General features: G+C 67.4%; 49 protein-coding genes and 1 CRISPR repeat array (2 of these 50 cut by a window edge). Of the genes, 25 read left to right on the top strand and 24 right to left on the bottom strand.

The genetic code is table 11. The features are described from left to right. A protein-coding gene (locus JS278_RS02750) for an IS30 family transposase (protein ID WP_181833770.1) crosses the window boundary here: on the bottom strand, positions 1-20 show its 5' portion. Its footprint begins 1,204 nt before the window's first position; 20 of the gene's 1,224 nt are visible here — the first part of the coding sequence; its start codon is at positions 18-20; its stop codon lies off the left edge, out of view. A gap of 169 nt (positions 21-189) precedes the next feature. Here JS278_RS02750 and JS278_RS02745 point away from each other — a divergent pair, with 169 nt between their 5' ends. From JS278_RS02745 to JS278_RS02720, 6 genes are all read left to right on the top strand, one after another. Next, a complete protein-coding gene (locus JS278_RS02745) occupies positions 190-768 on the top strand; it encodes an exonuclease domain-containing protein (RefSeq protein WP_114043865.1) in 579 nt (192 codons plus the stop codon). A gap of 76 nt (positions 769-844) precedes the next feature. Further along, a complete protein-coding gene (locus JS278_RS02740; RefSeq protein ID WP_114043864.1) occupies positions 845-2,134 on the top strand; it encodes a Fic family protein in 1,290 nt (429 codons plus the stop codon). Positions 2,135-2,240: 106 nt separating this feature from the next. Next, entirely contained in the window at positions 2,241-3,740 is a 1,500-nt protein-coding gene (locus tag JS278_RS02735; RefSeq protein ID WP_114043863.1) for a DUF3375 domain-containing protein, read from the top strand. Beyond that, complete coding sequence (locus tag JS278_RS02730) at positions 3,724-4,425, top strand: DUF4194 domain-containing protein (RefSeq protein ID WP_220150025.1); 702 nt, start codon at positions 3,724-3,726, stop codon at positions 4,423-4,425. The genes JS278_RS02735 and JS278_RS02730 overlap by 17 nt, the downstream gene beginning before the upstream one ends. Then, complete coding sequence (locus JS278_RS02725; protein ID WP_114043862.1) at positions 4,422-7,958, top strand: ATP-binding protein; 3,537 nt, start codon at positions 4,422-4,424, stop codon at positions 7,956-7,958. The genes JS278_RS02730 and JS278_RS02725 overlap by 4 nt, the downstream gene beginning before the upstream one ends. Further along, a complete protein-coding gene (locus JS278_RS02720) occupies positions 7,955-9,118 on the top strand; it encodes a Wadjet anti-phage system protein JetD domain-containing protein (protein ID WP_114043861.1) in 1,164 nt (387 codons plus the stop codon). Before JS278_RS02725 ends, JS278_RS02720 begins: the two co-directional genes overlap by 4 nt. Positions 9,119-9,169: 51 nt before the next feature. Here JS278_RS02720 and JS278_RS02715 read toward each other — a convergent pair whose 3' ends face one another. The 3 genes from JS278_RS02715 to JS278_RS02705 form a co-directional block, all read right to left on the bottom strand. Further along, entirely contained in the window at positions 9,170-10,711 is a 1,542-nt protein-coding gene (locus tag JS278_RS02715; RefSeq protein WP_181833809.1) for an MATE family efflux transporter, read from the bottom strand. Positions 10,712-10,998: 287 nt separating this feature from the next. Next, positions 10,999-11,919, bottom strand: coding sequence for a hypothetical protein (locus JS278_RS02710; protein WP_114043859.1), 921 nt, complete (start codon positions 11,917-11,919; stop codon positions 10,999-11,001). A gap of 2 nt (positions 11,920-11,921) precedes the next feature. Next, a complete protein-coding gene (locus JS278_RS02705) occupies positions 11,922-13,235 on the bottom strand; it encodes an alpha/beta fold hydrolase (RefSeq protein WP_114043858.1) in 1,314 nt (437 codons plus the stop codon). 164 nt (positions 13,236-13,399) lie between these two features. Here JS278_RS02705 and JS278_RS02700 point away from each other — a divergent pair, with 164 nt between their 5' ends. The 5 genes from JS278_RS02700 (at position 13,400) to JS278_RS02680 (ending at position 16,051) form a co-directional block, all read left to right on the top strand. Then, positions 13,400-13,663 (top strand): hypothetical protein, encoded by a 264-nt coding sequence (locus JS278_RS02700; protein WP_114043857.1) that lies wholly within the window; start codon positions 13,400-13,402, stop codon positions 13,661-13,663. A gap of 56 nt (positions 13,664-13,719) precedes the next feature. Beyond that, entirely contained in the window at positions 13,720-13,920 is a 201-nt protein-coding gene (locus tag JS278_RS02695) for a hypothetical protein (RefSeq protein ID WP_114043856.1), read from the top strand. 134 nt (positions 13,921-14,054) lie between these two features. Continuing rightward, on the top strand, positions 14,055-14,321 hold the full coding sequence (locus tag JS278_RS02690) for a GlsB/YeaQ/YmgE family stress response membrane protein (RefSeq protein WP_114043855.1): 267 nt from the start codon (positions 14,055-14,057) through the stop codon (positions 14,319-14,321). Between the two features lie 280 nt (positions 14,322-14,601). Then, positions 14,602-14,841 (top strand): DUF4235 domain-containing protein, encoded by a 240-nt coding sequence (locus JS278_RS02685; protein ID WP_114043854.1) that lies wholly within the window; start codon positions 14,602-14,604, stop codon positions 14,839-14,841. Positions 14,842-14,932: 91 nt separating this feature from the next. Continuing rightward, on the top strand, positions 14,933-16,051 hold the full coding sequence (locus JS278_RS02680) for a YihY/virulence factor BrkB family protein (protein ID WP_114043853.1): 1,119 nt from the start codon (positions 14,933-14,935) through the stop codon (positions 16,049-16,051). Positions 16,052-16,109: 58 nt separating this feature from the next. Here JS278_RS02680 and JS278_RS02675 read toward each other — a convergent pair whose 3' ends face one another. The 9 genes from JS278_RS02675 to JS278_RS02635 all read right to left on the bottom strand — a co-directional run bounded on the left by JS278_RS02675 (position 16,110) and on the right by JS278_RS02635 (position 24,921). Continuing rightward, positions 16,110-17,198: a baeRF2 domain-containing protein gene (locus JS278_RS02675; protein ID WP_114043852.1), complete on the bottom strand. Its 1,089-nt coding sequence runs from the start codon at positions 17,196-17,198 to the stop codon at positions 16,110-16,112. Between the two features lie 180 nt (positions 17,199-17,378). Next, positions 17,379-17,678, bottom strand: coding sequence for a hypothetical protein (locus tag JS278_RS02670; protein WP_114043851.1), 300 nt, complete (start codon positions 17,676-17,678; stop codon positions 17,379-17,381). Positions 17,679-18,062: 384 nt separating this feature from the next. Continuing rightward, the gene (locus JS278_RS02665) at positions 18,063-19,289 is read right to left on the bottom strand and encodes an alcohol dehydrogenase catalytic domain-containing protein (RefSeq protein WP_114043850.1); all 1,227 of its coding nucleotides are present in this window, start codon (positions 19,287-19,289) and stop codon (positions 18,063-18,065) included. A 128-nt stretch (positions 19,290-19,417) separates the two neighbouring features. After that, a complete protein-coding gene (locus JS278_RS02660; protein ID WP_114043849.1) occupies positions 19,418-20,644 on the bottom strand; it encodes a cytochrome P450 in 1,227 nt (408 codons plus the stop codon). Between the two features lie 46 nt (positions 20,645-20,690). Next, entirely contained in the window at positions 20,691-20,954 is a 264-nt protein-coding gene (locus JS278_RS02655; protein WP_114043848.1) for a hypothetical protein, read from the bottom strand. Between the two features lie 314 nt (positions 20,955-21,268). Then, positions 21,269-22,450, bottom strand: coding sequence for an alcohol dehydrogenase catalytic domain-containing protein (locus JS278_RS02650; protein WP_114043847.1), 1,182 nt, complete (start codon positions 22,448-22,450; stop codon positions 21,269-21,271). Between the two features lie 93 nt (positions 22,451-22,543). Next, positions 22,544-24,373: a Na+/H+ antiporter NhaA gene (nhaA, locus tag JS278_RS02645; RefSeq protein ID WP_114043846.1), complete on the bottom strand. Its 1,830-nt coding sequence runs from the start codon at positions 24,371-24,373 to the stop codon at positions 22,544-22,546. A 51-nt stretch (positions 24,374-24,424) separates the two neighbouring features. After that, entirely contained in the window at positions 24,425-24,679 is a 255-nt protein-coding gene (locus JS278_RS02640; RefSeq protein ID WP_114043845.1) for a hypothetical protein, read from the bottom strand. Continuing rightward, positions 24,679-24,921, bottom strand: coding sequence for a hypothetical protein (locus JS278_RS02635; RefSeq protein WP_114043844.1), 243 nt, complete (start codon positions 24,919-24,921; stop codon positions 24,679-24,681). Before JS278_RS02635 ends, JS278_RS02640 begins: the two co-directional genes overlap by 1 nt. A 175-nt stretch (positions 24,922-25,096) precedes the next feature. On the opposite strand from JS278_RS02635, the gene JS278_RS02630 reads away from it, so the two are divergent. Next, complete coding sequence (locus JS278_RS02630; protein WP_114043843.1) at positions 25,097-25,765, top strand: response regulator transcription factor; 669 nt, start codon at positions 25,097-25,099, stop codon at positions 25,763-25,765. 12 nt (positions 25,766-25,777) lie between these two features. Here JS278_RS02630 and JS278_RS02625 read toward each other — a convergent pair whose 3' ends face one another. The 3 genes from JS278_RS02625 to JS278_RS02615 form a co-directional block, all read right to left on the bottom strand. Beyond that, a complete protein-coding gene (locus tag JS278_RS02625; protein WP_114043842.1) occupies positions 25,778-27,907 on the bottom strand; it encodes a catalase in 2,130 nt (709 codons plus the stop codon). An 85-nt stretch (positions 27,908-27,992) separates the two neighbouring features. Beyond that, a complete protein-coding gene (locus JS278_RS02620) occupies positions 27,993-29,015 on the bottom strand; it encodes a cation efflux transmembrane domain-containing protein (protein WP_114043841.1) in 1,023 nt (340 codons plus the stop codon). After that, complete coding sequence (locus tag JS278_RS02615) at positions 29,015-29,509, bottom strand: transporter substrate-binding domain-containing protein (protein WP_220150024.1); 495 nt, start codon at positions 29,507-29,509, stop codon at positions 29,015-29,017. Before JS278_RS02615 ends, JS278_RS02620 begins: the two co-directional genes overlap by 1 nt. Positions 29,510-29,927: 418 nt before the next feature. Between JS278_RS02615 and JS278_RS02610 the strand changes: the two genes are divergently transcribed. The 4 genes from JS278_RS02610 to JS278_RS02595 all read left to right on the top strand — a co-directional run bounded on the left by JS278_RS02610 (position 29,928) and on the right by JS278_RS02595 (position 33,097). Then, positions 29,928-30,185 carry a stress protein gene (locus JS278_RS02610; protein ID WP_114043839.1) on the top strand — a complete coding sequence of 86 codons (258 nt, stop codon included), beginning with the start codon at positions 29,928-29,930 and terminating at the stop codon, positions 30,183-30,185. A gap of 165 nt (positions 30,186-30,350) precedes the next feature. Then, complete coding sequence (locus tag JS278_RS02605; RefSeq protein ID WP_114043838.1) at positions 30,351-31,250, top strand: SDR family oxidoreductase; 900 nt, start codon at positions 30,351-30,353, stop codon at positions 31,248-31,250. A gap of 40 nt (positions 31,251-31,290) precedes the next feature. Then, the gene (locus JS278_RS02600) at positions 31,291-32,487 is read left to right on the top strand and encodes an NAD(P)/FAD-dependent oxidoreductase (RefSeq protein WP_425451459.1); all 1,197 of its coding nucleotides are present in this window, start codon (positions 31,291-31,293) and stop codon (positions 32,485-32,487) included. Between the two features lie 73 nt (positions 32,488-32,560). Then, complete coding sequence (locus JS278_RS02595; RefSeq protein WP_114043836.1) at positions 32,561-33,097, top strand: Dps family protein; 537 nt, start codon at positions 32,561-32,563, stop codon at positions 33,095-33,097. Between the two features lie 125 nt (positions 33,098-33,222). On the opposite strand, the gene katG is transcribed toward JS278_RS02595, so the two are convergent. From katG to JS278_RS02570, 5 genes are all read right to left on the bottom strand, one after another. Next, the gene (gene katG, locus JS278_RS02590; protein ID WP_114043835.1) at positions 33,223-35,427 is read right to left on the bottom strand and encodes a catalase/peroxidase HPI; all 2,205 of its coding nucleotides are present in this window, start codon (positions 35,425-35,427) and stop codon (positions 33,223-33,225) included. A 148-nt stretch (positions 35,428-35,575) separates the two neighbouring features. After that, positions 35,576-36,106: a Fur family transcriptional regulator gene (locus tag JS278_RS02585; protein WP_114043834.1), complete on the bottom strand. Its 531-nt coding sequence runs from the start codon at positions 36,104-36,106 to the stop codon at positions 35,576-35,578. A gap of 124 nt (positions 36,107-36,230) precedes the next feature. Then, a complete protein-coding gene (locus JS278_RS02580) occupies positions 36,231-37,031 on the bottom strand; it encodes an SDR family NAD(P)-dependent oxidoreductase (RefSeq protein WP_114043833.1) in 801 nt (266 codons plus the stop codon). A gap of 124 nt (positions 37,032-37,155) precedes the next feature. Further along, positions 37,156-37,392, bottom strand: a complete 237-nt coding sequence (locus tag JS278_RS02575; protein ID WP_114043832.1) for a hypothetical protein — start codon at positions 37,390-37,392, stop codon at positions 37,156-37,158. A 3-nt stretch (positions 37,393-37,395) separates the two neighbouring features. Further along, the gene (locus JS278_RS02570; protein ID WP_114043831.1) at positions 37,396-37,641 is read right to left on the bottom strand and encodes a hypothetical protein; all 246 of its coding nucleotides are present in this window, start codon (positions 37,639-37,641) and stop codon (positions 37,396-37,398) included. Between the two features lie 437 nt (positions 37,642-38,078). On the opposite strand from JS278_RS02570, the gene chaB reads away from it, so the two are divergent. Beyond that, on the top strand, positions 38,079-38,306 hold the full coding sequence (gene chaB, locus JS278_RS02565) for a putative cation transport regulator ChaB (protein WP_114043830.1): 228 nt from the start codon (positions 38,079-38,081) through the stop codon (positions 38,304-38,306). Positions 38,307-38,309: 3 nt separating this feature from the next. On the opposite strand, the gene JS278_RS02560 is transcribed toward chaB, so the two are convergent. Beyond that, positions 38,310-39,620: an MFS transporter gene (locus JS278_RS02560; protein WP_114043829.1), complete on the bottom strand. Its 1,311-nt coding sequence runs from the start codon at positions 39,618-39,620 to the stop codon at positions 38,310-38,312. Positions 39,621-39,763: 143 nt separating this feature from the next. Next, complete coding sequence (locus JS278_RS02555; RefSeq protein ID WP_114043828.1) at positions 39,764-40,423, bottom strand: hypothetical protein; 660 nt, start codon at positions 40,421-40,423, stop codon at positions 39,764-39,766. A gap of 234 nt (positions 40,424-40,657) precedes the next feature. Between JS278_RS02555 and JS278_RS02550 the strand changes: the two genes are divergently transcribed. Then, positions 40,658-41,137, top strand: a complete 480-nt coding sequence (locus JS278_RS02550) for a hypothetical protein (protein ID WP_114043827.1) — start codon at positions 40,658-40,660, stop codon at positions 41,135-41,137. Between the two features lie 243 nt (positions 41,138-41,380). Here the strand turns inward: JS278_RS02550 and JS278_RS02545 are convergent, their stop codons facing one another. Then, a complete protein-coding gene (locus JS278_RS02545) occupies positions 41,381-41,581 on the bottom strand; it encodes a hypothetical protein (RefSeq protein WP_220150023.1) in 201 nt (66 codons plus the stop codon). Positions 41,582-41,782: 201 nt separating this feature from the next. Between JS278_RS02545 and cas7g the strand changes: the two genes are divergently transcribed. The 7 genes from cas7g to istA all read left to right on the top strand — a co-directional run. After that, entirely contained in the window at positions 41,783-42,991 is a 1,209-nt protein-coding gene (gene cas7g / locus JS278_RS02540) for a type I-G CRISPR-associated RAMP protein Csb1/Cas7g (RefSeq protein WP_114043825.1), read from the top strand. A gap of 2 nt (positions 42,992-42,993) precedes the next feature. Continuing rightward, positions 42,994-44,568, top strand: coding sequence for a type I-G CRISPR-associated protein Csb2 (csb2, locus tag JS278_RS02535; protein ID WP_114043824.1), 1,575 nt, complete (start codon positions 42,994-42,996; stop codon positions 44,566-44,568). Next, the gene (gene cas3g, locus JS278_RS02530) at positions 44,565-47,195 is read left to right on the top strand and encodes a type I-G CRISPR-associated helicase/endonuclease Cas3g (protein WP_114043823.1); all 2,631 of its coding nucleotides are present in this window, start codon (positions 44,565-44,567) and stop codon (positions 47,193-47,195) included. Before csb2 ends, cas3g begins: the two co-directional genes overlap by 4 nt. Beyond that, positions 47,192-48,211 carry a hypothetical protein gene (locus JS278_RS02525; protein WP_114043822.1) on the top strand — a complete coding sequence of 340 codons (1,020 nt, stop codon included), beginning with the start codon at positions 47,192-47,194 and terminating at the stop codon, positions 48,209-48,211. Before cas3g ends, JS278_RS02525 begins: the two co-directional genes overlap by 4 nt. After that, positions 48,178-49,782: a CRISPR-associated endonuclease Cas1 gene (gene cas1 / locus JS278_RS02520; RefSeq protein ID WP_114043821.1), complete on the top strand. Its 1,605-nt coding sequence runs from the start codon at positions 48,178-48,180 to the stop codon at positions 49,780-49,782. Before JS278_RS02525 ends, cas1 begins: the two co-directional genes overlap by 34 nt. Beyond that, positions 49,779-50,078: a CRISPR-associated endonuclease Cas2 gene (gene cas2 / locus JS278_RS02515; RefSeq protein WP_114043820.1), complete on the top strand. Its 300-nt coding sequence runs from the start codon at positions 49,779-49,781 to the stop codon at positions 50,076-50,078. Before cas1 ends, cas2 begins: the two co-directional genes overlap by 4 nt. 185 nt (positions 50,079-50,263) lie before the next feature. Continuing rightward, positions 50,264-55,810: direct repeats of the CRISPR family, unit length 36 nt; unit sequence GTCGCTCCCCTTTGCCGGGGAGCCCTTCGTTGAGGC. 202 nt (positions 55,811-56,012) lie between these two features. Next, positions 56,013-57,470, top strand: partial view of an IS21 family transposase gene (istA, locus tag JS278_RS02510; RefSeq protein WP_114043819.1) — the 5' portion only. The gene runs 99 nt beyond the window's last position; only the first 1,458 of its 1,557 coding nucleotides appear in the window; it begins with the start codon at positions 56,013-56,015; the stop codon falls past the right edge of the window.

Raw genomic sequence — 57,470 nt, 5'->3', positions numbered from 1 at the left:
AACTGTGGCCAACGACTCATCACAACACCTCTCACTCCCGGGTGTTGCACTGAACCCCTGAACCTGCCGCTGAGAAGGGCCGTTGAGCGGGATTCTCGTCTCGCCCAGACCGGCCCGAACCTGTCGCCGCCGTCCCCCGATGCGACGGATGTCGGGCCGTCAGGGCAGACTTGGGCGCAAGGAGGCCCCATGACCACATTCACCGCCATCGACTTCGAGACCGCCAACCGTGAGCGCGCCTCGGCCTGTTCGATAGCGGCGGTGACGATGGACGAGGAGGGCCGGGTCATCGAGGAGAAGGCCCATCTCCTCCATCCGCCGGCCGGCAAGGACTCCTTCCACCCGATGAACATCTCCATCCACGGCATCCTCCCTGTCGAGGTGGCCGACGCCCCGGGCTGGGAGGACGTCGTCGACGAGTATCTGGAGATGATCGGCGACGGCCCGGTGGTGGCCCACAACATGGCCTTCGACTTCAGTGTCTGGAACGCGCTGGCCGCCACCCTCGGCACCCCCACCCTCGACGGCCCGCGGCTGTGTACCTATCGCACCGCACAGCGGCTGCTGGGCTGGCAACGCGGAACGATGAAGCTCGACCAGGTCTTCCGCCACTACTTCCCCGGTGAGACCTTCTCCCACCACCGGGCGGACGCCGACGCCCTGGCCTGCGCACGGATCCTGGTCGCCGAGATCGCCGACGCCGGCGTCACCCTCGACTGGCTGGTCGACGCCATGGCTCTGCCGGCACGGAAAGCCGCTGTCCGGTGAGGAACGGGCAGTTGGCTAAACTTTAAGCACTTAAAGTTTAAGCAACCACTGCTTCACCACCACTTAAGGGGCGACCATGGCCCACTGGGAAGGCGCCTACTGGCACTCCGACGTCGCCTCCGGTGTCCCACGGCGCGACAGGCGTTCGGGGCCGTACCAGTACTACGTCCCGGACCGGCTGACGGGATCGCCACTCACCACTGGTCCGGATCTCGACGAACTTCTCAGCCGGGCCGAACGCGCCGTGGTCAGCCTCAACAGCGGGCCTGGCGCCAACGATCTTGCACATCTGTCCCGGTTCCTGATCCGGTCAGAGGCGATCGCCTCCTCCAGAATCGAGGGCATCGCCCCGTCGGCCCGCCAGGTCGCACTGGCCGAGCTGGCCCAGGAGGAAGACCTGGAAGGCTTCTCGGCACAGGCCGAGCTGGTGGCCAGGAACATGACTCTGGTGCGAGACGCCACCACTCGGCTCGCCGCAGCCGATCGGATCTCAGTCGAGGACGTCGTGGCCGTCCATGACGCCCTGCTCGCCGACGATCGGCATCACCTCGGACTGCGAACTCTCCAGAACTGGATCGGAGGCTCCTACCAGCATCCGATCGACGCCGACTTCGTCCCGCCGGCGCCCGACCTCGTCGGGGACCTCATGACAGATCTCGTCCAGTACCTCAACGGTGCCGCGCATGCACCGGTTGTCCAGGCCGGACTGGTCCACGCCCAGTTCGAGACGATTCACCCGTTCACCGACGGCAACGGTCGTGTCGGCCGAGCCCTCATCCACACCACCCTCACCCGTCGGGGCCTCACCTCAGCCTCAGTGCTGCCTGTCAGCCTCGTTCTGGCGACGTTCAGCGACGAGTACGTTCGAGGGCTGTCCGGGTACCGCTATGTGGGCGACGCCGGGTCCACGGCCGGTATCACGGGCAGGCAGATCTGGCTGGTCGAATTCGCCGGGGCAGTACTGAAAGCGACCGAGCAGGCGGAGACACTCCGCGAGGATGTCACAGCCGTCCGGGAGGACTGGGAGCATCGCCTCAGCACCTTCCGATCGTCGCAAGGCCAGCGTCGCCTCCGCGCCGACTCCGCCACTGCGCGTGTGCTCGAGGATCTTCCGGGCACACCGGTGCTGACGGCGGCCACGGTCGAGCGGATCCACGGCGTCTCGGCCATGGCTGCTGGACGTGCGCTGGGCGAACTCGAGGAGGCCGGAATCCTCAAGTCGGGATCGGCGGGACGGCGCCGCCGCGCGTACTGGGCCCCCGACGTCCTCGATCTCATCACCGCAACGGAACGACGGCTGGCCAGCACTCGGTTCGATACCCGCGCCAGCTCACCGAACCGGCAGGTTCCGGCCCGCCCACGTTGAGGCGCCGCCGCGACCACTGGCCGTTGACGGACTGTCGCCGCCCTCCTCTATCGTGGTCGGGACATGGGGAGTTGACCTCCCCGGTCGCACGCCAGGGGAGGTGATCATGGCCGGATCGCCGTCCGCGCGCGCCGAGGCGCTGCGCCGCCTGGTCGCCGACAGCCCGGCGTTGGCGCTGCTGCGCGCCGACCTGCTTCCGGTCTCCGCCGCCGTACTGGGCACCATCCTCGACGAACCTCCGGTCACCATGGACACCTCGGAGTTCCTGGAACGCGCTGAGGATGCCCTCGACCAGATCCGCGATCTGGGGGTCGATGCGCCACAGGGCGGCCAGGAGTACCTCATCGGCTGGATTCACCAGGGTCTGGTGGTGCGCTCCCCCGGCCCCGGTCGCACCGAGACCGTCCGCCTGTCACCGGCCGCCCTGGACGCCATGGACTTCCTGCGACGTCTGGAGCATCCGCAGTCGACGGTGACCTCCTCCCGGTTGGCGACGGTCACCGGGCTGCTGCGCTCCCTGGCCCGCGACACCGATCCCTCCCGCCGGACCCGGCTGGCCGATCTGCACGCCCGCCGCGACGCCATCGACGCCGAGATCGCCGCGGTGGAGGCGGGTCGGATCAGCGTGCTGGATGACGTCACCGCGGCCGAGAGACTGGCGGAGGTGCTGCGCCTGGCCGGCCAGATCCCCGCCGATTTCACGAAGATCTCGGCGGATCTCGAACGGCTCAATCACGATCTTCGTACCCAGATCGTCTCCGGATCCGGATCCCGGGGCGACGTCCTGGACGACGTCTTCGCCGGCGTCGACGTCATCGAGTCCTCCGAGGCCGGCCGCACCTTCACCGCATTCCACCAGCTGCTCACCGACGTCCAGCGGTCCGAGGCACTTGACGAGTCGGTCGACCAGATCCTCGACCGCCCCTGGTCGCACACGGTCCTCCACCGCGACCGGGAGTTCCTGCGCGGTCTGCTGGGCGTCCTCCAGGACGACTCCCAGGAGGTGCGTCAGGTGATGACGGGGTTCTCCCGCAGCCTCCACCGTTTCGTCGAGACCCACGAGTACCGCGAGCACCGTCGCCTGGCCGCAGAGCTGACCACCACCCGGTCGCGCCTCTCAACGGTCGCCGCCGAGCACCGGGCCACCGCGCCCACCGGCTACGAGCTGCCCGCGACGTCACTGCCGATCTCGACCATCGCCTCCTGGAAGCTCCACAATCCCGACGACAACCGCACCATGACCCCGGTCGTCGAGATCGCCCCAGGCGAGCTGGATCTCGAGGCGCTGCGCGAACAGGTGCGGGCCTCCGAGATCGACTTCGACGCGCTGCGCCGGGCCATCTCCCTCACGGCGGCCGACAAGCCGGTGTTCAGCCTGGCCGAGGTGCTCGAACGGTTCCCCGCCGATCAGGGGCTGGCCAGTATCGTCGGCCTGCTGGTGCTGGCGGAGGGCCTGGTCCGCGGGCCCGGACGCTGCACCCGCAGCACCGCGGTGGAGAACCTCGGCTGGCAGACGTCGCGTGGCGGCCGGCGCTCGATGAGCCTGCCGCGCTACATCATCTCCGAGATCCCGAAGGAGTGGAGCCGCCGTGCCCCGATCGCCTGAGACCGCCGCGTCCGGTCCGCACATCGACGGCGAGCCGCACGCCATCGAAGGAGGGACTGAGGCGGAGGCCGCCGCACCGGGCCTGTTCCCCGGCGACACCGGCACTCTGACCGAGGCGACCCGTCGGGTCCTGCTGCAGTTGCTGCGCGGCCCCTACATCCACCGGGACCGCCATCCCAAGCTGTGGCCCGTGGTGATCCGCGACGAGGAGATGCTGCGCTCGCGGCTGGCCGATCTCTTCCTGGCCCTGGTCGTCGACACGGAGCGCGGCGTCGCGTTCATCCGCAACGCCGAACCGGCCCAGGCCGACGAGATCCCCAAGGTGACCCGCTCCACCCCGCTGAGCCTCATCGACACCGGCCTGGTGCTACTGCTGCGCGACGCCCTGCTGCGCACCGAGACCCAGGACACCCGCGCCTTCATCGACCGGGCGGAAATCGACGACGCGCTGTCGGTGTACCGCCCGGCAACCAGCACCGACAGGGCCGGATTCGAGCGCCGCGTCAACTCCTCGGTGGAACGGTTCAAGTCGAACTCGGTGCTGCTGCCCACCGCCGAGGAGGACCGCTTCGAGATCTCCCCCGTGCTGGCCCTCATCTTCGACGCCGACGAGGTCGCCACCGTCCGCGACGCCATCGAGCGGCTGCTGGACGAGACCGACGACACCAGAGCGGAGGCCCGATGACCCCCGAGTTCCCCGGCCAGTTCCGGCTGTCGCGCATCCAGCTGGTGAACTGGGGCACCTTCAACGGCGCCACCGACATCGCTGTGCCCCGCAGAGGGGTCCTGGTCACCGGCGCCTCCGGATCGGGGAAGTCCTCGCTGCTCGACGCCATCGCCGCGGTGATGGTCCAGCCCCGCTGGCTGGCCTTCAACGCCGCCGCCCAGCAGGGCGGCCAGGGGGACCGCTCGCGGTCGGTCCTCAGCTATGTGCGCGGCGCCCACCGCCGCGACGTCGACGAGTCCACCGGCCAGGTGACCACGGCCTATCTGCGCACCGGAGCCACCTGGAGCGGCATCGCGCTCACCTTCGACGACGCCGCCGGCCGCGTCGTCTCCCTGGTGAGACTGTTCCACGCACCCCAGCAGGCCACCGGCCCCGGCGACGTCAGGACGTTGTATCTGGACGCGGACGAGACCGTCGAGCTGGTGCCTCTCGAGCCGCTGGTCGCCAACGGCATCGACTCGCGCGGCATCAAGGCCGCCCATCCCGGATGGGCCGCCACCAAGAACTACTCCGGTTTCGCCAACCGTCTGCAGCGCAAGCTCGGCCTGGCCTCCGACCAGGCCCAGCGCCTGCTGCACAAGACCCAGTCCGCCAAGAACCTGGGCAACCTCAACGCCCTGCTACGCGACTTCATGCTCGACGAACCCGACACCTTCGCCCTGGCCGATCAGGCCGTCGACCAGTTCGAGGAGCTGTCGGCCGCTCACCGTGCGGTTGTGGAGGCCCGGGACCAGGTGGCGGCGCTGGCGCCCCTGGAGGGGATCGAGAAGGCCCACCGCCAGGCGAGGGAGACGTTGGCCCTGCTCGACGCCGAGCAGCACCATGCCGAGACCTTCTTCACCCGGCGCCGCATCGAGACCGCCGCCGCCCTCATCGCCCGCCACCAGGCCACCTTGGACGGGCTGCGCACCGAGATCACCGCCGCCGAGCGCCGGGAGCACGACGCCACCGCTGCCACCCTGGCCTGCCGCGACCGGATCTCCGGGTTGGGAGGCGATCGGATTCCCGTCCTGGAACGCCTCCTCGGCGAGCATGAGGCGACCGTGTCGCGGCGACGCACCGCACGGTCCGAGGCCGAGCAGAAGGCCGGACGCTGCGATGTGACTGTGCCCGGATCGGCGCGCGAGTGGTCCGACTGGGCATCACTGCTCGACTCGAGAATCGAGAGCCTCGACAGGCAGGACGCGGAGCGTGCCGAGATCACCTACCAGGCCCAGCACGTCAGCTTCGGTGCTCACGACGAGGTGCAACGGCTCACCGACGAGCTGAGGACCCTGGAGTCCCAGCATTCCAACATGGAGCCCGCCCTGCTGCGGGCCCGCGCCGAACTCGCCGACGGGCTGGGCGTCGAGGCGTCCACGCTGCCCTTCGCCGGGGAGCTCATCGACGTCGACTCCGGCCAGTCCGGCTGGCAGGGCGCCATCGAGCGAGTCCTGCGGCCCCTGGCCCGTACCCTCCTGGTGCCCGACGCCCTGTACTCCCGGGCGGCCGCTGCGATCGACCGACGGAACTGGGGCACCAGACTCGTCTGGGAGCGGGTGAGACCCGATGCCCCGGCTTCCACCCGCGCCCCGGCGCGCGACACCCTCCCCGGGAAGGTCTCCGTCGCCGTGTCGTCGCCGTTCGCCGGATGGCTGACGGCAACCATCGCGCGCCGCTACGACTACCGATGCGTCGACGACGTCGCCGAATTCGGCCGCGTCGACCGGGCTCTGACCCGCGCCGGCCAGATCAAGCACTCGTCCACCAGACACGAGAAGGATGATCGCTGGCCGGTCTCCGACCGCACCCGCTGGCTGCTGGGCTCCTCCACAGAGGCCAAGCGGGAAGCCCTGCGTTCCGCGCTCGACGACGCCTCCGCCCAGAACGACAAGGCCAGAGTCGAGGCCGATCGTCTGGCCGCCGAGGCCAAGGAACGTCAGGAGCGACGTCACGACCTCTCCGATCTGCGGCGTCTGGGACCCGACGATGTCGATGTCGCGGCCGCCGAGGCGGAGGTCTCCTCCGTCACCGCGGAACTGGATCAGCTCAGAGCGGGGAACCTGGAGCTGGCACGGGCGGAGGCGGAACTCAAGGAACGCGAGGAGACCGAGCGGGCGGCCAAGGACGAGACCCTGCGGCTGCAGCTCGACGCCGGTCAGCAGGAACGCGAGATCACCACCCTCACCGACCGGCGCGACAAGTGGCAGGCCGCGCTGCGCAGGGCCGAGGAGATCCCCGAGCAGGCACTAAAGGCACTCGAGGCGAGAACCGTCACTCCCACCCAGCGACGAGGCAGGTCCGAGGAGAGCCTCGATCTGGAAGACATCGATCACCTCCACCATGCGGCATCGGACTCCATCGGCAAGGACCGGAGCGCCACACAGGCGTCTCTCAACAGCCAGGTCAGACTCGCCGAGAACCACACCCGGAGGTTCAAGGAGCGCTGGCCGCAGCGCGCCGCCGACCTGCAGATCGGCGTCGACTACCTCCCCGAGTACCTCAGACTCCTCGACCAGCTGCGCGGCGACCGACTGCCCGAGTTCGAGACCCGGTTCTTCGACCTGCTCCAGAGCCAGTCGCGCAACAACATCACCGGCCTGTCCAGCAGAATCCGCACCTCCCGCCGCGAGGTGCGCAACCGGATCGACCCGATCAACGAGTCCCTCATGCGCACCGAGTACTCCCCCGGCGCTCACCTCCAGGTGAAGGTCTCGGTGCGCCACCTCCCCGAGGTCCGCGACTTCCTCGCCGAGCTCCAGGACATCACCGCCAACTCCGTCTCCGATGTGATGGAGGCCGGCGACGATCCCGAGGCGCGTCGCGGAGCCGAGGAGCGATTCCTGCGCATTCAGCGTCTGATGGCCCGATTCCGCTCCCAGGAACTGGCGGACCGCAAGTGGCGCGATCTGTGCCTGGACACCCGGCAGCACGTCGAGTTCCGTGCCGAGGTGATCGACGCCGATGCGCGACCGATCGATTTCTACGAGGACGCCGGGGGACGGTCCGGCGGGGAACGGCAGAAGTTCGTGACCTTCTGTCTGGCGGCCGCGCTGCGCTATCAGCTGGCCCGCGACGGCGCCGCCGTACCCCAGTACGGGCTGGTGGCCCTGGACGAGGCCTTCGACAAGACCGACCCGGAGTTCACCCGGGCCGGGCTGGAGGTGTTCCGCAGTTTCGGGTTCCAGTTGCTGCTGGCCACCCCGATGAAGATGCTCCAGACCCTCGAGGACTACGTCGGCGGAGTGATCCTGTTCCAGAACGAGCCCGGCCACGAGAGCCGGGTGCTGGCCCGCAGCTTCGACGAGGCCGGCACCGACGATGCCGGCGAGGGCTCCGGGGACGCCGGAGGGACCGGGAGCCCTGAGCAGCCGGTGGAGGCCGCAGCCTCGGGCACCACCGAGGAGCCCGGCAGGACCGACGGGCCCGGAACGACCGACAGGCCCGGAACGACCGGAGAGCCCGGGACCACTGCCCCGGATCCTTCCGAGTCCCAGGACTCCCTGCTGTGAAGAATCAGGCCGAGCTGCGCCGCTGGGCTGTGACGAAGTACCGCCGCAATCACCGCGCATGGATCACCGAGCCCCGCCTCGACGTCACCTTCTCCCTGGGCATTCCCACCGAGACCCAGGCCCTGGCCGATCCCGACGCATTCGCCGGATGGGCGACGTCGTGGCGCCGATGGCGGGGCCCAGATGGTGCCGAGCTGGAATGGGCGACCCGCAACTGGCCCAGCTGGGGACGCCAGAAGCTGCCGGCCCGAGTGCGCGTCACCTCCGCCGAGGCGCTCGCGGAGCTCGCAGGTCAGGCAGCCGGCTGGCGAAGGTGCCGGCAGACGGCCGGAGCCATCCGGAGCCGTTGGCCGGAGTCCAGCTATCTGGCAGACGGGCTGCCGGGCCTGATCGACGATGCCGCTGCCCTCGACCACACCGACCTTCAGCGGCTGCTGGCGATGACGGCATGGCTGACCGACCACCCCGACTCCGGTCTCATGCCGCGGATGGTCGCCGTCCCCGGCGTCGACACCAAATGGCTGGAGCGCCATCGCGGACTGGTCGAACGCCTCCTCACAGCGGTCACCGGGCAGGTGGGCACGGGACTGGCCGAGGAGCCGCAGCGTTTCCGGATCCGGATTCTCGACGACGCGCTGGAGGGGTCCCGGCTCCATGACCTCACCACCGGCGTCGCCGAGCTCGACAGGTTGGCGCTGGCCCCGGCCGCGGTGCTGATCGTCGAGAACCTCACCACCTTGGCGGGGCTGCCGCCGCTGCCCGGGGTGGTGGCGGTGCATGGCCGTGGGCACGCCGTCGTCCAGCTCGATCAGGTGGGCTGGATCGCGGATTCACCCGTGCTCTACTGGGGGGATCTCGACACTCACGGGTTCAACATCTTGTCGCGGGCCCGCGGCCGGCTGCCGGGAGCGCGTTCGGTCCTCATGGATGCCGAGACCCTCCACCGGTTCCGTAGCCTCGCAGTTCCCGAACCCACCCAGGCACACGGCGTCGCCGGGCTCACCGAGACCGAGGAGGCCACCTACCGGGAGCTGGAGAGCGGTCACCTGCGCCTGGAGCAGGAGCGGATCCCGATGGGCCACGCCGTCGGCCGCCTGCAGTCAGCGCTGGCCGGCATTTTTACGCTCCCGAACCCCCGATCCGGTACCGGAAGCGTCTGAACCGGGCCTCGGGGCCGTGAAAATGCCGCCCGCATCCCAGCCTTCCCCCGATCACCCGGCTTGAACGGCCCGCTTCCGCAGCCGGGGCAGCAGCGTCTCGCCGGGCAGATAGGCGCCCACCTTGCGGGCCCGCACCCGCTTCCGCCAGGTCATCGCCAGGCTGGTGAGCGGGGCGACGGCCACGAAGGCCCACCATGCGGCGGTGAGGCCGCCGCCGTGCTCCACGATGAACCAGACCATCGCCACCGCCGACCAGTTGCCGATGGCCTCGATGACCAGCGGACTGATGGTGTCTCGCATGCCGCGCAGCATGCCCGAGTTCTGGATGGTCCAGGCCCAGAAGGGCTGGGTGAGCATCATCACCGGCAGGGCCGCGGCCCCCAGCGCGATGATCTGCGGGTCGTCGGTGAACAGGCCCATGATCGGGCGGGCACCCAGCCACACCACCAGGGCGAGGACCACGGCGATGCCCATCCCCCAGCGCTCGGTGCGCCCCGCCACCTGGCGCGCCAGCAGCGGGTGCCTGGCCCCCAGAGCCTGACCGACCAGGGAGGTGGTGGCGATCATGAGGGCCAGTCCGGGCAGGAAGACGACGTTCTGGACGCTGGAGGTCACCCGCTGGGCGGCCATCGTCTCGGTTCCGAGGCGGGCGACGATCATCGTGAAGGCCAGCCACGCACCGCTCATCACGAGCTGCTCGGCGGCCGCCGGAAGGCCCAGCTTGAGGATGGCGCGAGCTGCGTCCCAGCGCGGCTTCCAGTAGACGAGGATGGTGCCGACAGGGCGGGCCAGGCTCACCCCGGCGCGGCCCTTGGCCATCAGCCAGACCATCGCGACCAGGGCCAGGGTGCGGGCGATGAATCCCGCGATGGCGGCCCCGGCGACCCCCAGCTGAGGCAGCCCGAAGTGTCCGTGGATCAGCGCGTAGGCCAGTCCGATGTTGATGACGTTGGCGCCCATCGTCACGTACATCGGCGTCCTGGCGTCACCGGCGCCGCGCAGCACGCCGCCGCTGATCATGAGCATGGCGAGCACCGGGATCGACGCCATGGCGATGACCAGGTAGGAGCGGGCCACCTCGGCGGCCGCGGGCGCCAGGCCGAAGATCGAGACGATGCCGTCGGTGCCGAGCACCCCGCCAAGGGCTATCGGCACCGATAGCATGAGGCTCCACATGAGGGCCTGGCGGGCCAGCCTGGTGCTCTCGGCCGGCTCATCGGCGCCGACGGCGTGGGCCACCAGGATCGACGCCCCGGTCGACAGCGCGGTGAGTGCCGAGATGACGATCTGCATCACCTGGAGTGCCGCGCCGGCACCGGCCAGGGCGGCGGCTCCCAGTGCGGAGACCAGCACGGTGTTGACGATGTCGAGGGCGTTCTCCAGGGCGTTCTCGCCCAGTGCGGGCACAGCCAGCCGGGTGATCCTGCGCCGCAGGACGCCGGGGTTCTCGAGTGCCTGGGTTCCGACCCGCTCGGGGTCGGGCGCCGACGTGTCGTCGACGCCCGCGGGCAGGACGGGCAGCGTGCTCTCCTGCTTCTCCGCGTACTTCTGATCCGGTTCGGTGTCGGTCCGGGGGGTCGGGTTCTGGGTCATGGTCACAGGCGTGTTCCGGTTGAGATCGTGCATTGCGGGGCCCCTGGCCGGGGCAGGGCGTGGCCCGGGTCGCCGCGTGGAGATCCGGCGACAGGGGTGTGGTCGTGCGGCTCGCAGAAGTGCGAGAGGTTCAGGAATGCGGGCGGCCTCATCGGCCGCGGGCGCGAGGACCTACTCTATCAGCCTTGGTCGAATCAGGGTCCAGGGGTCAGGGCCGTCCGCCTGGCACGAATACAGGCTCCGGTGGTCGGACGTCGGGCACCGGGAACCGACGCCGCAGCGCTCCGCTACTCGTCGACCACCTCGCACGCCCGCACCACCCGCGGCGCCTTGCAGACGTCGTCGCTGACCGGCCGCAGCTCGGCGACCAGCACCCCGCAGGACACCACGCGGGCACAGCTGCGCACCACCTCGCGGGCCTGGAAGGGGGTGGGCGAGAAATGCAGGCCGTGGCCGGCGACGTCGTCATCCACCCAGTCGGGGGCCTGCGGCAAGGTTCCGGGACGGTAGAAGACGCCGGCCCGGGCGGCCCGGGCGGTGGTCCAGAAGGCGTCGACCGCCTTGAAGACGGTGGCGACGCCCCCGGTGATCCCCACATGGAACATCCGGCACCAGGTGTACGGGTCGGCCAGGGTGGAGACGTCGCCGGACGCCGAGCAGACCTTCCCCTCCTCGGCCTCCCATACGGCGTCGAGGCTGGTGACCCTGACTCCCCCGTCGGGGGCCATCCCGCGAACCAGGCACATGGCGTCATCGCGCAGGCCCACCTGCGCCAGACCGCCGGCCCGCACCCGGGAGTCGTGGGCGGCGTCCACGATCACCTCGCCGGAGACGGTGGCGGTGGCCGCCCCGGTCAGCTCCACATGGACGCGGTCCCAGGCGGTCACCGAGGCCGAACCGTCGGCGATCACATGGGCGTCCCCCGAGGCATTGACCACCCCGGACCCGAACACCGTGACCCGGTCCGCGGCGCTGACCACGGCGTCGGGTCCACAGGTGACGGTCGCCTCGTCGTGGGCGATAGCGGTGCCGTCGGCCAGCACGATCCGCGAGCGGCCGTGGACGTGAATCATCGCTCCACCGTCGAACAGGGAGACGCCGCGCCGGGGCAGCCAGAGATCCACATCGGCCGGGGAGTCGACGTGGATCACCGAGCCGCCCGCGGCGACGGCGTGCTCCAGCCCCTGCTGGGTGGAGACGGCGTCCATGATCAGCGCACCAGATCGCGGCGGGCCAGTCCGATGAGCCGGTCCAGCACGGCGCCGCCCGAGGCATTGGAGCCGTTGTGCTCGTACTCGCTGGTGACCCAGGGGTGCATGTCGGGCAGCAGGGCGGCGGTCTCCATGGAGAGCTGCAGCGGCACATAGGCGTCGTGGTAGTAGACGGCGGCCGCGCACGGCACCTGCGCGGCCCGCAGCGCGTCGACGTCGTAGAGCCTGGGCCAGGGGTGGTAGGCGAGCAGGTGCGCGACCTCCTTCCACGGCTGCAGGGCCGAGTCGGTGTCGAACCATTCGGGGAACAGGTGCTCGCCGGTCAGCAGGGTGGGGTCGTCGCGGAAGGCGTCGGGCAGGGCGCGGGCCGCCGCCCAGCCCGTGGTGGCACCGTCGGCGTAGCAGGACTCGTGGATGACGGCGTAGAGCGGATTGCGTCCGCCGAAGGGCAGCATCCCGGCCAGGTCGTGGCGGAAGGCCCGGGAGCTTGGTTCCAGCTCCAGCAGATAGTGCAGCTTCTCGGCGCCGCCCGAGGCTCCCAGGCAGTTGCCGAGGGAGCGGACCCGTGAGGGCGTGACGACGTCTCCCCAAGGGGTGCGGACGCCGTTGTCGGCGGCCAGATCGACCAGTGCGCGCACCTTGTCGCGGTCCTCGGGGAAGCGTCGGTAGTACTCCTCGGACTTGCGCGCCATGCCCTCGAAGGTGACGGCGTAGACCGAATCGGGATGGTGCCCGACGGCCGACAGCCCTCCGGTGAAGTATCCGGCGGTCAGGGACCCGGGGTGCGCCGAGAGGTAGCGCAGCAGGGTGAACCCGCCGAAGGACTGACCCAGGGCCGCCCAGCGTTCGACGCCGAGATGGCGGCGGATGTCCTCGCAGTCCTCGACGATCTGGTCGGCGCGCATATGGGTGAGGTACTCGGCCTGGTCCTCGGCGCCGCCGACCGGTTCGGAGACCGGGGAGGAGAGCCCGGTGCCGCGCTGATCGAGGAGGACGACGCGGTAGTCCTGAAGGGCTCGGGCCAGCCAGCCGGGGAACTGCGGATCGGTGAGGGTGGGCCGGGGCGACTCGCATCCGGGGCCGCCCTGGAGGAAGACCAGGTAGGGCTTGTCGAGGCCCTCGGGGGTGGCGACGATGCGGGCGTAGACCTGAATGGTCCGCGGGTCATCGGGGTTGGAATGGTCCAGGGGGAGGTCCAGCCGGACGTCGTCTGTGATGAGACCCGGGATGAATCGTCGCCACGCGTCGTCGAGGGCCGGGGTGGCCGTAGCGACGGCACGGGTGCTGGGACGAGGGGTGGCGCGAGAGGTCATGCCCCCAGGCTAATTGCCCCGGACGGAATCGCGGGGTGTCACGGCAGTCTCCCGCGCTGAAAGTCCCACTCGACGCCGGGTTCTCGAATCCGAGCCAGAAATCCCTTGGGTTGCGCCCCATAACGCGCGAACATCGAAGAACCACGGATCGAAGGAGGTCAGACATGGCTGATACCGACCAGACCAATCCCAGTGATGAGACCGAGATCGACGACGCCGACCAGCGCTTCGCCGAACACCTTCTCAACCATGAGACCGGCACCCGGGCGACCAGCGAGGAATCCCGCGCCGAGACTGTGGAGAATGACGCCGACGAACTGGCCGATACCGCGCGCGGGCTGGTCTCCGACGCTCTGGACCGGTTCGGTCCCGATGACGAGCGGCGCGCCGAGATCGATGAGGAGGGCCGGGCGCCGGACAGCCCGTGATCCCTCGGCTGACATCCGCGCGAGCACCGCAGACCACGACACGAAAGGAGAACGACATGAGTGACGATCAGATTTCCGAGACCTCGCGATTGACTCCGCAGGAGGAGACCGACGGAGCCGCCAGCACCGATGAGGGCATTCCTCCCGCCGAGGACTCAGGGCACATCCCTCAGGGACCGCCCAAGGCCTACGGCCCGCACGGCCAGGGCCGTTCCCCTCTGAAGGAGAACAAGGCCGCCGAGAACAAGAAGGATTGATCGGCCGCGGTGGGAGGCCTCACACCCACCCACTCACGGGAAGGGCGTCATCCCACCCCCACGGGTGGGGATGGAATCCTCCCTGCATGCCAGAGTGGAATGCGCACAGGGAAACTCGATGAACAGGAGAGGAAATGGGAATCATCGGCTGGATCGTCCTCGGCCTGATCGCCGGAGGCATCGCGAAGCTCATTCTCAAGGACCGGGCACCCGGCGGCTGGCTGGGCTCCCTCATCGTGGGAGTCATCGGCGCAGCGCTCGGCGGCTGGCTCGGCAGCGCCATCTTCGGCGTCGGACTCGAGGACTTCTGGAGTCTCCAGACCTGGCTCCTCGCCATCGTCGGATCGCTGATCGTGCTGTTCCTCTACGGAATGGTCGCCGGCAGGCGACACCGCGTGTAGAACGGGCGCTCCCACATCGATGAGCGATGCCCTCGACGCACCGGTCAGGGTGCTTCTGCTCGCGGTCCCCGGCCCGCCCACCGGCTGGTCGGCACCGTGCGGCAGCAGGTACCTGGCCGGTGCTTCGCGTGCGAGCCGGCGCACCATCCCGACCCGGACTCCTGATCCGTGGTTGAATTGCAGTCGGAAATCCCCGTACAACAACTCGGAAAGTGAGACCATCTTGCCTGAACAGGAGAATGGCAGCAGGTCGGCGAAGATTCTCTATCGACCTGTTGGAATGGTGAGCAGCATCATCAGCGGCGTGGTGGCTGGAGCCATCTTCAAACAGATCTGGAAGAAGGCCTCCCGATCAGGTTCGAAGGATGCTCCCAAGGCGCTGGAGTCGGAGTTCGGACTGGGGGAGGTCCTGGCGGCTGCCGCGATACAGGGCGCGGTCTTCGCGGGCGTCAAGGCACTCGTCGATCGGGGCGGGGCCAGACTGTTCCAGCGGGCGACCGGGGAGTGGCCCGGCAACTGAGCCCGGCACAGTGATCGGTTGAGGTTATGGTCCCGGCCTCCAGTTGCGCGGCGGCCGGATGTTTCAGGAACGAAAGGACACATGAGCCCTGATGAGTACCGACTCACCGCGGCGCGGCCGCGCCGCGAAGGAGGAGAAGGAAGAGTCACCGGGCTCTGAGGACGTCGGGAAACCCGAGTCGCTCGCCCAGATCGACCGGCCTTCCTGGAGATTCGTGGCGCAGGCCGCGGTCCGGGAGTTCTCGGTCGACGGGTGCAACGATCTTGCCGCCGGTCTGACCTATCGGACGGTCATGTCGATGTTCCCGGGCATGATCGCCCTGGTGTCGATCCTCGGCCTGTTCGGTCAGGGAGGCCGGACGCTGACATCCTTCCTGAACCAACTCGAGGGTGCCGTGCCCTCCGCCGCGTGGCAATCCGCGAAGCCGGTGCTGGACGCCGTCCTGACGACCCCCGCACCCGGAATCGGACTGGTCATCGGCCTGCTGACCGCCCTGTGGTCGGCCTCCAGTTACGTCAAGGCGTTCAGCCGTTCCATGAACCGGATCTACGACATTCCCGAGGGCCGGGGCGTCATCAAGTTCAACGCCCAGATGTACGGGCTGACGGCTCTCATCCTCGCTCTGGGAGCGGCGGCGCTGGTGATCTTCGTGGTCTCGGGGCCCGTGGCCGAGGCGATCGGCAGGCTGCTGGGAGTCGGCCCCGCCGCGCTGACCGCCTGGGGCGTGCTCAAGTGGTTCGCGCTGGCCTTCATCGTCGTGATCCTGACTGCGCTGCTCTACTACGCCACCCCGAACGTCAGACAGCCGAGATTCCGCTGGGTCAGCGTCGGGGCGTTGGTCGCGATCACCGTCACTGTCGTGGCCTCCGCGGCCTTCTTCTTCTACGTGTCGAACTTCGGAAAATACAATGCCACCTACGGCGCTCTGGCCGGAGTCATCATTCTTCTTCTGTGGCTCTACATCGTCAACGCCGTCCTGCTGATCGGCGCCGAGATCGATTCCGAACTCGAACGAGCCCGCGAACTCCAGGCGGGCATCGCCGCCGAAGCCGTCCTTCAGCTTCCCGCCCGGGACACCCGCGCCAGCGACAAGCGAGCCCGTAAGCGCGACGAGCAGATCGAACGAGCACGGTCCCTGCGCAGTTCATTCAACGATGCGGACGAGCAGGAGGACGCCGAGGAGGGCTCAGCGGAACAGCACCGACGGTGACTGACTCCCGAGCACACGGAGATCCTGTCGCCGTTCGGCCTGCCCTTCCAGACTGGTGTCACGGATGTTCGATCGCCGCTCCGGCAGCGACCTTGAAACGCAGGATCGCCGCGATATCACCGTTCAGATCGGCGTCGAGAAGGGCCACCGAGGCATCCACCTCGGCCGCGGCACGCAACAGCTCACTCTCATCCTCGCCCGGCCGGTCGGGTCGCAGCAGGAGGGTGTCGACGGCCCCCAGCTGGACGGCGTCGCGGATCTGATGACCCCCTTCGGCGGTCCGGCCGGCGGCCCTGGCCTCCTCGAAGCGATTCGTCAGTTCCAGGTCGCGCTGCTCCACCAGCCGCTCGGCCACGTCCTCGACGGCATCGGAGAGGGCCTGTTCGGTTACGGCGTCGGCGCCGCCTCCGGGAATGCCGCCACCGGTCTCGACCTCCTCGGCGATCTCCTGCAGGGCGGGCGGAAGCTCCTCGCGCAGCCGGCTGCGCCCCTGCACCTCGCCGCCGATGACCAGCACGTCGGGATGCCAGTCCTCGGCGGTAGTGACCAGCCGGGCGACGACGTCGCGGATGTTCTGCGTCGCCGCCTCGTCTGCGGTGCGCTGGATGCGCTTGTGCTCCAGCCAGTTGCCGCGCGGCTTGTGCACCGATTCGGTCGCGGAGCCGGTGACGTTCTGCGTGCCGACGGCCTCCAGTACCTGGGCGGGTGTGAGCACCTCCCGCTGGAGGGTGGCGCCCTCCTTGGAGGCGACGACCACCAGGGCGCGGACCGAACGGGCCAGTTCGCGCAGGTAGCCGCCCAGATCGGCGTCGGGTCCCAGCGAGGCGCGGTCCCCCGCGTCGCCGGTGGCGTCCCAGCGCTCATTCAGCAGGACGCCGTCGCGGTTGGCCGCCAGGACCCGCCCCTCGGCCTGGACCGCGGTGATGTCGTCGACCAGAATCGCGTCCTCCAGGGCAGCCAGGGTGGCACCGTCGGCGCCCGCCTGTGACAGCTGGGAACTCAGGGACTTCCAGCGCAACCGCACCTGCTCCTCGGCGTCGGCGCCGGCCTCTCCGGCCTGCAGGTACACGGTGGCCAGCGGGCCCTCGGCGTCGAGCACCGGGCGCAGCGCGCTGAGCGGGATTCCGTTTGTTCTTCTGTCGGTCATGATTCCTCCGTTCCGGGCGGCGCCGCCGCCCGTCGAGTTCTCTGCGGTTCCTGTTGCGTCAGTAGTCTTCTCCCCACCGATCCGGCATATAAGGGCCCCTCATGTGCGCCCACGCTATGCAGAGCTGCGGGTGAGACAACCCCGAGCGGAAAACGTGTCAACGGCTGCCGGTTCTGCCGGCTAAGGGATGTGCGGGTGGAACTGCCGCCAGGTGATGTAACCGCCGCCCGCCACACACAGCGCCAGGGGCAGCAGGCCGGCCCGGCCGAGGAACATGACGGCGCTGATCCCCAGGGCCACCAGGACCAGCATTGCTCCGATGCCGACGCCATATCTGATCCCGCGCTGTGGTTTCTCGATCCGTGAGAGGTTGCTCCGGGACCCGTCAGACCAGTTCTCCTGCGCGTCGTCCGGCGATTTCGAATTCGCTTCGCTGAACCGGGCACCGTCCTGTTCGTCGGGGCCGTCACCGTGCCTCATCGTTCCTCCTCTAAGCAGTATCTTCGGCCACCATGCGGAGAGTCTGAGGACTTTTCAAGACGTATCTCATGCACGTCCAACCATGTCTATTGATATGATGTGCATCAGAGGTTCCTGGTTGCCGCTCTGACGCCGTTACGTCGGCATGCGTGAGTTCTCCATCTCCAGATATCTCGTCACATACTATGGACGCCCCGTCGCGAACAATCCATCACCAGAGGCGTGTCAGGAATTCGGCTCGATTGTTCGATCGCATCGTCAGTCGTCGCGGTGCGCAAGCACCTCCTGAGCCTTGGTCTTCGCGGCCTCCTTGAGCACCTCCAGGGGCAGCTGATCGGCGACGGGGGTGCTCCTTGCGGTGGAGGGTGACGGGCCTCGGCGGGCTCAGCTGGACGGATCGGAGATCTCCACCTTCAACCAGCCGTCCTCGCGCAGGTCGAAGGTCCGGTAGGCGTCGATCGCCGAGTGCAGGGGCTCGCGCTGGGTGATGAAGCGCGTCGGGTCGAACTGGCCGGCGGCGACCATGTCGATCAGCTGCGGTGTCACCCTGTGGTGGTCGCAGTTGCCCATCCGGATGGTGAGGTTCTTGTTCATCGCCTGCCCGATCGGGTAGACGAACTCGCGCGGCGAGTAGACGCCCATGATGGAGAGGCGGCCGTACTTGGCCACCGCGTCGACCGACCACCGGGCGGCCAACGACGGGGCGTCTCCGGGCTTCCACTGGTGATCGGGCCCGAACCCGTCGGGCGGGGAGTCGGGTGCGATCCGGCGGGCCTCGGCGTCGAATGCCGCGGCGTCGGCGCCGGTGATCGCGGCGGGGCCCGTCCTGGGGCGTTCGGAGTCCTGTCCGACGCAGTCGATGACGGCGTCGGCGCCGATCCCGTTGGTGAGGTCCATGATCGCCTCGACAGGATCCTCGGTGTCGAAGTTCACGGTTTCGGCATCCTGGCCGCGCGCCGTCTCGAGGCGGGACCGGTGGTGGTCGACGACGATGACCCGCCCGGCGCCCATCTTGTACGCCGAGGCCGCGGCGAACTGGCCGACGCCGCCGGCACCCAGGACCGCGACGATGTCGCCGGGTCGCACGCCCGCGCGCTCGGCGCCGAACCACCCGGTGGGCCACATGTCGGTGAGCAGGATGGCCTGATCGTCCGAGACGTTGTCGGGCAGCAGGTGCATGGAGTTCTCCGACCACGGCACCCGGACGTACTCGGCCTGGAGCCCGTCGATCGGCCCGGTGCTGACCGGCCCGCCGAAGAAGGCGGTGCCGGCATCCGGACCGTTGGTGTTGGCGACGTCGCACTGGGCGGTGCGGCCCTGGCGGCAGTACCGGCAGGCCCCGCACGAGACGCTGGAATTCACCAGGACGCGGTCTCCCGGTCGAAAGCCGCGGACCTGGTCGCCGACCGCGGCGACCACGCCGACGCCCTCATGGCCGAGGATCTCGCCCTCCCTCATGGGGGCCACGGTGCCGCGGACGAAATGGAGATCCGTGCCGCATATCGCGGACCTGGTGATCTGCACGATCGCATCGTGGGAATCCTGGACGGTCGGTTCCGGAACGTCATCGAGGCGAATATCGCCGATACCGTGCCAGACAATCGCCTTCATGATCTCCTCCTCGTCGATCGGCCATTTGCGCCCACGCTATGCAGCACTGTCGCCGAGACAACATCGCGGCCGGGAAAATCTGCGTCCGGTCTGGATCAGGAGCCCGGTCGGCCGCGTGCCAGGACCATTCAGCCGCGCGCCAGGACGACGCCGCTGCGTGGCATGGTCGGGAACCGGTTCAGGGGCACGGTGAGATCCTGCGCCGGGACCGTGAGGCCGGAGGTCGACAGCAGCACCACGGCGCGGCGCAGCAGCTCGACGGTGCTCCACTCGCCGGGGCACCGATGGGTCCCGGCGTGGTCGCCGGCGCCCTGGGCGATCATCGAGTACGGGTCGTCGTCCCAGCTCCAGCCGCGGAACCGCTCGGGCTCGAAGGCCTCCGGGTCGTCCCACAGCCGCCGGTCGTGACAGGTGCCGTACAGATCGAGGATGACCCATTCGTTCCGGTCGAACCGATGGCCGTCCCATGTGAAGGAGTCGACGGTGCGCCCCGGCACCACGGGGAAGAACGGGTAGTAGCGGCGGACCTCCTGGACGAAGGGCTCCAGATCCTCGACGTCGCCGGCGGCGAAGCGCTCGCGCCATTTCGGGTTCTCATGCAGCGCCACCGCCGCGAAGGTGATGAACCGGGCGATCGCCAGCATCGGACGCAGCACGTTGATGAGTTCGACCGCGGCGAGCTCGGAGGGCAGTTCCTCGCCGTTCTCGTCGGCGTGCTCGGCCAGGACGCGCAGCGCGGTGCCCGGTTCCGGGGCGAGTTCTCCTCGTCTCACCTGCTCCACCAGCTCCGCGGCCCAGCGCTCGGTGCCGCGTCGGCGCCACTGCGCGTACCAGTTGCCGGGCCCCTGGCTACCGGACCACCCCACCATCAGGCTCAGTTCCCTGGTGAGGCGTTCAACGTCGACCCGGTCGGTCGGTATCCCCGACCAGCGGCATGCCGTGCGTGTGAGGATCTCCTCGGCGAGGTCGTTGAGCACGAACCGGTCGTCGTCATGCCGTTGCAGCGCGGCGCGCCACTCCTGCTCGAACAGGTCGCCGAGGCCAGGCATGGCGTCGGGACCCATCACCGCCAGGAAGGCGTGCTTGCGGTGACGGTGGGCTGCGCCGTCCAGCCCTTGGACCGAGCCCTTGTCCTGGAGGAGGTGCTGGACCGTCGGGGGCACGGCTCCCCGGCGGGTGAAGTGGCCGCTGGAGTAGAACAGCTCGGCGGCCGGCGCCCCGCGCATGAAGGTCACTCGTTGCAGCGCGATCCTGCTGGTGAACAGGTCTGTGCCGAGCGCGTCGCAGCGCGCCGAGACGAAGGGGTAGCCCTCGCGCAGAAGGGCGACGGTGCTGTCGAACGGTACGGATGTCATTGCTGCTCCTGTCGTGCTGTGGCCGTGTGATCACTCACCATGCGGTTCACGGCGTTCGGGGACCGCAGATCCTGAAGAAATCGCTCCGCGACCCGTCGGACCGGTTCTCCTGGTACAGGAAGGCGAGTTCGCGCTGGTCGAAGATGGCCAACCACTCGCGCCAGTCGACGTGACGCAGATTCGGGCTGGCAGCGTCGAAGTCCAGACGCAGCACACCCGGCTCGTCGCCGTACTCGGTGCCGATCACGGTCGCCGGCGCGGCGTTGCGACGGGTGGCCCAGTGCCGGATCACCTCATGGCTGGTGGTCACGAGGCTTCGCCCGTCGCACTCCGGCTCATCGCCGAGAGAACAGATCCGCTGCGCGTAGTACAACGACTTGGAACCCGTTTCACCAGGGCGTGGAGCGCCTTGGCTCGCGGCTTCATCGCTCCGGTTCATGATTCTTTCCTCCCCGTTCCCGTGTCCGCAATCATGAGGATCCCTACGAGGTGTTTCAAGCACAGTTCCCTGCACATTCAACCAACCATCGATCGCACGCGCATGAAATCGATTCCGGGAATCTGAATGCCACGATGCGCCGGCCCGACCGGAAAAACCACATCCGCAGGGGTGGGAAGCGCCTCTCAGCCGGCCGGATCCAGGATCACCTTGACGCAGCCGTCGTCCTTGTGCTGGAACATCCGGTAGGCCTCCGGTGCCTGTTCCAGCGGCAGCCGGTGGGTCACCAGATCCTCCAGGCCGATCGGATCGTCGGGGTCCTCGACCAAGGGCATCAGATCGTCGGTCCAGCGACGCACATTGCACTGGCCCATCCGCACGGTGAGCTGCTTGTCGAACATCTCCATCAGCGGTGTCGGGCTGGCCATGCCCGCGTAGACCCCCGACAGCGACACCGTGCCGCCGCGGCTCACCAGGTCCACGGCGGCGCGCAGGGCCGCCACCCGGTCGATCCCGACCGTGGTCATCGCCTTCTCCTGGGCCTCGCCCGGCAGGACTCCGATCGCACGCTGCAGCGCCGTCGCGCCCGGGCTGCCGTGCGCCTCCATGCCGACCGCGTCGATGACGGCGTCGGGCCCCCGCCCATCGGTGTCGAAGCGCATCGGGCCGCGGGCGTCCTCGGCGTCGGGGAAGGTGGTGACGCCGTGCCGGCCGGCCATGGCGCGCCGCTCGGCCACCGGGTCGACACCGTAGACCCTGGCCCCCAGGTGCGCCGCCAGTCGGGCCGCGAGCTGGCCCACCGGCCCCAGCCCCAGCACCGCGACCGAGCTCCCGGGGGTGACGCCGGCGTACTGCACGCCCTGCCAGGCCGTCGGGAGGATGTCAGACAGGAACAGATAGCGCTCGTCGGGCAGGTCCGTGCCCACCCTCATCAACCCGTAGTCGGCATGGGGCACCCGCACGTACTGCGCCTGGGCGCCGGCCAGCGAGCCGTACAGCTTCGAGTAGCCCAGCAGCGCCGCGCCGGTCCCGAAGGCCGACACCTGGGTGGTCTCGCACTGCGACTGCAGGCCGGCGCGGCACATCCGGCAGTGCCCGCACGAGACGTTGAACGGCACCACGACCCGGTCCCCGGCTCTCACCGAGGTCACCTCCGCGCCGGTCTGCTCGACCACCCCCATCCCCTCATGGCCGAGGATGTCGCCGGGCAGCATGAACGGCGTCAGAAGCTCGTACAGGTGCAGATCGGATCCGCAGATCGCGGTGGACGTCACCCTCACCACCGCATCACCGGCCTCGACGATCCCCGGATCGTCCACGGTCTCGGTGCGGACATCCCTCTTCCCCTGCCAGGTCACTGCTCGCATCCCACGCCTCCTCATCCCTTGTGACGAACGCCTCTCCCGGTGTTGTGAGTGGACGCTACTGCCGCCCGGCGCGCGGTCAAGGGACCGGCCGAGTTATCGGATGGCCGATATCAGGTTGAAACTGTTCACCGGCTCCGCGAACCGCTGCCCGTCCAGGTACAGCAGCGGCCTCTCGCCGGCCTCCGAGCCCTCCAGATCGAGGTTGTCGTTGTCGATGCGCTCACGATCGGTCTGTCGCGACCTGCGCCGCTCGAAGGCGTCGACGTCCAGCCCGATCCGCTCGGCGGCTCCGCGCGTGCTGTCGGTGTCGATCTGCCCGTCCATCCGCACCAGCTCGTCGTGCATCGCCCAGAACTGCCCCTGGGCCGACGCCGCCTCCAGGGCGAAGGCGGCCGTGCGAGTGTCGTCGGTGAGGGTGTGGTGGCGCCACACGATCCGCAGCCGTTCGGCGCCGAGATCATCGAAGGCCTCCCGCAGCGCGCGGGCGGTGTGACGCCGGTAGGCCGGGTTCATTCCCGCGTAGACGACCAGCGTGGCCGGGGCCTCCCGCTCCCCCCGGATGTGGTCGTTGTCCGGATCGATTTCCCTGTCCAGGAAGGTCCCTGCGGGCGGATCCAGCGGTCGCAGCCTCTCCCCGACACGGAACACCACCCAGGCCAGCAGCAGCGCCAGCAGCGAGGCGGCGAGCACGCCGACCCGGGCCTCGTCGGCGGACTCGGGGTCATCGACAGCCAGGCCGGTGACCAGCAGCGAGATGGTGAAGCCCATACCTGACAGCGCCCCGGCGCCGGCGATGCGCGGCATGTCGAGGCCCGGCAGCCGGGAGGACGGCATGAGCTTGATGACGAGGGTGGCGGCCAGCGTGATGCCGACCGCCTTGCCGGCCACCAGGCCGCAGACGATGCCCCAGGTCAGCCTCGATCCGGCGGCGGCGCCGAGGGTCTCCCCGGTGAGCAGCACCCCCGCGTTGGAGACGGCGAAGGCCGGCACCACCAGATAGTTGACGTATGGGGTCAGGGCCGAGGACAGCCGCTGGTTCAACGGCACCGAGTACGAGACGGCGTCATGCACCCGGCGGGCCATGTCGGGCCGGGGCGCCTGGTGGAAAAGGTTGAACACCCGCTCCGCCGGGCGCAGGTCGCGGCCGCGCAACGGATAGACCGGCATCAACAGGGCGATGAGCACCCCGGCGAGGGTCGCGTGGACACCCGAGGCCTGGAAGCAGGCCCATGTGTAGATGCCGAGAACCGCGTAGGGCAGCGGGCGCCACACGTGGAGCCGTTCCAGGCCCCACACCCCCAGCAGGCCCAGCGCGGCGAGACCGAGCGCCACGGGCGACAGCTGATCGGTGTAGACGAAGGCGATCACCGCCAGCGCGGCGATATCGTCGACCACGGCCAGCGCCAGCAGGAACACCCGTAGCCGGGGAGCGTTGCGAGGAGCGACCACGGCCAGCATGCCCACCGCGAACGCGGTGTCGGTGGAGATGACGGTCCCCCAGGCGTCGCCGTACTCGCCGCCGGCGACGGCGAGGAAGACCAGCGCGGGCAGCACCAGGCCGCCCAGCGCCGCCACCACCGGCAGCACCGCACGACGGCCCGAGCGTAGTTCTCCCACAGTCAGCTCGCGGCGGACGTCCAGGCCGACCATGAAGAAGAAGACCGACATGACACCCTCGTCGATCCATTCGCGCAGCGTCAGCTGGAACTCCACCGGCCCCAGTCGCAAGCCGAACTCGCTGGACCAGACCGCCTCATAGCTGGCACCGACATTGGCCCAGACCAGCGCGACGACCGTGGCCAGCCCCAGCGCGAGCGCGGCGAGAGTATCGCTGCTCAGCCACCGTTGGGCCATGAGCCCGCGGCGGAAGCCTCGCAGCTCCCGCTCCTCGATCTTCTCGGTGACCGGATTGTCACCGGGCATGCCGCCTCCTGTGGTATCGGTGGTCCTGTCGTGTCCGGGACAGCACGCTGCTCAGTGCATCGGGGCGATGCAGCTCTTGATGGTTCCCACCCTGGTGGACTCCAGTCCGGGCAGCTCGGACCCCGCCAGATCGATCTTGACCTGGGATATCGCCGGTATCCACACCGTCCGGTCGCCGTGGGCCAGCCACGCCCCCGAATCCCGCGAGAAGCTCCTGGCGATCCCCTCGGCGATCTCCTGGATCTCCCTCTTGCTCCCCTCGATCATGAATCTTCCACTTCCCGTCGTGATAGTGATTCTGTGCATCATCGCTCCTTCGCCCACTCGATCTGTTTCATCTCTGAATCAATACTCATCCCACCGTTTCCCAACCTGTCGACGAAATCAGTGACAAGCGTGAAAGCAACCTTCGTGACCATCCCTATTGTCGCGACCGCCTCGGCGACATCCCTCACCTCGTCCGAATCGGCGCTCCTGGCCGCACGCTCGACGACGGCGAGCGCCTCGGCGAGTTCGCCCTTCAGCTCCGCAACTGGATCGATGTTCATCCTCCGCCTCTCGTCCCGATTTCTTATTCAACTTCTCCGGCCGCACCGCCTGCAGCACGGCCACCGCGCTGCGACGCGGAGACTCGGGCCCCGCCGGGTCGCTCACACAGTCCCCACGCGGTACCGTTGTAAAGAGCCCCACTGGACTGCGACCCCATCAAAGGAAAACCCTGAAATGATCATCGAACCGACCATCACTGTGAGTGTGGTCAACGATTACCCGGTCGTCGTCCATGGAATATCTGACATGCTCAGCTCCGATCCTCGTTTCGAGGTGGTCGAGGTCGCCACCTCCACCGTGCCGGAACGGCCGGTCGACGTGATTCTTTTCGATGCGTTCGCCAAGCTCAGGCCGGAGATCGCCCTGTCGGATCTTCTGAGGGATCCGCGGTATATCCGCGTCCTCATCTACAGCGACAATCTCGATCCCCAACGAGCCCACTCCTTCATGGACATGGGGGTCGCCGGCTACGTCTCCAAGGCTCTCGGCACCCGCGAGCTGTGCGACGCGATCGTCCGCGCCCACAACGGCGAACCGGTGATGCGGATGGTCGAGACGTCGAAGGACGCCGTCGCCGGCGACTGGCCCGGTCGCGACGCGGGTCTGTCGGCGCGGGAGGCGGAGATGATCGCCCTGATCGCACAGGGCATCACCAACCAGAACATCGCCGCCAGCTGCTACCTCAGCATCAACTCGGTGAAGTCCTACATCCGATCCGCCTACCGCAAGATCGGGGTCACCCGTCGCAGCCAGGCGGTGCTGTGGGGCGTCGCCCACGGAATGCTGCCCGGGGTCGCCACGCAGGAGTTTCCCGATTCGCAGCAACCGGAGATGCTCGGCTGACCGAACCATCGGTCATGCCCGCTCGGGAGTGAAGCGCTGCCAGACCCGGTGGGCGCCGAGCAGTTCGGTGAGTTCGTCGAGCACCGGGCCCGGACGATCGTCCTCGACGACCCCGGGGCTGGCCTGCACGCCCGCCTCGGCGATCACCTGGCGCCCGCGTCCCCAGGCTCCGATCGCCTTGGCATGACGCCAGCACTCCTGGATCATCAGGGCCAGGCGCGGGTCTATGCCCGCCGCGGCCGGAGCGCCGGCCTTCTGATCCAGGCTCGGCGTCGCGTCCTCGGTCGGCACCGGATTGCCGCCCACCATGATGGCGTCGAACTCCACCGATCGCGCCGTGGCGAAGGTCTCGTCGACCGGGAGTCCTGCCGCCGTTCCGCCGCGGGGAGCGACGAGCACCGGCGTCATCGACGCGTCCGCGACCGCCTCCAGCAGATCGGCGAGGCCGTCATCGGCATCGTCGGGATCGACGATGACGCCGATTCTCCGTCCGTCCACCGGCCAGGAGCGGCCCAGCTGGGACAGCGCCGGGCTCGGATCGAGGCGGTCGTCGAGGGGCTCGGCGGGTTCGGGCGCCTCCATTCCCAGGGCGTCGGCCACCCTCTGGCACAGCGTCGGGTCGATCCGGGCCAGGCAGGTGAGCTGGCGTCGCCTGACGGCCGATTCGCGGCACTTGCCGAGTTCGAAGGAGTAGGCGGCGATGGTGTGACGCTGCTCGACCGGCGTCAGGCTCCTCCAGAACATCCTGGGCTGGCTGTAGTGGTCCTCGAAACTCGAGGCGAGCTCGCGGTTCTTCACCGATTCGGGCACTCTCACCGGAAGATCGGTGAACGCGTGCTCGGCGTCACCGGCGGTGAAGGGGCAGCCGCCGTCGAGGCTGTTGGGCCGGTAGGGGGCCGTCCCCGAGTGGTCGGCCTGCTCGCCGTAGCCGTCGCGCAGCATGTCGTTGACCGGGGCATGGGGACGGTTGATGGGCAGCTGATTCCAGTTCGGCCCGCCCAGCCGGGTGAGCTGGGTGTCCTGGTAGGAGAACAGCCGCACCTGCAGCAGAGGATCGTCGGTGACGTCGATGCCCGGAGGCAGGTTGCCCGGGTGGAAGGCCACCTGCTCGGTCTCGGCGAAATAGTTCTCCGGGTTCCTGGTCAGCGTCAGCCTGCCGACGGCCTGAACCGCCGCCAGTTCCTCGGGCACGATCTTGGTGGGATCGAGCAGATCGATCCCCTCGAAGGTCTGGTTCTCGTTGTCGCCGAGGACCTGGATGCCGAGTTCCCACTGCGGGAAGGCGCCGGACTCGATGGCGTCGGCCAGATCGCGGCGGTGGAAGTCGGGGTCCATCCCGGAGACCATCTGGGCCTCCTCCCAGGTCAGGGAGTGGACGCCCAGCGCCGGCTTCCAGTGGAACTTCACCAGGGTGTGCTCCCCCTGGGCGTTCTCCATCCGGAAAGTGTGGATGCCGAAACCCTCCATCATCCGGAAGGAGCGCGGGATGCCGCGGTCGGACATGTTCCACAGGGTGTGATGCTGGGCCTCGGTGTGCAGGGAGACGAAGTCCCAGAAGGTGTCGTGGGCCGACTGGGCCTGCGGGATCTCCCGGTCGGGATGCGGTTTGGCGGCGTGGATGACGTCGGGGAACTTGATGCCGTCCTGGATGAAGAACACCGGGATGTTGTTGCCCACCAGGTCGAAGGTGCCCTCCCCGGTGTAGAACTTGGTGGCGAATCCGCGGGTGTCGCGCACGGTGTCGGCCGAGCCGCGCGAACCCAGCACCGTGGAGAAGCGGGTGAAGGTCGGCGTCACTGCGCCGTGCTGGAGGAAGGCGGCGCGTGTCACCGACGATGCCGTCCCGTAGCTCTCGAAGACGCCGTGGGCGGCGGCCCCACGGGCATGCACCGCGCGTTCAGGAATCCGCTCGTGATCGAAATGGGTGATCTTCTCGCGCAGGTGGTGATCCTGCAACAGGACCGGCCCGCGCCGCCCGGCCTTCAGGGAGTGGTCGGTGTCGCGCAGCCGGGCCCCCTGCGAGGTGGTGAGGAATTGCCCCTGCTGGGCCGCCGACTCCGGTTCGTCGCTCGGTGCGGCACCGGTCGGGGTGCGCGGCTCGAGTCCGTCGGTCGATCGGCCCTGGTGTTGCTGATCCGTCATGACTCCTCCATCGGGTGTGCGTCCATCGGGTGTGCTCTTGGGTGTGGCCGTCTACGGTCGTCTGTCCGGTGACGAGGTCCGGGGCTCACGGGCCGCCCTGCTCGGCGCTCGGCTGCTCGGGAGGGAAGGCCTGTCCTGCGGGCAGTTCGGGCAGCGGGGCGATGACGACGTCGTGGACCTTCCAGTCGAGGCAGCGCAGACGGTCCACGAGTTCGGCGCACCGATCGGCCGTCAGCGGCCGTCCGTCCGCGGGGACGACGAAGGCCTCGACGTGGAACAGGTGCCCCTCGTCGCGGACCCGGCTGACCGCGTGGTCGATCCAACCGGTCGAGGCGAGCTCGACGTCGATGCGTCCGACGAGCGGGTGGGGCTGCCGGTCGTCATAGCTGCGGGCCCGGCGGTCGGTGAGCCCGCCGACGGCGCTTCGGATATTGCTGACGCCGTCCCTGAGGATCGATATGGACACCGCGATGGCCGCCGCCGCGTCCGCCCACCACCAGCCCAGACCCACACCGAGGACGCCCACGATCGTCGCCAGTGCAGACGTCCAGTTCGCCCGACTCATCTTCGCGTCGGCGTAGAGCACCTTGTCGTGGAGCGGCTCGGCAAGCTTCATCTTGTAGTGCCCCAGGATCACCGGAGCCACATTGGTGACGCCCATCACGACGATCATCAGCCAGCCGGCCCATACCTGCCAGCCTACGAGCACCGTGATCCCGATCGGCGGGCGCTCGACCGTGATCAGCGTCATCGCCGAATCGAGGGCCAGATAGGCGCCCATCGCGAAGAGCGCCGAGCCTGCGACCAGATGCGCGACGCCGATCGAGCGGTGGTAGCCGTAAGGGTGGTCGATGTCGGGTGGGCGCCGGATCCTGCGAGTGGCGATGAGGAATGCGGCCGGCGGCAGAACCGAGAGCAGATCGTCGATCCAGGCGACCTTCATCGCCTGGGACTGCCCGGAGACCACGGCCACCAGCACGGTGATGACGATCTGGGAGGCGATCGTCACCCATTCGAGCCTGATAGCCGATCGCAGGGCCCGGCTGGGCTCCTCGGGCAGGCTGCGCTCACCGGCTCCCGACTGCACGTCCACCGAGGCGCCACTCATCACCGGGCTCCGTGCTCGGCCAGATACTTCTCCAGAGAGACCAGCAGGGCATTCTCCCCCAGCGGTGCCCCCATGACCATCTTCACCGAACTGCCATCGGGCGCCGTGACCGTCCGATAGGGACGGGTGAGCGCCATCTTGTCGGTCCACGGGGATTTCGACGTCAGTCCTCCGATGACGACGTCCAGCTCGCCGTCGCGGATCTCCTCGGCCAGCACGCTCTCGGAGCCGACCCGCCAGCGGATATCGGCATCGATCGTGCGCGCATACCCTCGGACCAGTCGTGCCTCACTGCCACTGACGCCGCCGTTCGGCGCGCGGGTGACCCAGGGAGGATTCACCGAGACCCCGACGCGCAGTGTCCCACCGGTGGCCGCATCCAGAGAGCCACTGGTATCGCGCGGCCAGCTTGCCGAGCATCCGGCCACCAGGCAGAGCAGCAGCGCCATGAGGAGCCCCGTGGGGCGCCGGATCCGCATGGATGCTGGCCTCATACCGACCTCCTTCCCGTGCGCTTTTCCACACCAAGAGCCGCCACGAGAACGAGCCCTTCATGAAATGACTGGTCCACCGACAGGTACGTCGTACATATTTGGCGGCGGCTGCGGAGAGGATGCCCCCGGCTGATTTCCGCCGCAGCCACCGTTCGCAACGGTAACGGCCGTCATCTCCGGGCGACACACCCCAAAGGGTGAAACGGCCGGAACCTTCATCGCATCCCGGGTAAGCACACCTGACACAACCACATCACTGCGTTCTGACCAGGGTTTTTACAGTGCGGACGGGAGTGTGACGCCGATCTGGAAAAAAGTTGGAGAAGCCGGTTGACTCGTCGGTCCCCCGCAGTAGCGTCACTGGCAGCTGGACATCGGAGATCCAGTGAAGCGGAATGCAAAGAGAGGAGCCTGAACAATGGCTGACAAGAACAATCCGGGACAGTTCGGAAATCGCTCCGACACCGAGGAGCAGGCTCAGAAGGGCGGCCAGCAGAGCACTGGGAAGTTCGGCGAGAAGAACGCTGCCGATCCCCACGAGGCCGGTCAGCAGAGCAGCGGGAAGTTCGGCGAGAAGAACGCCGCCGATCCGCACGAGGCCGGTCGCGAGGGGGCTCAGGCACAGCCCCGGGAGGCCAAGGTCGAGGGCGGCGAGCACAGCCACGGCGGTCAGTGAGGGCCGTCGCGACTGCAGTACCGGAGCGTGCTCGGGGATGCGGACGACAGTTCGCCGATCCCCGGGCACGCTCCCCCGCTCGACGACCGCGGCGCGGCCCACCGCCCTGGTGGTACGCCGGGACCCGTTCAGAACCTTCGACACCGACCCGATGGGAGGACCATCATGGCAGACGTCTCACAGCTCACCTTCCAGAATCCAGTCACCCGATACCCCTCCATCTCCCCGCCGGAGCAGGACCAGCCCGAGCCCGGGCTCGACGCGGCGCTGAAGCCGCAGACCGATCGCGGTGAGGACAGCTACGTCGGCACCGGTCGCCTGGCGGGGCGCAAGGCCCTCATCACCGGCTCGGACTCAGGCATCGGGGCGGCCACCGCGATCGCCTTCGCACGTGAGGGCGCCGATGTGGCCATGTCCTACCTGCCCGACGAGGAGGAGGACGCCCAGGATGTCGCCGAACTCATCGAACGCGCCGGCCGGCGCGTCATCACGCTGCCCGGGGACGTCGCCGATCCGGACTTCTGCCGCAGCGTGGTCGCCGACGCGGTGGCCGGGCTCAACGGCCTGGACGCGCTGGTGAACAACGCCGGGCGACAGATCTTCACAGAGTCGATCGAGGACATCTCCGACGAGCAGCTGCTCAGCACCTATCAGGTGAACATCCTGGCCCAGTTCCGCATCGTGCGGGCCGCCGTGCCCTGCCTGGCGCCCGGATCGACGATCGTCAACACGACGTCGATCGAGGCCTACCAGCCGGCGCCCATCCTGCTCGACTACGCCTCCACGAAGGCCGCGATCAACAACTTCACCAAGGGTCTCGCCCAGCAGCTGGCGCCGCGCGGAATCCGGGTCAACGCGGTGGCTCCCGGGCCCATCTGGACGCCTCTTCAGGTCTCGGAGGGCCAGCCGAAGGAGGCGCTGCCCGATTTCGGCAAGAACACGCCTCTGGGTCGTGCGGGGCAGCCCACCGAACTGGCGCCGGCCTACGTCTTCCTCACCTCATCGGAATCCAGCTACGTGCTGGGCGAGACGCTCAACGTCAATGGCGGGCGGCCCACCCCTTGACCGGGCCGATCCTTCCCGGCGATGAGCACAGGAACGACGAATGCAAGGAGGGCAGATGAGAACCTACAAGTATCTGATCATCGGCGGCGGCATGGTCGCCGACGGGGCGGCGCGAGGCATTCGCGAGCTGGACGGCGAGGGCACGATCGGAATTCTCAGCGCCGACGTCGATCCGCCGTACACCCGGCCCGCGCTGACCAAGAAGCTGTGGACCGATCCGAGCTTCGGATGGAGCCAGGTGCCGCTGGGCACTCAGCCGGAGACCGGCGCGGACCTGGATCTGGAGACCGAGGTGACCTCCATCGACCGCGAGAAGCACCAGGTGCGCACGGCCGAGGGCGAGGATGTCGGGTACGAGCGGCTGCTGCTGGCCACCGGCGTCCATCCCCGTCAGCTCGACGACGCCCAGGATGACGCCGTCATCTACTTCCGCAGCGCCGACGACTACCACCGGGTGCGTCGCCTCGCGACCCCCGGCCGCCGATTCGTCATCGTGGGCGGCGGCTACATCGGCTCCGAGTTGGCCGCGGCACTCATCGGTCAGGGCTGCGAGGTGACCCTCGTGTTCCCCGAGGAGACCCTCGGGGGCTCGATGTTCCCCTCCGAGATCGCATCGGGTTACCAGCGCCTGTTCACCGACGCCGGGGTGCAGTTGCTGCCGGGCAGGCAGGCCTCTGTCATCGGCAGGGACGGCCAGGCGACGATCGTGACCCTCGACGACGGCAACGCCCTGAGAGCCGACGCGGTGATCGCCGGACTGGGGACGGTCCCGGCGACCGAGCTCGCCGAGGCGGCCGGCCTGGAGGTGGACGACGGGATCGTGGTCGACGCCCACCTCAAGACCTCCGACGAGGCCGTCTGGGCCGCCGGGGACGTCGCCTCGTACCCGGACGCCATCCTGGGACGCACCCGCGTGGAGCACGTGGACAGCGCCCGCAAGATGGGGCGTGCGGTGGGCCGCTCGATGGCGGGGGACCCGGAGCCCTACGCCTACACCCCGTACTTCTACTCGGTGGTCTTCGGGGTGGGCTGGCAGGCCGTCGGCACCCTGGACCCGAGTCTGGAGGTGCTGGCGACCGAGACCGGCGACGGAGAGCCGGTCGCCGTCTATCTCGACAGCACCGGCGCACCGGTCGGCGTCCTGCTGTGGCAGGCCGAGGGCCGGCTGGACGCCGCGCGCACGCTGCTGGCCCGCCGCCCGACCGATCGCGACGAGATCGCCCGGAGCATCAGGTGACCCGGAAACCCGGCGCAGACGCGGCACACAGCGACATACCGACATGACGACGCAACAGGACAAGGAGAACATGATGACTGACCGACTTCAGATCAACGTCCCCCGGCCGACCGGGGCCACCGAGACCGCCAGGGAGAACGCGGAGCACGGCTTCGTCGCATCGCCGGGGCTGGCCGAGAACCTGCAGCGGGTGCTGGTGGATCTCATCGCGCTGCACCTGGTGGGCAAGCAGGCCCACTGGAACATCGTGGGGCCGAACTTCCGGGACCTTCATCTCAATCTCGACGAGGTGGTCGTCGCGGCTCGCGGCGCCGCCGACATCATCGCGGAGCGGATGAGGGCCCTGCACGCCACCCCCGACGGTCGCCCGAGCGTGGTGGCCGGCACCACCACCCTTCCGGACCTCCCGCAGGGTGAGATGACCACCCATGACGCCATCAACCTGGTGGTCGCCGCCATCGAGTCAGCGGTGCGGACGATGCGCACGGTCCACGACGACGTCGACGCCGAGGATCCGACGACCTCCGACCTGCTCCACGACCACATTGCGGCACTGGAGCAGCAGGCCTGGTTCATCAGCGCCGAGACGAGGGTTCCGGACTACGAGTGAGACCCCTGCTTCAGGGGTCGTGGTCGGAAAACCGATCTCCCGACAGATCGGGGTTGTGAGCCCGTTCGGGCTGAAAACCTCGATCTGTCGGGAGATCGGTCACGTATGACGGGCCCGGACAGGGCTCAGCGCAGGTCGAAGCGGTCCAGGTTCGAGACCTTCACCCAGGCCGCCACGAAATCGCGGACGAACTTCTCCTGGGCGTCGTCGGCGCCGTAGAACTCGGCGATGGCCCGCAGCTCGGCGTTCGAGGAGAACACCAGGTCGTTGCGGGTGCCGGTCCACTTCTTCTCCCCGGTCACCTCGTCGGATGCCTGGAAGGCGTTCCCGCCCTTGTCCAGGGGCTTCCACTCGTTGCCGAGCTCCAGCAGGTTGGAGAAGAAATCGTTGCTGAGCACGCCGGGAAGGTCGGTCATCACGTCGAGTGACGAGCCCTTGTAGGTGGCGCCGAGGGCCCGCAGTCCGCCGACCAGGACGGTCATCTCGGGCGGGGTGAGGCTGAGCTGGGCGGCGCGGTCCACCAGCAGGTTCTCAGCGGGCAGCCGGTGGCCGGGGCGCCAGTAGTTGCGGAACCCGTCCGCGGTCGGCTCCAGCAGGTTGAAGGCGTCGACGTCGGTCTGCTCCTGGGTGGCGTCGACACGGCCGGGCGCGAAGGGCACCTCGACCGGGGTGCCGGCGTCGGCGGCAGCCTTCTCCACGGCGGCGGCCCCGCCGAGAACGACGAGGTCGGCGATCGAGACCTTCTTCGGAGCATTGGCGCCGTCGAAGTCGCGCTTGACGCCCTCGTAGACGTCGAGCACCCGGGCGAGTTCCGCAGGCTCGTTGACCTCCCATCCGCGCTGGGGCTCCAGGCGGATCCGCCCGCCGTTGGCGCCGCCGCGCTTGTCCCCCTTGCGGAAGGTCGACGCGGACGCCCAGGCGGTCTTGACCAGCTCGGCCACCGACAGCCCGGAATCGAGGATGGTCCTCTTCAGCGCCGCGACATCGGCGTCATCGATCAGCTCGTGGTCGCGGGCGGGCAGCGGATCCTGCCAGATGAAGTCCTCGGCAGGCACCTCGGGGCCCAGGTACCGCGACTTGGGGCCCATGTCGCGGTGGGTCAGCTTGAACCACGCGCGGGCGAAGGCGTCGGCGAACTTGTCCTGATCGAGGTGGAACTCCCGGGCGATCCTCTCGAAGCCGGGGTCGGCGCGCAGCGCGATGTCGGAGGTGAACATCCGGGGCTCGCGCTTGGCGGCCGAGTGGGCCATCGGCACCATGTCCTGGCCGGCGCCGTCCTTGGGGCGCCAGTGCCAGTGGCCGCCCTCGCCCTTGACGGGCTCCCACTCGTAGGCGAACAGGATGTGGAGGAACTCGTCGTCCCAGCGGGTGGGGTGGTAGGTCCAGGTCACCTCCAGGCCGGAGACGATGGTGTCGTCGCCCTTGCCGGTGCCGTAGGAGTTCTTCCAGCCCAGGCCCTGCTGCTCGATGGGGGCCGCCTCGGGCTCGGCGCCGACGTACTTGTCGTCGGGGGCGGCGCCGTGGGACTTGCCGAAGGTGTGGCCGCCGGCGATCAGGGCGACGATCTCGTCGTCCTCCATGCCCATCCCGCCGAAGGTGAGGCGAATGTCGCGTGCCGAGACGACCGGGTCTGGCTGTCCCTCGGGGCCCTCGGGGTCGACGTAGATGAGCCCTTGCACAGTGGCGGCCAAGGGCTTCTCGAGCTCGCGCTCGGTGCCCTCGCCGGACATCCGGTCAGACGTCTGCTTGAACTCGGGCTCGGTGCCGTAGTAGACGTCCTCGGGCTCCCAGGCGTCGACGCGTCCGCCGCCGAATCCCAGCGGCTTGAAGCCCATCTCCTCCAGGGCGACGTTACCGGCCAGGATCATCAGATCGGCCCAGGAGATCTTCCTGCCGTACTTCTTCTTGACGGGCCACAGCAGTCGGCGTCCCTTGTCGGTGTTGCCGTTGTCGGGCCAGGAGTTCAGCGGGGCGAAGCGCTGCTGGCCTGTGCCGGCGCCACCGCGGCCGTCCCACTTGCGGTAGGTGCCGGCGGAGTGCCAGGCCACCCGGATGATCATCGGGCCGTAGTTGCCGAAATCGGCGGGCCACCAGTCCTGGGAGGTGGTGAGCAGCTCCTTGATGTCGGCCTTGAGAGCCTCGTAGTCGAGGCTCTCGAACTCGTGCTTGTAGTCGAAGCCCGGGTCCAGCGGGTTGATGACGTCGGCGTTCTCGCTGAGAACCTTCAGGTTGAGCTTGTTCGGCCAGTGCTCGTGGTTGGCCTGTCCCTGGGTCGGGTGCGGCAGACGCGGCTGGCAGGAGTCGGCGGGGTTGCCTCCCTGACCTGACATGTGGGGTCCTGAGGAGTGAGTTCCTGAGGAGTGGGGTACAGGGCAGCCGGATTCCAGGTCGCTCATACAGGCAGTTCCTTTCTTCGTTCGGGCCCGGGGCCCTGATCGGGGCTCCGGGAGTTCTTGGGGGGTCGTCGGCCCTTGGAGGTCAGCCCCGCAGGGGCGGTCTGCGCCTCATCGGCGCCCGCCTGGCGGCGTGGGTGCGCAGCGCCGGGAAGTCGGGGTTCTTGCGCTCGCACTCGGCGCAGACGCCGCGGAAGGTGACGTCGGCCTCGAGGATGCGCATGCCCTGGGTGTTGGACGGGGTGAGGCAGGGGGCGTGGCCGACGACGCAGTCGACGTCCTTGATCCGCCCGCAGATGATGCACTGGATGTGGTGGTGGTTGTCGCCGACCCGGGTCTCGTAGCGGGCGGCACCCGAATCGGGCAGGTCGATGCGGCGGATCATGCCGTAGCGGGCGAGATCCCGCACGATGTTGCCGACCGACTGGGTGGACAGGCTGGGGTGGTGTCTGCGCAGGGCGCGCAGAATCTCGGCGACCGTGCTGTGGGGATGCTCGCTGAGGTACTCCAGGGCGGCGATGCGGCCGGAGGTGATGCGCAGGCCGGACTCCCGCAACTCCTCGGACCAGTCCGGGGCGTCGACGGGGACGCCGGCAGGACGGGATGTCGTGGTCATGGTTTTGAACGTATCACATTCTTTAGTGACACAAATGTGGGCGCCGGTCTGCCGCGAGCCGCCTGCCCGCCCCGGCCGCGCCGTCGTCGAGTGGGATGACGGCGCGATCGGGGCGGAGCACCCGTCAGATGGTGGCGACCGATCCGGAGTCGACCCGGTAGTTCGACCCGTTGACGAAGGAGGCGCGGTCCGAGCAGAGGAAGGTGATGACGGCGGCGACCTCCTCCGGCGTCCCGCGCCGCTTGAGCTCCATGTAGGGGCGCTCCTCGTCGAGGAAGGACTCGATGGCCTCATCGCGCGTCACCCCGAGCTCACTGGCACGGCGCTCCATCATGGCGTCGGTCATCGGGGTGTGGATGAAGGCCGGGGAGACGGTATTGACCAGCAGGCCCTCGCGGGCGTAGCTGCGCGACAGCCCCTTGGCCAGTGCCAGGACGCCGGCCTTCGCCGCGCAGTAGGGCAGCTCGTCGTCGTAGGGCTGGACGGCGTCCTCGGAGGCCAGCAGGACGACGCGACCCCATCCGCCGCGGCGCAGAGCCGGCAGGAACTGCTGGAGGACGCGCACCGGCCCCAGCAGATCGGTGGTGAGGGTGTCGACCCAGCCCTGATCGGAGATCTCGTGGAACTGGCCCTGCGCACCGGTGACGCCGGCGCTCTGAACCAGGATGTCGATATCGCCGAAGGAACTCTCCACGAACTCTCTGAGGCCCTTCAGGGACTCGACGTCGGTGATGTCGGCCGGGTGCCAACGGCAGCGGTCGATTGGCGCGTCGAGCTGCTGGGCGGCGTCGCGCAGCGGATCCTCCTGCAGATCGGTGAGGACGACCCGGGCCCCCTCGTCGAGCAGGGACCTGGCGGTCTGCCAGCCGATACCCGAATCGGCCCCGGTGACCAGTGCCGTCCTTCCTGCGATTCCAAGTTCCATGGTTTCTCCTTTCATCAGCGTCTGAAGGTCCTCATCAACCACACTGACGCGATCGGCGTGTTGGGATGCTGAACTGTCGGCACCCGCGGGTGGCGATCCGCGGGTGCCGACAGATTCGCCGAGCTCACGCCCGGTCTGTGACGGAGGTCTGCCCCGTCGCACCGGCGGCGCAGTGCGCGCAGCAATAGATCTCCGAATCCACCTGGACACCGTGGCCGAGGATCTGGCAGCCGCAGTGCGCGCATCGCGGAGCCATGTCATGGATGGCGCACTCGAAGCTGTCGTAGATCCCGCTCCGGTTGTCCTGGGTCACCGCCAACGGCCTGTCGTAGTCGTTGCCGCACACCTGACAGACAGCCATGGTTCACTCCTCCCGGACGAGACGGGAGGCGAGCAGCGGCTTCGCCAGCTCGGCCCCCTTCTGCGAGTTGGCCTGGGCCTTCGTGAACAGCTCGACGAGCTGGGTGTCGCCGGAGGCCTCGGCGTCGGCGATGTAGGTCTGCAGGCGAAGGGCGTTCTCCAAGCAGGACTGGAGGAACCATGTGAGGTTGTAGTTCTTGTCCTTGGTGCCTGTGATCGCGCCGGTCTCCACGAATTCAGTGTCAGTCATTGTCGACTCCTTTCAGGAACAGAAGTTCTCCTGACAGCTTCCACAATGACGCAGTCTCCGTTCGACGCAAGGCGTGATGGATTTTTTCCGAGGCGTCCGGGCCCCGGCGTCGGGGACCCTTTGCGATCCTCCGCGCAGGTGGGCCATCACCTACTCAGGGGTGAGGACACCGGCCCTGCGGGCGGCTATGCTGCCCGGTCGGCGAGAGGACGGCCGCGCGCAGTCCGCCCATCGGGCCCGTGGCGAGGCGCCCCGTGACAAGGCTCCGCGTCCCGTTGATATGGCCACGCCCCGCGGTATCGTTCGCCACATGCGGCGGCAATTCGACCAGCCTCCGAAAATGATCGGCCGCCACGAGAACGGGCCGCCGTGGAATGCTTTTCACCGCGGTACGGTCCGATCGGGGGTTCCGCCCCGTTCAACGAGAAGGAGCAGAGATGCCGTACTCAGACACCAATGAACTGCCCGATTCTGTGCAGCGGGTGCTCCCCATGCATGCGCAGGACATCTACAAGGAGGCGTACAACAACGCCCTCGATCAGTACAAGGATCCGAAGTCGCGTCGTGGCAACGAGAGTCAGGAGGAGGTGGCGCACAAGGTGGCCTGGTCCGCCGTCAAGGACGAGTACGCCAAGGGCGACGACGGGAAGTGGCACCGTCGCTGAGCGTCAGGGGGTGGCGGTCTCGGCGCGTCCCGGCGGGGTGGATCTGTCGCGCACCGCGATGATCGCGCAGACCGTCATGACGACGGTGCCGGTTCCGATGACCCCGAAGGGCAGCGACCATCCGCCGACCACGGAGTGCAGGTGCCCGATGAGGATCGGGCCGACGGCGGCGACGATGTAACCGGTGGTCTGGATGAGCGCGGTGAGCTGACGGTTCTCGTCCGGAGTCTCAGTGCGCTGGATGACGACGGTGAACAGGGCGCTGAAGAAGGCCCCCTGCGCCATACCGCCGAGAATGCACCACGCGAACCAGACGCTCGGCGCCAGGAGCATCCCGAAGGGCAGGGCGAGCCAGGCGCAGCTGACGACGACGATGATCCGCAGGATCGGCCAACCCAGGCGGTTCATCATGATGGGGACGAGCAGTGGCCCGATGATCGCCGTCACCTGGAAGACGCTGGAGGCCACGCCGGCACCGGACTCCCCCATTCCTGCGGTGTCGCGCAGGGCGGTGGGCAGCCAGGCGACGATCGAGTAGTAGGAGAAGTTGTGGCCGGCGAAGGCGGCGGCCATGATCCAGGCCAGCGGCCAGGAGGCCATCCGGACGCCGTGCTTCCGTCGGCCGGTCGTCCCGGTCGGAGATGGTGGTGCCGGGGTCGAGGTGGCTTTGCGGGCCTTGCCGCGTTCGGCGATGACGGCCGCCTCTGAGCCGCGCCCATGGGGCGGGAAGACCCTCCACCAGATGACGGCGGCGACGATGCCGGGCACCAGGGCCCAGGCGGCCGAGGACCCCTGCCATCCGATGACCAGGGCCAACGGCACCGCCAACGCCGTCGAGAGGGTGACGGCGACGTTGATCGCCGCCGAATAGGAGGCGGTCATCAGCGCCGTGCGGCTGCGGAAGTCGCGGGCGATCACCATGGGGGCGATGAGGTTGCCCATCGTCATGCCGGAAGCGATGACGGCCGTGCCCCCGAAGGCGGCCCACACCGAACCCGAGGAACGGATGAGAGCGCCGGCCATGATGAGCCCGAGCGCCCACAGGGCCGCGACGTTCACCTCGAGACGCCGCAGCACCATCGAGGCGAGAGGGGTGAGGATGCCGAAGCAGAACACCGGGATCGAGGTGAGGGCGCCCATCTCGCCGGCGCTCATGTCGAGAGCGGCGCCGATGCGGCCCAGCAGCGGCGGGATCGCGGTGATCGGGGAGCGCAGCAGGGAGACGAAGAGAAGGAAGGTGATGGCGGGGACGGCCGCCTGCCAGGCAGGCGAGGTGGCCCCGGAGGAGGCAGGCGAAGACGGCGATGAGGACATGGACGAGCTGATGAGACCTTCTCTGGCGGGGGGTCGCGTCCACGCTCAGACGTGACATATGTTGTGACATTCTACGCCCCGGCGTCACCCGTCGATCTTCGACGCCGGCAGGCGGGCCGCCCTCATCTGGTCCGGAGTCGGAATCAGCCTCGAGAATCTCCGTCGGGCCCGAGGATCCTTCGGACCGACGTCACCGCACGCCATCCGGTCAGGCCGTCACCGTCCCCGGCGACGCGGGCCTCCACCATCAGCGGGGAGTGCGTGCCGGGCACCGGTGCGCCGTCACCGGCTCTCCACGCCATGGTGATCCGCGACCGGAGCACCTGGTTGGCGGCGTCCACCGCCGTCGTCGGGATCTCGTCGACGATCCTGGCGCCCCAAAGAGGACCCACCGGTCCGATGATCGGCTCGAGGGCCGTCGCATCGGCCTCCCCCAGCAGCGCGGCCAGCACGAGCAGCCTGCGACGCTCGTGATCGGCGGGGACGAGGCCCTGGATCTCCGCGACCTCCAGGATGAACAGGACGGAAGAGGTCAGGTAGGCCAGGAAGTCCCCGAGTTCTGAGGGGATGCGGACCGGGCGGTCCGGCCCGGGCGTCTTCACCTCCGGTGCCACGCCGCTGGCAGAGACCGTTCCCAGGTACCAGTTCTCGAAATAGGCGATGAGCTCTCCGGACGTCTTCTCAGGATGGAGACGCTGCAGGCGTGCCACATTGGACGCCGCGACCGGGCACTGCTTGTCGAGAGCCCTGTCGAGCGCAGCAGCGACGATCGACCTGGCGTCGGTCCCGAGAGTCTCTGGCATGGGCTCAGTATGACAAGCGGCGCCCAATTGTCGGCGTCACCCACCGGCGGGGCCTGGCCCTGATTGGGCGGATGTCGCCCGAGGAGGGGACCCGGACGGCCGGTTCCCTGCATTGATGACTCGGGTCGGCTGATCGTCGACGACAACACGCGTGACCATTGAACTTCCTGGTTAACTGTGATTAACTGGTGCTTCAGGCATGCCACTCGCCCTCGGCAAATGACAGGGGAATTCATGAGCACGTACGAGCTGACCTTCGTCATCAACCCCATCGACGACGACACCATCGACCGACTGGCCGAGAACGGCATCGACTGGTCTCAGATGGGGCGCCTCCAGTTCGCCCACGTCGACCAGACCGCCGATGCCCCCTTGAGTGCCATCCGCGCTGCTCACATCATGCTTGAGACCTTGGGCGTCCAGCCGCGCCGCCTTCGCCTGGACCTGGTCTCCGCCTCTGAGATCGCTGCGCGGGCGGGAGTCTCCAGGCCGGCGGTCGCGAAATGGACGAAGCAGGTCACGGGCGACACAGCATTTCCGACCGAGTTCGACTGGTCCACCACAGGACCGATATGGGTCTGGCGCGACGTCAACAAATGGCTGCAACGCACCGGAAAGACGGGCTACGACGAGTGCTGCTCACTCTCCCTGGATGATGCCGAGGAGGGGGACAGATTGATCGCCGATATGAGATCAAGCCTTGTCGGACGCTAGATGTGAGCCACGGGCCCCTACTCGCTCCAAGCTTGTTGAGGTAGCGTGACCGTGGCGCGGCCCTTCGTTGAGGCATGGGGTTTTCCCGTTTCCAGCTGCGCTTCAGTCTGATCGCGGCCACGGGCCGCCCTTGCGTCCAAACAGAGTACATGGGTTTTTCCCGTTTGAGTTGCACTTTGACGCCGGAGCCCGTAGCATCGTTCTCAACAGCACCGGTACATGCGCTCAGGGGTGACCATGGGGTCAGGGAGAGTTCTCGATCGACGCGAGATTCGTCGACGCCTCAAACCAGCCGTCGCTGACGCGGTACTGGCCGCCGTCGATCACGGATGGACGGTCCGAGAACAGGGACACGGTGTGCGCATCTACTGTCCAGGGCCCGGACCAGAGCACACGCGGCATCAGAGGAGCATCGGCGGCACACCCCAAAGCGCCGATGATCAAGCACGACACATCGAACGGTTCGTACGCCACTGCACCGCGACACGGCAGTAACGACTGATCATCGATCCCCATCATCCATGAGTTCGCATCCGTCGTACGACCATCTGGTCTCTTAGAGAGAAAACTGTCGGACCCCCCGTCCACACTGAGACTTGCAGGCCATCCCGGCCGGCAACACCTTCAACGAAGAAAGGTTCCAGAATGAACACCCTCACCTACACCGACGTTGAGTCGGCATGCCGCGCCGGTGGCGCAACCGTCCTCTCCTCCATCACCGACCTCATCCCGGCCGCCGGCCCCCACGCCGGCATCGCACCGGCCCGCTACGTTCGCGGCAGCAACGGCACATATGCCTACGAGACTCGATACATCGACGGTGAAGCGAAGAGCGCCGTCGTCATTGATGGGAAAGCCAGCCAGATCAACCGCATCGAGGACGCGATCGCTCTCGCCATTCAGGAGGGCGACGCGGCGCTCACTCGCATGCCGAGCATCCGTGTCACCTACGAGGGCCATATGGAGCTCACATCGTTCGACTACCAGTTGCCCCACCGTTACACCGACGGCCACATCCGCTTCGGCTCCCACGACGGCAAACCGGTCACCGAGGCCCCTGAATATGTCGCTGCGCGAAATGCCACAACCGCCGACGCGACCGCGCTCCTCGAACTCAGCCCTGTCAGTCTCGTGCTCGGCTCGTGGGATTCCACCCGGAAGGCTCATCAGGCCAGATACCGATCCTGCGCGGTGGGTGAGATCATTGGGGTCCTCGCCGATCAGAGCGAGCACGGGCGCAGGCCCTCTCCCCGCGGAGCAGCCCGGAAAGATGACTTGGCTCCCAGCGTCCAGCTGACCGAGAAGGACATGTTGACGCTCTTGAAGACCCAGGAGTCCGAGATGTCCGCCAACACTGTCGAAGGCATCAAGAAGAAGGCCAAGGCCGCCAAATCCGGGAAAACGTCGGCATCGGTACTCGGCCTTGGATCCATTCCCCCCAGCCTGGACGCACTCGGTCTGGTCTCGTGCAGCTCCATCATCCGGTCTCACGTCCTCACCTTCAGCGCGCTGCGACAGATCCGGTTCGGCACAGACAACGAAGCCAATGTCGCCTGCCGCGCGCTGCTTGCGGCTCTGGCTCTCCACGGCATCGCCCTGGGCGACGAAGAACTCAATCTGCGTGCGAACTGCGATCTCCGTGAGGCAGGCGAGACACGCGTTGCGCTTGACGGCCGTCGAGGAACCCAGCGTGAGATCGCCCCGCTGACCCGCGACGTCACCGGACCTCTGCTCGCCGAGGCCATCGATGCGGCAGAGACGAAGGCGGGGATCCGTTGGGAAGGTCAGGTGTTCGAAGTGACGGGGAACCCGATCATTCTCGGCGGAATCGACGCCGATGCGGACGAGGCCTGAGAATGCCTCCGCTGACCATCAGAGCCCGCTTCCCACTCGGGATGTTCCAGGGCCACTTGGAAGACGGCTCACCGTCACGACTGCCTGATACGGCTCGGTTGTATTCCGCCCTTATCAACGCTGCGGGCAACGGCACAGCGGCAGACCCCATAAAAGGCCAGCTGCGAATCTCATCCGAGTCGGCCGCCGCGCTGAACTGGCTCGAGCATCATCCGCCGACCGAACTGATGGTGCCGGAGTACGTCCCGGCATACTCCTCGGTCACCAGTTACAGGGATGAAGGCACGCTCGAAAAACCCCCGAAGAGCAACGCCCCCCGAATCAAGAAGTCCGGTCGCACGGTCAGCACAGCTACGGCGCTAGCCGGACCGGTCGGCTGGTTCTGGGATGAGGCACCCTCACACGTGCATGAGACGATCGGGCGTCTGTGTGGTGACGTCTCGTGTCTGGGTGAGTCCGACACCCCCGTCGTGCTGACCATCGAGCCCATCGAGACAACCCACAAACTCATCTCGGAACCCAGCGAACTCCATCCGAGGGGAATCTCAGTGCGTACTCCCGCGCCCGGGCGACTTGATGAGCTCGAGCGCGCATGGGAAAGGGAGCATCCCACAAAATTCCCGACCAAGGCGAATGACAAGGCGAGGCAGACCGAGCGTACCTCGGGATCACCGATCCCCCGCGCCGCGCTGCAGGTGCTCCAGTACGAAGTACCGACTCGTCCTGTCTCACCGGACCCGTGGCCATTCGCATTCGCCATTCCGGTAGAACGCGCTCTGCGTCCCGAGGAGGTCGTCGACTGGTGTGTGGCGACACATCGGATGCTGGTGTCTCGAATGGGAGACTCCGCACCGGCCAGCGTCACTGGAGCCTTTCCGCGAGGTGTGCGGAACCCGGCGAATCGAGTCGCCATCCAGTACGTTCCCTCGAGCTTCATGGCGGATCGTCACGGGACCGGCCCAAGCGCCGACGAGTTCAGCAATGGTGCACTCATGATCCTCCTGCCAGCAGGTCTTGAACCGGCGGATCAGGCACAGATCCTCCGCGCTCTCGATGCTCCGACGTTGCGTGTCTGGATGCGCACTCAGAGCGGATCCGGGCAGGACTTGAAGCTCGGGTCTCCATCGCTGATCGGCCTGCATGACTTCTGGCCGGAGGTTCGCTCTGGGTGGCGGCGTACTTGGCGCAGTGCAAGAGGCCTGGTGCCCGAGACCCGGCGTCAGAATGACCATCCGGACCTTGGGCGATGGGGGTTCGAGGAGGCTGCCCTACTGTCCCTGTTCCATGTGTTCAGGGATCATCTACCGGATCTGCCGAGGCGGGACTACTGGGCAATGGTCCAAGCGGTGACGGACAAGTCCCTGGCCGTGCGAGTGCTTTCGACCCATCGCATCAGTGATTCGCGGGTCGACCGGTATGTGCACAAGGCACCGAAGGCAATCGGCGCGGTGCAGCCATACAGCGCTGAATTTGAGCTGGGCCATCTGGTCGGGAATCGAGCACTCATCAGCCTCGGCCAGTCACGGCATCTGGGCGGAGGCCTGCTTGTCCCCGTCGACACTCCGGAGGAGTCATGACGCTCACCATTTCTGATTTTCCACGATTCTTCGCGGAGATCAACGACCATAACGAACCATTCCCATGGCAGGTTCGACTGGTCGACACCATTTTCGAACAAGGACGATGGCCCGACGCCATCACGGCACCCACTGGGTCCGGGAAAAGCGCCGTGGTCGAGGCCCACATCTTCCTGGCTGCTCTGAGCGCCGCCGGGTCCGGCCCGAGGCTTCCCCGGCGTCTGTGCGTGGTCGTCGATCGACGAGCGCTTGTCGACTCCCAGGCCGACCGGGCCCAGCGTGTTCTGGACTGGCTGACGACCTCGGCCGATCCGCTCGCGCAGGAAATGACAGCAGCCCTGGCGTCCATCACTATCGCCCCGGACTCCGGTCCCGTCATCCTCGCCAATCTCCGTGGTGGTATCGCCTCGGACCGGACCTGGATCGACGATCCGAGCGCGTGTGCGGTGATCTGCGCCACCCCAGACATGTGGGGCAGCCGGCTTCTCATGCGCGGCTACGGAACCAGTAGGGCCGCTCGCCCAAGAGAGGCAGGTCTGCTGGGGATGGACTCGGTCGTCGTCATTGATGAGGCGCATCTCTCGAGACAGCTTCTCGGGACAGCGCGTTGGGTCTCTCGGTACGTTGCCAAGACATCCCCAACCCTCGGGGTACCGGGCCTCCAGGTCGTTGAGTCGTCGGCAACGGCACGGACCGACAATGGCGGCACAGAGATCGGCATCTCCGCCGAGGATCTCGAGTATCCGGGCCTCGAGCCACGCATGACTCGGCCCAAGCCCGTTCGGATCGTCCGCTCACCGGATTGGAACGGCCGAAAGGCCACGGCGAAGTACCTCGCAACTCTTGCGACTGAGGCACGATTGCTTCGCGAGACCCGCACCGGCGGCACGATCGGCTGCATCGTTAACAACGTCAATACCGCGCTGAGGCTCGCCGAGGAACTCGGCGACAACTGCCCATGCTGGGTCGGCCCGATGCGACCGATGGACCTGGCACGCCTGAAGGCGCAGTTCCCGGATCTGTTCGGGATCGCCGGACGCCAGGACCGTGAATCACCTCAGTTCCTGGTCGCCACTCAGACCGTCGAGGTCGGAATCGACGTCGACTTCGTCGGGTTGCTCACCGAGCTGGCCCCGGCCGACAGCCTTGCCCAACGCTTCGGACGCGTGAACCGAAAGGGCTCCAGGCACGATGGTCCGATCACCGTGATCGGCCCCGATGAGTCAGCCGTCAAGGATCAACTCCCCTACGTGGAGTCGGATCTCCGTAACGGAGATTCCTGGTTGGCTCAGCTCACCGGTACCGGGGACGCCAGACCCCAGCACGTCATGGATGTTCCCCCGCCGTCCAAGTCCCCAGAGAGGGAGATCGTGAAACTCCCCCACCCGGGCGACGCTATGCGGTGGGAGGCGACCGCAGACACGTTGCTCGCGGACGAGGAGCTGGAACTGTGGATCCGGGACTCACTCCGCCCCGATCAGCTCGAGGGCGGACTCGTGATTCGTGGTCCCCTACCCGACGACGACGCTTTGGTGTTGCCACTTCTGGACGCCACCTCACCTATCCAGGACGAAGTCTTCCCTGTCACCCTCTGGAGGCTCCGGCAGGTGGTCTTGGGGATCCTCACGGGTAACGGATCTCATGCCAGGGCCTTTGTCTTGCGGAATGACGAAGTGAGCAGCGTGGTCAAGTCTGATGACGACACAGTCGACATCCGTAGTGGGGACGTGGTCTTCATTGACACAGGCCACGCAGTGACTCGCAAAGGGGTAGTGGTCGACGACGCCACTCGACCCGAAGGTGATCTGGAAACCGGGTGGGGCGCCGTGGGCACCCAGGTCATCATGGATGGCGATCGGGAAAGTCACTGGCTCACAGATCTCTGTGGTCTCGATGATGACGATGCCCAGGAAGAGTTCCTGCGCTCCGGCGGTATCGGGGTGGTCACTAGGGGCCCCGATGTCGTGGAAGGTGTCAGACTCGCCTGGATTGTCGTGCGTCCCCCCGGCGCGATTGAGGACAACGAATCGATCCGCCAGCTGTGGACGAGGTCCGGAGATCTGGTGACATTGGCCGACCATCAAGAAGGCGTCGCGGATCGCGCCACCAACCTGGCAGACTCCATCGGGCTTGCCTCGGAGGCCCGGGAGGCCCTGTCTGTGGCAGGACTCCATCACGACGACGGCAAGTCCGACCAGCGATTCCAGAGGTACCGGCTCAATGCCCCGAACGACGCCCCAGTTCTCGCGAAGAGCCCTGCGCGGAGTGCCCAGGCAGCGTCGCGAAGGAGATGGTCCGGAGGACTACCAAGAGGCTGGCGTCATGAACTGCGGTCGGTGGCCGTCGCATGGCCGGTCATTGAAGAGAGCAACGACCCGGAGTTGGTCGCTCGGCTCATTGGAACAAGCCACGGGCACGGACGAGTCCTCCCCCAACTCGATGCACCGTCGCTGATCAATGACTGCGATGACGAAGCACTCAAGGAACGCATCATGGACCTGTTCGTCAGCGGGGAATGGTGCTCACTCATGAGCCGTACGAGTTGGCGCCTCGGCGCCTGGACATGCTGCTACCTCGAAGCAGTGCTGCGCGCAGCCGACTGCCGCGTCTCCAAGGAGGGATCATGAAGATCGTCATCTCCGGAGGGCTCAACAGCGCCATGACCCACTTCGCAATGATCGGGCTGGCCGGAATACTCGAGGAGGCCGGAGCCGAGCGCGTGCGCCTTGGCTGGACCGTCGAGGGCGCCGCCGAAGCCGTTGTCACCTGGAACGGGCCTGATGCCGGGGAAGCGGTCAAGGCTCACGCGACTCGCCATGCCGACGAAGGGTCGTGGGTTCAGGCCAAGGGTGCTGACAGTGCAACAGGGTTGTTCAGCCCCAGGATCAAGCCTCCCAGGAGTACCGCGGGATGGATCGACCTTGAGAGTCGTCGTGAGGAGTTCCTCGGATCGGACCTCACCGAGCTGGACGCGCTCTTTCTTTCAAATCTTGGAGAACCTGGATACTGGGTCGTCCACAATAATGAACTCCAACCTGACCGCGCCGCATCGAGATGGGAGATGAAGACCAGGAACCGCGGCGAGGAGTTCGTCGGGAAGCGTCTGGCACCGTTGGCTGACGTCGTCGCCAATCGTTCGACCTTGTCGATCATTGAGGGGCTGACAGGGGCGTCCGTCACAGACACCGTTGGCAAGAACAGTCCGGAGTCTCGGACCTCGACGGGCCTCACTCGACCCGGGCCTGCCGACGACGTACTGGCATGGTGTGGGCTGTGGGGGATCAGCGGCTTCGCCCTTGTTCCGGCTGTCAGCAGAGTCAGCGCCACGGCGTGCGCCTCGCCACTGAGAACGCTCCACACGAAACGGGCGCTGATTCCAGTGCTGGACCGTATGGTGTCGCCAGCAGCATGGAGAGCTGTCGTGGCCAGCCAGGCTGTCAATGGCTTACCGTCACCAGACGAGGAGAGGGTCTCAGCGGCACTGCTCGAGCTACCGCTAATGGGGGTTATCGGCGCCTGCGATTTCACGGTCCACAAAGGTGGCAGTTCTAGCGCACCGGAACGCATGATTCTCAGCGGAGAGTTCCATCCGTTGGAATACTTTTCTCCATGGACTCAGATGACACGATTCCAATCAGCCTGATCGCACACACCGTCTTCTGCCCTCGCCGGGCCTGGATCGAGGCCCAAGGAGAGCAGGTGGACAGTTTCGCGATCACCGCCGGGACGATGGCTCACAAGCGCGTCGACAACGCCTCCGAGTCTCGTCCCGGCGCAGAACGAGCGATGCTCATCCACAGTGAGGAACTGGGCCTCACCGGCCGCTGCGACGTCGTCAAAGAGCAGGATGATCAGTCACTGGAAATTGTGGAGTACAAGTCGACGCCGTCACGAAGGCGGGCTTTGATCACCGAGTCACAGCGGATCCAGGTGATCGCCCAAGTCATCTGCCTTGAGGAGATGGGCCATCGCGTCACCGGCGCCGGCGTGTACTTCACCAACCATCACACTCAGATTCCCATCATCATCGACGATGCCGCGCGACAGGAGTGCCGCGAATGGGTTCAGAGCACTCGTAACCTGATCGGCGCCGCTCAGGCCCCCAAACCACTCCTTGACGATCCTCGATGCGTGGGCTGCTCACACGCCACCGTCTGCCTCCCGGACGAGAACCGTCATATGGAAGGCCAGAAGGCGAGGAGTATTTCGGTCTCCGATCCTGATGGGACGATCCTGCACGTCATGACTCCGGGCGCTCGTGGATCGCTTAGACAGGGGCGAGTCACCGTGTCGAAGAACGGCGAGGAACTCGCCAGCGTTCCACTGGAGAAGGTGTGTGGGATCGTTGTCCACGGCAACGTGGACCTGTCGAGTGCCCTCATCCGGGAGATGCTCTGGCGGCGTCTGACTGTGGTGTGGTGCAGTGGCCGGGGCCGCGTCATCGGCTGGGCCTCAAGCGCCGATTCGCCGAACGGTCAGGCTCGGGTCCATCAGCATGTGATGTCTGAACTCGGCTCTCTGCCGATCGCCCAGCAGATCATCCGAGCAAAGATAGGGAATCAGGCCACAATGATCCGCCGGAACGGTGATCGGCCCGATCTGGTCACCGAACTGAGAGCCTTGGCACGGGCGACCGAGACGATGCCCTCTCTGCCCGAGGTGTTCGCCCTGGAAGGCCGCGCCGCCCAGATCTACTTCTCGGGGTTGCCGTCCATGCTCAAGGGCGCCGAGGCGCGGGCGTTCTTGAACACATGGCCGGGCCGGCATGGTCGAGGGGCCACCGATCCGCTGAATGCCGCGATGAACTTCACCTACAGCTTGCTCCTGTCCGACTGCATCCGGGCGCTGGCCGCCTGTGGTCTTGATCCGCACGCAGGGTTTCTCCACTCCCCGAGCAGGAACAAGCCGGCTCTCGCCCTGGACCTGATGGAGGAGTTCCGCGCGCCGATCGCAGACTCAGTGGTCCTCACCTGCATCAACAACGGTGCCCTCACGACGGATATGTTCTCGCACACCTTGGGCGACTCGCGTCTCTCCACTCAGGGCCGGAATGCCATCGTCTCCGCCTACGAGCGCAGGGTGACCACCGAGATCTCCCATCCCAGCTTCGGCTACACGGTCTCGTGGCGCCGAGCGATCGAAGTGCAGGCTCGGATCATCCTGGGAGTCGTGGACGGCACACGGAATGAGTACAAGGGAATGACAGTCCGATGAGACAGGACAGTCATCGATATCTCATCGCCTACGACGTCCCCGATGACAAGCGACGGGGCCACATGGCTGTGACTCTCAAGCGGTTCGGATTGAGAGTTCAATTCAGTGTCTTCATGGTCGACTGCTCGCCCAGCCATGTGCTCGTCCTCCAGCGTGAGCTGGAGGACATCATGGACCGCGATCAGGACTCCGTGCTCGTCAGCGACCTTGGTCTCTCAAAGACGGCGGATGACCGGGCTGTGACATGGTTGGGGCACTCCCGCTACATCGTCGGAGACGGGTCGATGATCATCTGACCCCATGCGAGAGGTCCCCCGCTCCGCGGATTCCCGGTAACCACTCGCGCCTTCATCCGGCCTTGTCAGTGGATGGATGCCGGGAGTTCAGGAGCCACCGAGGTGCGCGGGCAGTGCAGCGCTACGATGGACTCTCGCGGAGAGGGTGCTGGACTGCTTGTCAGGACCCGCTCCGCGAGACCGCTGTCGCTCCCCTTTGCCGGGGAGCCCTTCGTTGAGGCTTGGTGGACCATTCCCAGCGCTTCGAGGAGTCCTGCCCGTCGCTCCCCTTTGCCGGGGAGCCCTTCGTTGAGGCCCCCAACATGCTGCCGAATCCCGACGACCCTAAGACCTCACGTCGCTCCCCTTTGCCGGGGAGCCCTTCGTTGAGGCGCGCGGACCTTGATCCCGACCGTCCTGTTGTGGGTGTCGCTCCCCTTTGCCGGGGAGCCCTTCGTTGAGGCCGGGCAGGCCGTTGGAACCCCCAGCCCGGTACTCCGGGTCGCTCCCCTTTGCCGGGGAGCCCTTCGTTGAGGCCACCTATCCCGTGGGCATCGGCTCGATGAATTGGAACGTCGCTCCCCTTTGCCGGGGAGCCCTTCGTTGAGGCCTGCACGGAGGGAATGGTCTGCGCGGCAGTGGCCAGTCGCTCCCCTTTGCCGGGGAGCCCTTCGTTGAGGCTCCGAGACGGTCGCTGAGATGGTGGACGACATGGCCGTCGCTCCCCTTTGCCGGGGAGCCCTTCGTTGAGGCTGGAGGCAGTGGTTGGCGCGTCCGGCAGCGTTGACCCACAGTCGCTCCCCTTTGCCGGGGAGCCCTTCGTTGAGGCGGCCGGAAGGTCGAGAGGCTGCGCTGTTGGCACGCGCCGTCGCTCCCCTTTGCCGGGGAGCCCTTCGTTGAGGCACATCATCGACTGACGTCGCTGATGATGCGATCGACGGTCGCTCCCCTTTGCCGGGGAGCCCTTCGTTGAGGCTTGCCCGCATGCATGACGTTCGGGGAGATAGCCAGGTCGCTCCCCTTTGCCGGGGAGCCCTTCGTTGAGGCATCCTCGCCGAACCCCAGGACGCCTGCTACTGGCTGCAGGTCGCTCCCCTTTGCCGGGGAGCCCTTCGTTGAGGCGGCGCGCTGTCGGTGCTGGCCTTGCACCAGACCGAGTAGGTCGCTCCCCTTTGCCGGGGAGCCCTTCGTTGAGGCCCCAACCCTTGGGCAGCCGCTCCCTCCGGTCGCTTGACGTCGCTCCCCTTTGCCGGGGAGCCCTTCGTTGAGGCAAAAGTCCGGTTTGGCCGGTCAGCCCCCCAATTCCCGGATGTCGCTCCCCTTTGCCGGGGAGCCCTTCGTTGAGGCCGAGGAAACCATCAAGGGCGAGCTGGTAGACCTTGGTCGCTCCCCTTTGCCGGGGAGCCCTTCGTTGAGGCTGACACCTGAGGCTGACGACGAGCAGGCGGCAGCAGCATGTCGCTCCCCTTTGCCGGGGAGCCCTTCGTTGAGGCATGATCGGCCGCCGCTCCAAGGACGCTCGCACGGGGTCGCTCCCCTTTGCCGGGGAGCCCTTCGTTGAGGCATGAGCACCCGGGTAGGGTGCAGTGCCTCCAGTGCGTGTCGCTCCCCTTTGCCGGGGAGCCCTTCGTTGAGGCTGGTTCTCGTCACCGGTCGAGATTGTCATGAGATTCCGTCGCTCCCCTTTGCCGGGGAGCCCTTCGTTGAGGCATCTGCGTGTGCGGGGAATCGGATGACAGTTTCATCCCTGGTCGCTCCCCTTTGCCGGGGAGCCCTTCGTTGAGGCGCGGACGGCAGCACGGGCACGGCCTTCCCATCACGCGTCGCTCCCCTTTGCCGGGGAGCCCTTCGTTGAGGCTGACCGCACTAGCCCCGGTGATCGCGTCCCTGCTGGTCGCTCCCCTTTGCCGGGGAGCCCTTCGTTGAGGCGCGGCGAAAGGACGGGCTCGATGAGCAGTCAGGTGGTCGCTCCCCTTTGCCGGGGAGCCCTTCGTTGAGGCTGCGCACGTCGTCACGGATCTGGCCGATGTCCCCCCGGAAGTCGCTCCCCTTTGCCGGGGAGCCCTTCGTTGAGGCCCGATCATCTTGGGGGAGGAGGACCTGCGATGAACGGTGTCGCTCCCCTTTGCCGGGGAGCCCTTCGTTGAGGCCCGCCCTTACGGAATCCGGGTATCTTGACGGGCGGGAAGTCGCTCCCCTTTGCCGGGGAGCCCTTCGTTGAGGCCGTGCCAAGCGTGCACTGGTGCAGACGCTCCGATACGGTCGCTCCCCTTTGCCGGGGAGCCCTTCGTTGAGGCTCCTAGGAGAACCCGTGGAGCGCTGGCAGGCCCGAACCGTCGCTCCCCTTTGCCGGGGAGCCCTTCGTTGAGGCCGCTGCTGTGTGGCGGTGAGGTCGGCGTCAGGCCAGTCGCTCCCCTTTGCCGGGGAGCCCTTCGTTGAGGCCATGGACCATGTCAGCAGGACGAACCACCCGAAGGAGTCGCTCCCCTTTGCCGGGGAGCCCTTCGTTGAGGCTCACGCTGAGTCGTGCTCACCTTGTTCTTGCGGATCCGTCGCTCCCCTTTGCCGGGGAGCCCTTCGTTGAGGCAGCAACATCGTCTTCGCGTGGGCCGACGTGAAGCCCGTCGCTCCCCTTTGCCGGGGAGCCCTTCGTTGAGGCAACGAGGTGCACGTGCTGGCGCCGAGGCGTTCCGGGAAGTCGCTCCCCTTTGCCGGGGAGCCCTTCGTTGAGGCTTCGGCGGCCAGCACACACTCGGAAAAACCAAAGGTCGCTCCCCTTTGCCGGGGAGCCCTTCGTTGAGGCCGCAGGCGCACGTCTTCACAGCCGTACCGCCCGGGTCGCTCCCCTTTGCCGGGGAGCCCTTCGTTGAGGCGGTTCGCCGCCTTCACCTTGTAGCGCTCGCCGCTCGTCGCTCCCCTTTGCCGGGGAGCCCTTCGTTGAGGCCTCTCCATCAATGTCGGAATCGGATTTGACGATCCGGGTCGCTCCCCTTTGCCGGGGAGCCCTTCGTTGAGGCATCAAGTCAGTGGATGAGGTCGCATCCGTTCCGGTCGTCGCTCCCCTTTGCCGGGGAGCCCTTCGTTGAGGCGAGTCGAGCAGACCCTCGACGCTTCGGCTGGGGACCGTCGCTCCCCTTTGCCGGGGAGCCCTTCGTTGAGGCGGTTCGCCGCCTTCACCTTGTAGCGCTCGCCGCTCGTCGCTCCCCTTTGCCGGGGAGCCCTTCGTTGAGGCCTCTCCATCAATGTCGGAATCGGATTTGACGATCCGGGTCGCTCCCCTTTGCCGGGGAGCCCTTCGTTGAGGCATCAAGTCAGTGGATGAGGTCGCATCCGTTCCGGTCGTCGCTCCCCTTTGCCGGGGAGCCCTTCGTTGAGGCAGATCACGGGAGAAGTGTCTCCTGGGACCTGGCATGTCGTCGCTCCCCTTTGCCGGGGAGCCCTTCGTTGAGGCTTCCTGCCTCGGACTCCGCCAGGCTACTCACGTCCGGTCGCTCCCCTTTGCCGGGGAGCCCTTCGTTGAGGCCCTTATATTTTTCCTGGTTACCCGAATCAACGAAAGTCGCTCTCCTTTGCCGGGGAGCCCTTCGTTGAGGCAGGTCCTTCCTGATCGAGGAGACCGACCCGGGGTTGTCGCTCCCCTTTGCCGGGGAGCCCTTCGTTGAGGCAGAACAGATTAGACACGAATGCAAGGAGCCCCTGGACGTCGCTCCCCTTTGCCGGGGAGCCCTTCGTTGAGGCCGGCGCCTCGCCCGGGTCGACGACCCCGAACGCGCCCGTCGCTCCCCTTTGCCGGGGAGCCCTTCGTTGAGGCCGGGAGTCCAGCATTTGAGCCCTTCCATGCCGATCTGTCGCTCCCCTTTGCCGGGGAGCCCTTCGTTGAGGCCCGCGCTGGGCCGCAATGATGTCGACCCGTGCCTTCGTCGCTCCCCTTTGCCGGGGAGCCCTTCGTTGAGGCGGGGATGGTGCCGAGGTCCGCGGTCAGCGGAAGAGTCCAGTCGCTCCCCTTTGCCGGGGAGCCCTTCGTTGAGGCAAACCGAATTCGGAGCCCTTCACACCACAGTTCGGTCGCTCCCCTTTGCCGGGAAGCCCTTCGTTGAGGCGAGCCGGTCTTGCGGATGGAGGGCAGCACCTCGGAGTCGCTCCCCTTTGCCGGGGAGCCCTTCGTTGAGGCCCGGCCTCGCCTAGCCATGTCCCGTGTTGCCCCGCCGGTCGCTCCCCTTTGCCGGGGAGCCCTTCGTTGAGGCGCGGGCGCGCTGCGCCGCCGCATCGACCAGCGGCTCGTCGCTCCCCTTTGCCGGGGAGCCCTTCGTTGAGGCGGGGGACTCTCCACCGCCAACGGCGGGGCGGGGGGTCGCTCCCCTTTGCCGGGGAGCCCTTCGTTGAGGCGGGGGACTCTCCACCGCCAACGGCGGGGCGGGGGGTCGCTCCCCTTTGCCGGGGAGCCCTTCGTTGAGGCGCGCTGATCTTCTACGTCACCTGGCTGACGCTCCTGGTCGCTCCCCTTTGCCGGGGAGCCCTTCGTTGAGGCGGTGAGCAGGAATCGGTACTGTCTCGCCGGATCTGTGTCGCTCCCCTTTGCCGGGGAGCCCTTCGTTGAGGCGACACGCGACCGGACGGCAGGGTGACCCGTGAGTCCGGCGGGTCGCTCCCCTTTGCCGGGGAGCCCTTCGTTGAGGCATCCACCGGTCGAACATGTTGTAGCGGGGCTGGTGTCGCTCCCCTTTGCCGGGGAGCCCTTCGTTGAGGCCCGACCGCGCGCACGTAGTCGACGAGGAATTCGCCGGGTCGCTCCCCTTTGCCGGGGAGCCCTTCGTTGAGGCTTCCGGAAGATCGGCCGGAAACCCGCGGGGATAGACAGTCGCTCCCCTTTGCCGGGGAGCCCTTCGTTGAGGCCCCCTGACCCTGCCGAACGGGCAGACCCGCGACGTGTGGTCGCTCCCCTTTGCCGGGGAGCCCTTCGTTGAGGCCACCACCCAGATCAACCTCCAGCCGCTCACCAAGAGTCGCTCCCCTTTGCCGGGGAGCCCTTCGTTGAGGCGACGGTGAGCAGCGGCTGATCCAGATGGGTCTGGCCGGTCGCTCCCCTTTGCCGGGGAGCCCTTCGTTGAGGCCGATATCGTCCGGGTTGGCCCACACGGTCACGCCCGTCGCTCTCCTTTGCCGGGGAGCCCTTCGTTGAGGCAAGGCGTGGGGCGACGGCGAGAAGGAGAAGAACTGGTCGCTCCCCTTTGCCGGGGAGCCCTTCGTTGAGGCTTCTCGTGCTGCCATTCAGATGCCGCCTCGCAGCATGTCGCTCCCCTTTGCCGGGGAGCCCTTCGTTGAGGCTGTGGGAACTTTGAATGGTTCCTATATTACTGCTAGTCGCTCCCCTTTGCCGGGGAGCCCTTCGTTGAGGCGGTAATTGGGCCAAGAAGTATGGCATGATATCGGGTCGCTCCCCTTTGCCGGGGAGCCCTTCGTTGAGGCAGCCCCGTCAAGTGAAAGAAGGAAGAACATGGAAGCAAGTCGCTCCCCTTTGCCGGGGAGCCCTTCGTTGAGGCTGAATGGTGATGTGCTTCTTAGTCTTGTCCTCCATGTCGCTCCCCTTTGCCGGGGAGCCCTTCGTTGAGGCCGATGGTGAGATCATCGGACGTCACCATTCCACCGTGTCGCTCCCCTTTGCCGGGGAGCCCTTCGTTGAGGCCGGTCGGTGGCAGCCATCTGCACGACCGCGTCGTGTCGCTCCCCTTTGCCGGGGAGCCCTTCGTTGAGGCCGCCCTGGACCTGCATGACGCTGCCACATGGTGCGCCTAGTTGAATATTTGCTCTGATGAGGTCCGGTGATGGTGCTAGTGGGGGCCAGCCAGTGATGAGTAGGTTGGCGCGGATGGGGACCATTCGTGGTGGTGATGGGGACCGGCCTGCCTAGGCTCCTCCCGTCATGTGAGAGGCACGTGACGAAAGGAGTTGTCACCGATGGTAAGTCGAATTCCGGCGAAGCGAGTGCTCCGCCTCCATGCTCAAGGCCTGTCAGGCCGGGCGATCGCCACCTCCCAGGGCGTGGCCCGCAAGAGTGTCGCCGCGGTCCTTCAGGTCGCCGATCAGCAGGGTATCGACTGGGATGATGTCGCCGACCTCGATGACGCCGAGGTCTATCGGCGGCTGTTCCCCGGCCGGGGCGAGCACGTCAGCGTGTTCACCCTGCCTGACTGGGCCGAGATCCACCGGCAGCTGGCCCGGGTCGGAGTCACCCTGAAACTGCTCCACGGCGAGTACACCGACACGGTCGCCGCTGCGGGCGGGGTCGCGATGAGCTACGACCGGTTCTGCCGGGGATACGAGCACCACGTCGCGCTCAGCGGGATCGATTCGCGGGTCGGCCACAAGGCGGGGCGCACTGTGGAGGTCGACTGGTCGGGGCCCACGATGGAGCTGATCGATCCTGTCACCGGCGAGGTCGCCACTGTGTACCTGTTCGTGGCCTGCCTGCCGTTCTCCCGGTACGCGTTCGTCGAGCCGACCCTGGACATGCGCCAGGACACCTGGTTGCGGGCCCATGTGGCGATGTTCGAGTTCTTCGGCGGCTCGGTGCCCCGGATCGTGTGCGACAACCTGAAGACCGGGGTGATCTCCCATCCCCGCGACGGCGAGATCGTCCTCAACGACTCCTACCGCGAGCTGGCGACTCACTACTCGGCGGCCGTGCTGCCCGGGCGGGTCCGCCGACCCAAGGACAAGGCGAGTGTGGAGAACACCGTCGGCCATATCGCCACGGTCGTGATCGCCGCGCTGCGCCAGACCACGTTCACCAGTCTGGAGACCCTGCGCCAGGCCATCGGTGAGCGCATCAGTGCCTACAACGCCGCACCGTTCCAGAAACGCCCCGGGTCGCGGGCCGGTGTGTTCACCACTGAGGAGCAGCCCCTGCTGCACCGGCTGCCGGCGGTGCGGTTCGAGGTCTCCACCTGGGTGCGGGGCCGCCGGGTGGCTCGTGACGGGCACGTGACCTGGGCCCGCAACCACTACTCGGTGCCCTGGACCCACGCCGGAGAGCACGTGGACCTGAGACTGACCGCTACCACCCTGGAGGTCTGGTCGGCCGACAGCCGGCTGGCCAGTCACCAGCTTCTGGCGGCCACCGCGGTCAACCGGTACTCCACCCGCGAGGCCGACCTGCCGGCCGGCGGCGCCTGGCGGGCCTGGGACCCCGGAAGGGTCCGCGCATGGGCGAATCGGATCGGGGAGGCCACGGCCACCGTGGTCGAGCGGATCTTCGCCTCGGTACCGGTGGCCGAGCAGGGCATCGACCCCGCCCTGGCCGTGCTGAGGCTCTCACGGCGCTACTCGGCGACCCGCCTTGAGGCCGCCGCGCGGATCGGCCTGGACTCGGTCGGCTCGCCCCGCTACGCCCATCTCCAGCCGATCCTGGCCACC

Origin of the sequence: Acidipropionibacterium virtanenii (assembly GCF_003325455.1) — a bacterium.
In the GTDB taxonomy this organism is placed as follows: Bacteria; Actinomycetota; Actinomycetes; order Propionibacteriales; family Propionibacteriaceae; genus Acidipropionibacterium; species Acidipropionibacterium virtanenii.
The sequence above is the reverse complement of the archived record's forward strand: the minus strand, read 5'-3'. Positions and strand labels throughout refer to the sequence as shown.

Bases quoted from the DNA above. Each gene is read 5' to 3' on its own strand.
- JS278_RS02745 (WP_114043865.1), top strand. From the start codon at position 190: ATGACCACATTCACCGCCATCGACTTCGAGACCGCCAACCGTGAGCGC.
- JS278_RS02740 (WP_114043864.1), top strand. From the start codon at position 845: ATGGCCCACTGGGAAGGCGCCTACTGGCACTCCGACGTCGCCTCCGGT.
- JS278_RS02735 (WP_114043863.1), top strand. From the start codon at position 2,241: ATGGCCGGATCGCCGTCCGCGCGCGCCGAGGCGCTGCGCCGCCTGGTC.
- JS278_RS02725 (WP_114043862.1), top strand. From the start codon at position 4,422: ATGACCCCCGAGTTCCCCGGCCAGTTCCGGCTGTCGCGCATCCAGCTG.
- JS278_RS02715 (WP_181833809.1), bottom strand. From the start codon at position 10,711: ATGACCCAGAACCCGACCCCCCGGACCGACACCGAACCGGATCAGAAG.
- JS278_RS02710 (WP_114043859.1), bottom strand. From the start codon at position 11,919: ATGGACGCCGTCTCCACCCAGCAGGGGCTGGAGCACGCCGTCGCCGCG.
- JS278_RS02705 (WP_114043858.1), bottom strand. From the start codon at position 13,235: ATGACCTCTCGCGCCACCCCTCGTCCCAGCACCCGTGCCGTCGCTACG.
- JS278_RS02700 (WP_114043857.1), top strand. From the start codon at position 13,400: ATGGCTGATACCGACCAGACCAATCCCAGTGATGAGACCGAGATCGAC.
- JS278_RS02695 (WP_114043856.1), top strand. From the start codon at position 13,720: ATGAGTGACGATCAGATTTCCGAGACCTCGCGATTGACTCCGCAGGAG.
- JS278_RS02690 (WP_114043855.1), top strand. From the start codon at position 14,055: ATGGGAATCATCGGCTGGATCGTCCTCGGCCTGATCGCCGGAGGCATC.
- JS278_RS02685 (WP_114043854.1), top strand. From the start codon at position 14,602: ATGGTGAGCAGCATCATCAGCGGCGTGGTGGCTGGAGCCATCTTCAAA.
- JS278_RS02680 (WP_114043853.1), top strand. From the start codon at position 14,933: ATGAGTACCGACTCACCGCGGCGCGGCCGCGCCGCGAAGGAGGAGAAG.
- JS278_RS02675 (WP_114043852.1), bottom strand. From the start codon at position 17,198: ATGACCGACAGAAGAACAAACGGAATCCCGCTCAGCGCGCTGCGCCCG.
- JS278_RS02670 (WP_114043851.1), bottom strand. From the start codon at position 17,678: ATGAGGCACGGTGACGGCCCCGACGAACAGGACGGTGCCCGGTTCAGC.
- JS278_RS02665 (WP_114043850.1), bottom strand. From the start codon at position 19,289: ATGAAGGCGATTGTCTGGCACGGTATCGGCGATATTCGCCTCGATGAC.
- JS278_RS02660 (WP_114043849.1), bottom strand. From the start codon at position 20,644: ATGACATCCGTACCGTTCGACAGCACCGTCGCCCTTCTGCGCGAGGGC.
- JS278_RS02650 (WP_114043847.1), bottom strand. From the start codon at position 22,450: ATGCGAGCAGTGACCTGGCAGGGGAAGAGGGATGTCCGCACCGAGACC.
- nhaA (WP_114043846.1), bottom strand. From the start codon at position 24,373: ATGCCCGGTGACAATCCGGTCACCGAGAAGATCGAGGAGCGGGAGCTG.
- JS278_RS02640 (WP_114043845.1), bottom strand. From the start codon at position 24,679: ATGCACAGAATCACTATCACGACGGGAAGTGGAAGATTCATGATCGAG.
- JS278_RS02635 (WP_114043844.1), bottom strand. From the start codon at position 24,921: ATGAACATCGATCCAGTTGCGGAGCTGAAGGGCGAACTCGCCGAGGCG.
- JS278_RS02630 (WP_114043843.1), top strand. From the start codon at position 25,097: ATGATCATCGAACCGACCATCACTGTGAGTGTGGTCAACGATTACCCG.
- JS278_RS02625 (WP_114043842.1), bottom strand. From the start codon at position 27,907: ATGACGGATCAGCAACACCAGGGCCGATCGACCGACGGACTCGAGCCG.
- JS278_RS02620 (WP_114043841.1), bottom strand. From the start codon at position 29,015: ATGAGTGGCGCCTCGGTGGACGTGCAGTCGGGAGCCGGTGAGCGCAGC.
- JS278_RS02615 (WP_220150024.1), bottom strand. From the start codon at position 29,509: ATGAGGCCAGCATCCATGCGGATCCGGCGCCCCACGGGGCTCCTCATG.
- JS278_RS02610 (WP_114043839.1), top strand. From the start codon at position 29,928: ATGGCTGACAAGAACAATCCGGGACAGTTCGGAAATCGCTCCGACACC.
- JS278_RS02605 (WP_114043838.1), top strand. From the start codon at position 30,351: ATGGCAGACGTCTCACAGCTCACCTTCCAGAATCCAGTCACCCGATAC.
- JS278_RS02600 (WP_425451459.1), top strand. From the start codon at position 31,291: ATGCAAGGAGGGCAGATGAGAACCTACAAGTATCTGATCATCGGCGGC.
- JS278_RS02595 (WP_114043836.1), top strand. From the start codon at position 32,561: ATGACTGACCGACTTCAGATCAACGTCCCCCGGCCGACCGGGGCCACC.
- katG (WP_114043835.1), bottom strand. From the start codon at position 35,427: ATGTCAGGTCAGGGAGGCAACCCCGCCGACTCCTGCCAGCCGCGTCTG.
- JS278_RS02585 (WP_114043834.1), bottom strand. From the start codon at position 36,106: ATGACCACGACATCCCGTCCTGCCGGCGTCCCCGTCGACGCCCCGGAC.
- JS278_RS02580 (WP_114043833.1), bottom strand. From the start codon at position 37,031: ATGGAACTTGGAATCGCAGGAAGGACGGCACTGGTCACCGGGGCCGAT.
- JS278_RS02575 (WP_114043832.1), bottom strand. From the start codon at position 37,392: ATGGCTGTCTGTCAGGTGTGCGGCAACGACTACGACAGGCCGTTGGCG.
- JS278_RS02570 (WP_114043831.1), bottom strand. From the start codon at position 37,641: ATGACTGACACTGAATTCGTGGAGACCGGCGCGATCACAGGCACCAAG.
- chaB (WP_114043830.1), top strand. From the start codon at position 38,079: ATGCCGTACTCAGACACCAATGAACTGCCCGATTCTGTGCAGCGGGTG.
- JS278_RS02560 (WP_114043829.1), bottom strand. From the start codon at position 39,620: ATGTCCTCATCGCCGTCTTCGCCTGCCTCCTCCGGGGCCACCTCGCCT.
- JS278_RS02555 (WP_114043828.1), bottom strand. From the start codon at position 40,423: ATGCCAGAGACTCTCGGGACCGACGCCAGGTCGATCGTCGCTGCTGCG.
- JS278_RS02550 (WP_114043827.1), top strand. From the start codon at position 40,658: ATGAGCACGTACGAGCTGACCTTCGTCATCAACCCCATCGACGACGAC.
- cas7g (WP_114043825.1), top strand. From the start codon at position 41,783: ATGAACACCCTCACCTACACCGACGTTGAGTCGGCATGCCGCGCCGGT.
- csb2 (WP_114043824.1), top strand. From the start codon at position 42,994: ATGCCTCCGCTGACCATCAGAGCCCGCTTCCCACTCGGGATGTTCCAG.
- cas3g (WP_114043823.1), top strand. From the start codon at position 44,565: ATGACGCTCACCATTTCTGATTTTCCACGATTCTTCGCGGAGATCAAC.
- JS278_RS02525 (WP_114043822.1), top strand. From the start codon at position 47,192: ATGAAGATCGTCATCTCCGGAGGGCTCAACAGCGCCATGACCCACTTC.
- cas1 (WP_114043821.1), top strand. From the start codon at position 48,178: ATGGACTCAGATGACACGATTCCAATCAGCCTGATCGCACACACCGTC.
- cas2 (WP_114043820.1), top strand. From the start codon at position 49,779: ATGAGACAGGACAGTCATCGATATCTCATCGCCTACGACGTCCCCGAT.